The sequence below is a fragment of the Streptomyces sp. NPDC021096 genome (assembly GCF_040641275.1).
In the GTDB taxonomy this organism is placed as follows: domain Bacteria; phylum Actinomycetota; class Actinomycetes; order Streptomycetales; family Streptomycetaceae; genus Streptomyces.
Window position 1 is genome coordinate 611,191 of record NZ_JBFADG010000001.1, and the last position, 56,571, is coordinate 667,761.

The following is a 56,571-nucleotide window of genomic DNA, read 5'->3' on the forward strand; positions in this document are numbered from 1 at the left end:
GCCCGCTGCCCGCTGCCCGCTGCCCGCTGCCCGCTGCCCGCTGCCCGCTGCCCGCTGCCCGCTGCCCGCTGCCCGCTGCCCGCTGCCCGCTGCCCGCCGCCCGCCGCCCGCATCGAAAGCGACCGGACCCGAAACCGCCCGGCTCCGGCCCTGCCGCGTCGACTTCCGCCTTGAGATATTTGGAAGAATCGCGAACACGGGGCAACGGGAGGACATGTGACGGCAATGGACCCGACCGGAACGGCCGGTCAGGCGGACGGATTCCGGGAGGCACGGGACTTTCTGCTCGCGCACCGCGAGGACTACGCGGCGGCGTACGAGGGCTTCGCCTGGCCCCGCCCCACCGCGTTCAACTGGGCCCTGGACTGGTTCGACGCCATCGCCCGGGACAACGACCGCACCGCCCTGTGGATCGTGGAGGAGGACGGCGACGAGAAGCGCCTGTCCTTCGACGCGCTGCGTCGCCGCTCGGACCGGCTCGCCAACTGGCTGCGCGAGCGGGGCGTACGCGCCGGGGACCGCCTCGTCGTCATGCTCGGCAACCAGGCGGAGCTGTGGGAGACCGCCCTCGCCGCGATGAAGCTGCGCGCCGTCGTCATCCCCGCCACACCCCTGCTGGGCCCCGCCGACCTCGCCGACCGCATCGAACGCGGCCGGGCCCGCCATGTGATCGTACGGGCCGAGGACACCGGCAAGTTCGCCGACGTGCCCGGCGACTACACCCGCATCGCGGTCGGTGCCGCGCCCGAGGGCTGGCTGGCGTACGGGGACCACGAACGCCACCCCGAGGAGACCTTCACCCCCGACGGCCCCACCCGTGCCGACGAACCCCTGCTGCTCTACTTCACCTCCGGCACCACCGCCCGCCCCAAGCTCGTCGAGCACACCCACATCTCGTACCCCATCGGTCACTTGTCGACCATGTACTGGATCGGGCTGCGGCCCGGCGACGTCCACCTCAACATCTCCTCGCCCGGCTGGGCCAAGCACGCCTGGTCCAACCTCTTCGCGCCCTGGAACGCCGAGGCCACCGTCTTCGTCCACAACTACACCCGCTTCGACGCGGCCCGCCTCATGGCCGAGATGGACCGCTGCGGCGTCACGAGCTTCTGCGCCCCGCCGACCGTGTGGCGGATGCTCATCCAGGCAGACCTCGGCGCACTGCGCACCCCGCCGCGCGAGGCGGTGGCCGCCGGGGAGCCCCTCAACCCCGAGGTGATCGAGACCGTGCGGCGGGCCTGGGGCGTCACCATCCGCGACGGCTTCGGGCAGACGGAGACCACCGTCCAGGTCGCCAACCCGCCCGGACAGCCGCTGAAGACCGGCTCCATGGGCCGCCCCAGCCCCGGCTTCACCGTCGCCCTCCTCGACCCGCACACCGGCGAGCCCGCCGACGAGGGCGAGATCGCCCTCGACCTGAGCACGCGCCCCGTCGGCCTGATGACCGGCTACGCGGGCGACGCCGACCGTACCGCCGAGGTCATGGCCGGCGGCTACTACCGCACCGGCGACATCGGCGCCCGCGACGCCGACGGCTACATCACCTACATCGGGCGCGCGGACGACGTCTTTAAATCCAGCGACTACAAGATCTCGCCCTTCGAGCTCGAGAGCGCCCTCCTCGAACACGAAGCCGTCGCCGAGGCCGCCGTCGTCCCCGCCCCCGACCCGCTGCGGCTGTCCGTGCCCAAGGCGTACGTCGTCCTCGCCGCCGGCTGGGAGCCGGGTCCGGACACCGCCAAGGCCCTGTTCGCCCACTCGCGGTCCGTGCTCGCCCCGTACAAGCGCGTCCGCCGGCTGGAGTTCGCCGAGCTGCCCAAGACCGTGTCCGGCAAGATCCGCCGCATCGAGCTGCGCGACCGCACCGCGCAGGGCGGCGGCACCGAGTACCGAGAGGAAGACCACCGGTGACCACCGTGAGCACACCCCCCGCCGCCCATGCGGCAGGCCCCACCGACACTCCGCTGCTCGACCACACCATCGGCGCCGATCTCGCCCGTACGGTCGGCCGGTTCGGCGACCGCGAGGCGCTCGTCGACGTCCAGGGCGGCCGGCGCTGGACGTACACGGAGTTCGGGCGGGCGGTGGAGGAGGTCGCGCTGGGCCTCCTGGCCAAGGGCGTGGCCAAGGGCGACCGGGTGGGGATCTGGGCCGTCAACTGCCCCGAGTGGGTCATGGTGCAGTACGCCACCGCCCGCATCGGCGCCGTCATGGTCAACGTCAACCCCGCCTACCGGGTGCACGAGCTCGAGTACGTGCTGCGCCAGGCGGGCATCAGCGTGCTTGTCTCCTCCCTCGAGTACCGCACGAGCGACTACCGCCGCATGGTCGAACAGGTTCGCGCCACCTGCCCGGACCTGCGCGACGTCGTCTACATCGGCGACCCCACCTGGGAGGGGCTCGTCCGCCTCGGCGCGGCCACCGACCCCGGCCGGCTCGCCGAGCGCGAGTCGCGGCTGCACTGCGACGACCCCGTCAACATCCAGTACACCTCCGGCACCACCGGCTTCGCCAAGGGCGCCACGCTCTCGCACCGCAACATCCTCAACAACGGTTACTTCGTGGGCGAGACCCTCGGCTACACCGAGCAGGACCGCATCGCCCTGCCCGTGCCCTTCTACCACTGCTTCGGCATGGTCATGGGCAACCTCGCGGCCACCTCGCACGGCGCCTGCATCGTCATCCCGGGCCCGTCCTTCGACGCCACGGCCGCGCTGCACGCCGTCGAGCGCGAGCGCTGCACCTCGCTGTACGGCGTGCCGACCATGTTCATCGCCGAGCTGGGCCTCGCCGACTTCGCCACGTACGACCTGTCCTCGCTGCGCACCGGCATCATGGCGGGCTCGCCGTGCCCCTCGGAGGTGATGAAGCGGGTCGTGACGGAGATGCACATGGCCGAGGTGGCCATCTGCTACGGGATGACCGAGACCTCCCCGGTCTCCACCCAGACCCGCCGCGACGACGACCTCGCCCGTCGCACGGGCACCGTCGGCACCGTGCTGCCGCACGTGGAGGTGAAGATCGTCGACCCGTCGACCGGCGCCACGGCCGGCCGTGGCGAGCCGGGCGAGCTGTGCACCCGCGGCTATTCGGTGATGCTCGGCTACTGGAACGACGCCGAGCGCACCGCCGACGTCATCGACGCCGACCGGTGGATGCACACCGGTGACCTCGCCGAGATGGACGAGGACGGCTACGTACGGATCGTCGGTCGCATCAAGGACATGATCATCAGGGGCGGGGAGAACGTCTACCCGCGCGAGATCGAGGAGTTCCTGCACGCCCACCCCAAGATCAGCGACGTACAGGTCATCGGCGTCCCCGACGAGAAGTACGGCGAGGAGATCATGGCCTGCGTCATCCTCAGCGACCCCGCCGAGACCCTCACGCGCGACGAGCTCGCCCGCTACTGCCGCGGCCGGCTCGCGCACTACAAGGTGCCGCGCCATCTTCGGGTGATGGAGGCCTTCCCCATGACCGTCAGCGGCAAGGTGCGCAAGGTGGAGCTGAGGCAGGAGGCGACGACGCTGCTGGACGCCGCGCCCGCGACGGTGGCCCAGCCGTAGCGGACGTGCGCGGGGCGGGCCGCGAGCGGCCCGCCCCGACACCCCCGTGTGGTTCCCCCCGTGATTCCCCCGTGGACGGGCCCGCGTTCCCCCGTGTCCCGCGGGCCCTGCGCCCAGTCTCCGCCCGCACGGCGCCAACCCGCCATGCGCGCGGGCGAGTTCAGAGCAAGAATTGAGCTTCGCGGTGCGCGCGGGCTTCAGCGCCGGCCGTGCCGCACCAGCTCGTCGGCCCAGTCGTTGAGGGCCTGCGGCGTGCCGGCCAGGTCCATCACGAACAGCGGAAGCCGGAGGTCGTCCGCACGGCAGCGGGCGTCGTGCGCATAGCCCGCCAGGGAGAAGCAGGCGGCGGCCGCCGATTCGAGGAGGCCGTGCAGCCACAGGCACTCGATGTCGCGCAGGGTGGTCGGCAGGGTCGTGGGATCGACGCGGGCGACCATGCCCGTGCCGCGCAGGTCCACCCCCGACGCCGTGGGCGCCGGGCAGTTCCCGGGGCGGCGTACGTCGCTGAAGCCGAGCCACCGCAGATAGCGCTCGGCGGCCATGACCGCGTCGCGCTCGGTGCGGATGGTCACCGGCCGGAAGGGCGGGCGCGAGGGGGTCCGGGGCGGCTGCGGCGCCTCCTCACCGGCCGGCCGCTCCGGTTCCGTCTCGCGCGGGGGCGGCACGGGCAGCCGTACGACCGTTCCGCAGGAGCAGCCGAACTCGGGACGCGGCCACTGGCCCTGGCGGTCGCAGGACGGGCAGCGCACCGCCACCCAGGAGTCGCGCCAGGTGCGGTGGGCCAATAACTCGGGTGTGGCATCGGGCAGTACGGGCACGGTCAGCGGGGCGCCGCACGCACAGGGGAAGGTGGGCGGGGTGAAGGAGTGCTCCCGGCGGCACGTGGGGCAGTGCACCGGCACGCTCTTGGCCATTTCGGCTCCAGCGAGGGGTCCGTAGGGGTTGTGGGGTACCCCATCGTCCACGATGCGGGGGCGGCCGGGGAGCGAATCGCCAAGGCGGGCGCGGGAGAAGGCCGGGCGGCGGCGCCGGGGGCGCGACCGGACAGGTGACGGCGCCACCGCCCGGGGTTCATGGTGCGGGTGTTACGGGAGTGGTTCGAATTCCCGTACGGAGTCGATGTCCGGGCCGTGCGGGGTGTTGGCCTCGCGCTCGATCATGATCTCGACCAGCACCGGGCGGGAGGTCGAGACGGCCTCCTTGCGGGCCCACTCGATCGCCGGCCGGATGTCCGCCGGATCGACGACCCGGCGCCCCGCGCAGCCGTACGCCCGCATCAGCGTGACGTGATCGGTGCCGGTCTCGTCGTAGTGGACGTCCACCTGGTAGTTCATGCCGTAACCGATCGAGGCCTGGCGGATCAGGCCCAGGTACTCGTTGTTCAGCATGATCAGCACGAACGGGACGTCGTACTGCGCCGCGACCGCCAGCTCCTCGACCGTGTACTGGAAGCCGTAGTCGCCGACGACGCCCACCACTTCCGTGTCGCCCCGGCCCATGCCCTGCAGCGCCTTCTTCACGCCGATCGCCGCCGGCACCTCCCAGCCCAGCGGGCCGGCCTGGCCGCACACCTGGTAGCGGCGGGGCAGATGCGCCTTCTGATGCTGGCCGCCCCAGATCTGGTAGAGGCCGATGGCGGTGACGAAGTAGGTGTCCGGGCCGAAGACCTCATTGATCTCCTTGTAGATCCGGGGCGCCTTGACGGGCACGGTGTCGAAGTCCTCGCGCCGGGTGAGGGTCCGCTTGAGCAGCCGGCAGCGCGCGGCCCAGGGCGCGACGTCGGGAGCCGCGCCGCGCGCCCGGGCCGCGTCCAGCAGCGCGGCGAGGAAGAGGCGTGCGTCGGAGACGATGCCCAGGTCCGGCTCGATGACCCTGCCGAGCTGGGTGGGCTCGACGTCCACGTGGACGAACGTGCGCGCGCCCCGGTACGTGGCGACCTCGGCGCCCGTGTGCCGGTCCCCGAAGCGGGCGCCGACGGCGAGCACGAAGTCCGACTCCAGGAACGAGGCGTTGGCGTACCGCTGCGAGGTCTGGATGCCGGTGGTGCCCATGTGGAGCTCGTGGTCGTCCTCGATGGCGCCCTTGCCCATCAGGGTGACCTGGAAGGGCACGCCCAGGTGCTCCACCAGCGCCCGCAGCTCGTCCGCCGCATCGGCGAGGATCACCCCGCCGCCGGCCAGGATCAGCGGCCGCTCGGCCACGAGCAGCAGGTCCAGGGCGGCCTCCACCCGGGGCGGGTGGGGTGCGACCGTACGGACGGGAAGCCGGGTGTCGGTCGTTGCGTCGTACTTGATCTCCCGCTGGGCGATGTCCACCGGGATGTCGATCAGTACGGGCCCGGGGCGGCCCTCGCGGGCGGTCCGGAACGCCTCACGGAAGATCCAGGGGATCTGCGCGGCCTCCTTGACCTGCACGGCCCACTTGGTGACGGGGCGTGCGACCGCGACGATGTCGACGGCCTGGAACGCCTCCTGGTGCAGCTTGGCCGAGACCGCCTGGCCGGTGACGCAGACCATGGGGATGGAGTCGGCGAAGGCGGTGTACAGGCCGGTGACGAGGTTGGTGCCACCGGGCCCGGAGGTGGCGAGGGCCACGCCGACCCGCCCGTTGGTGCGGGCCCAGCCGTCGGCCATGTGGGCCGCGCCCTCCTCGTGGCGGACGGTCAGGTGCTCGATGCCGCCGACCGCCTCCATGGCCTGGTACAGGGGCAGGATCGCGGCGCCGGGGCAGCCGAAGGCGATGTCGACGCCCTCGTCCTTCATGATGTGCACGGCCGCCTGCATGGCGGGCACGGTGGCGGCGCTCACGGCGTGATCCCCGACAGCCGCTCGACGCCCCGCAGGAGCGCCGAGTGGTCCAGGCCGCCGTCGCCCTGGGCGCGGGCGGCGGCCACCAGCGTCGCGACCACGCCGCCGAGGGGGAGTGAGGCGCCCACCTCGCGGGCGGCGGCGGTGACGATGCCCATGTCCTTGTGGTGCAGGTCGATGCGGAAGCCGGGGGCGAAGTCGCGGGTGAGGAAGTGGTGGCGCTTGCGGGTGAGCACGGCGGAGGCGGCGAGCCCGCCGCCCAGCACGTCCAGTGCGGCGGTGAGGTCGACGCCGGACTTCTCCAGGAACACCACGGCTTCCGCGCAGGCCTGGAGGTTCGCGGCGACGATCAGCTGGTTGGCCGCCTTGACGGTCTGGCCCGCCCCGTGGGGGCCGCAGTGCACGACGGTCGTGCCGAGGGCCTCGAAGAGGGGCCGGGCCTCGGCGAAGTCGGCCGCGTCGCCGCCGGCCATGATGGACAGGCTCCCCTCGACGGCCCCGGCCTCGCCGCCCGACACGGGCGCGTCCAGGACACGTATCCGGTGCGCGGCGGCGGCCCGCGCCAGCTCGACGGAGGTCCGCGGGGTGATGGAGGACATGTCGACGAAGAGGGTGCCGGGGGCGGCGTTGGCCAGGACGCCGTCGTCGCCGTGGGCGACGGCGGTGACGTGCGGGTCGGCGGGGACCATGGTGACGACGACGTCGGCACCGCGGACCGCGTCCCGCACGGAGGCCGCGGGGGTGCCGCCGTGGGCGGCGAGGCGGTCGAGCTTGTGGCGTTCGAGGGTGTATCCGGTGAGCGGGTAGCCGGCCTTGAGGAGGTTCTCGGCCATGGGGGAGCCCATGATGCCGAGGCCTATCCAGGCGATGCGGGGGAGGGGTGGCATGGGGGTTCCTTTCGGGGTGGTCGGGGGCTCCGCCCCCGGACCCCCGCTCGCGCGTCAGCGCGGTCCGGGGGGCCGGGGGAGGGGCCGGGGCGTCAGAAGTCGGTGAGCCAGCGGAAGGCGTCCGCGCCCGCGGCCCGGTATTCGAGGCCGACCGGTCCGTCGTACCCGGCCTCGCGCAGTCGCGGCAGCAGCTCCGCGAAGTCCAGGGACCCGGTGCCCGGTGCCCCCCGCCCGGGCGCATCCGCGATCTGGACGTGGCCGGCCCGGCGCGCGTACCGGGCGACGACCTCGCCCAGGTCCGCGCCGCCCATGGCGAGGTGGTACAGGTCCAGCAGCAGCCGCGCGTTCCCCAGCCCCGTCGTCGCGTTGACCTTGTCGACGACCTCGACGGCTGCCGCCGCGTCCGTCAGCGGATACCGCGGCGATTCCACGGCGTTGAGCGCCTCGACCAGCAACGTCGCCCCCACCCGGTCCGCGGCTCGCGCCGCGAGGGCGAGGTTCTCCAGGGCGAGCGCGTCCTGGACCTGGGCCGGTACGCCCTCGACGCGGTTGCCGTACAGCGCGTTGAGGGCCCGGCAGCCCAGCGACCCGGCGAAGTCGGCGGCGACGTCGAGGTTGGCGCGGAAGCGCTCCGATTCCGCGCCCGGCACGGACAGCGCGCCCCGGTCCGGGCCCGGCAGCAGGCCCGCGTAGAAGTTCAGCCCGACCAGTTGCGTCCCCGCCCGGGTCAACGCGTCGCCGAGCGCGGCCAGTTCGTCGTCGGGCGGCACCGGCGTGCCCGGCCACGGCCACCACAGCTCCACCGCCGTGAAGCCGGCCGCCGCCGCTGCCGCGGGCCGCTGGAGGAGCGGCAGCTCCGTGAAGAGGATCGAGAGGTTCACATCGAAGCGGTGATCGGAGAGGCCCATCGGGGTCGACTCAGCTCCTTCCGCTGGAGATTCCATGATGCGGAAAAATGATTTCGTTGTGAGGAAAAGGCTGCCGTCGCCTCCGCGGCCCTGTCAAGAGCCCCTGTCCGCTCGGCTCTTGGGGGCAGTACGTTGACCCGGTGCGATTGAGAGTGGAGTTCACGACCGAGCCCTTCGACCTCGACGAGCCGCCGCCGCACGCCGTGGCGGCCCGCGAGGTCGTGCAGGGCGCGGGGCTGGACGCCGTCGACGTCGGCCCGTTCGGCAACACCGTCGAAGGCGGGGCCGACGCCGTCCTGACGGCGCTGGACGCACTGCTGCGCGCGTCCCTCGGGGCCGGCGCCACACGGGTGTCGCTACAGGTCAACGTCGTGCCCGGGGCCACGGAAGGCAGCGGCGGATGAGCGAGGACGCGTTCCGCGCCGCCGTCAGGCCGCTCGTCGACGCCCTGGGCGGGCAGCTCCTCGAGCCGGATCAGGCCGGGGCCGACGACGTCGTCCTCTCCTGGGAGGGGCGCGAGGTGGTGGCCGTACGGCTTCCGCACCTGGCCGACTCGCTCGAGCGCATCCTGGCCGACCTGGAGCGCCGCCACGGCGTGCCGCTCGCCGAACTCGACCGCAAGACCAAGCAGTCGGTCGTGCGGAACCTGGAGGCGCGGGGCGCCTTCACGCTGCGCCACGGCGTGGAGACCGTCGCCGCCGCGCTCGGCGTCAGCCGCTTCACGGTCTACAACTACCTCAATCGCGATTAGCTTTTTCAACAAACTGTTGACGCGGTGTTCCTCAGGGCGTTAGCTATGCGCAGCTCATCCGAGCGCAGCGACAAGCGCCACGGAGGTTGCCGTGACTGCGAGTTCGACGCCGGGCCTCGCCCGGTTCAACGCGGCCGAGGAGCATACGGCCCGGTCCGCCCTGCACGAGATCTGCGCCAGCACCGCATGGGGGAACGGCATCCTCGCCGGGCGCCCCTACCGTGACGCCGGGGAACTGCTGACCGCGAGCGACACCGCCGTCGCCGCCCTGGGCCCGGCCGATCTGGCCGAGGCCATGGCCGCCCACCCGCCCATCGGCCGGCCGGCCCCCGGCGACCCCGTCTCCGCCCGCGAGCAGCGCGGCATGGCGAACGCCCCCGACCGCGTCAGAGCCGGGATGCTCGAACTCAACCTGGCCTACCAGGAGAAGTTCGGGCACGTCTTCCTGATCTGCGCCACCGGCCTGACGGCCGAACAGATGTATGACGCCATCCGTAACCGGATCGACAACCCCCCGGAACGCGAGCGCGAGATCGTTCGCGGGGAGCTGGGCAGGATCAACCGCATCCGGCTGGCCCGGCTCGCCGTACAGCCCGTGCCCGTAGAGGAAGGAGCGGACCGCACATGAGCACCGCGACGACCGCGTCGGTGTCCACGCACGTCCTGGACACCTCCGCCGGACGCCCCGCCACCGGTATCGCGGTGGAGCTGTCCGTCCGCGACCGCGGCGGCTGGAGCGTGCTCGGCACGTCGAGGACCGACACGGACGGGCGCTGCGCCGATCTGCCCGCACTGCCGCCGGCGGGCACCCGTGCGCGCCTGCGCTTCGACGTCGAGCCCCACCTTTCCCCCCGGCGGGCCGGGGGCACGGCCTTCTTCCCGGAGGTGACGGTCACCTTCGCCGTCGTCCCGGGCGAGCACTACCACGTGCCCCTGCTGCTCAGCCCGTTCGGCTACTCCGTATACCGAGGGAGCTAGCACCGTGATCCTTGGGCAGAACCAGTACGGCAAGGCGGAGAGCCACGTCGTCAGAATCGTCCGCGACGGCGCCACGCACCACATCAAGGACCTCAACGTCTCCGTCGCCCTCTCCGGCGACATGGAAGAGGTCCACCTCTCCGGTTCCAACGCCAACGTCCTCACCACCGACGCCACCAAGAACACCGTCTTCGCCTTCGCCAAGGAACACGGCGTCGACTCCGCCGAGCAGTTCGGCATCCACCTGGCCCGGCACTTCGTGACCAGCCAGGACTCGATCCGCACCGCCCGCATCCGCATAGAGGAGCACGCCTGGGAGCGCATCGGCGTCCCCGGCCCCAAGCAGCACTCCTTCGTCCGCCGCGGCCAGGAGACCCGTACCGCGCAGATCACCTTCGACGGCCGTGCGTGGCAGATCGTCTCCGGGCTCAAGGACCTCGTCGTGCTCAACTCCACCGACTCGGAGTTCCACGGCTACGTCAAGGACCGCTACACCACCCTCCCCGAGACCCGCGACCGGGTCCTCGCCACCGAGGTGAACGCCCGCTGGCGCCACGCCTGGACCGGCGACGCCACCGATCCCGGGCCCACCGACTGGGACCGCTCCTACGAAGGAGCGCGCGAACACCTGCTGGCCGCCTTCGCCGACACCTACTCGCTCTCGCTGCAGCAGACGCTCTACCAGATGGGCTCGCGCGTCATCGACCAGTGCCCCGGCATCGACGAGATACGGCTGTCCCTGCCCAACAAGCACCACTTCCTCGCCGACCTCTCGCCGTTCGGCCTCGAGAACGACAACGAGGTCTACTACGCGGCCGACCGCCCCTACGGCCTCATCGAGGCGACCGTCCTGCGCGACGGCGCCGACCCCGGCATACCGGCCGACCTGACGAACCTCTGAGGACACCCACAAGGACGACGACCCCGAAGGACACCGCACCCATGCCAGCACCCCCCTCGGCCTCCCGCGTCGTCATCGAGAACTGCGCCGTCGCGACCGTCGACGCGAGCGACACCGAGTACGACCGCGGCCACATCGTCGTCAACGGCACCACCATCGAATCCGTCGGCCCGGGGCCCGCGCCCGCCGGCCTCACGGACGTCGTGCGCCGCGTCGACGGCACCGGGCACCTTGCCACCCCCGGCCTCGTCAACACCCACCACCACTTCTACCAATGGCTCACCCGCGGCCTCGCCCAGGACTCCCACCTCTTCGACTGGCTCGTCGCCCTCTACCCCGTCTGGGCCCGCATCGACGAGCCCATGGTGTACGCGGCCGCGCGCGGCTCCCTCGCCATGATGGTCCGCGGCGGCGTCACCACCGCCATGGACCACCACTACGTCTTCCCCCGCGGCGCCGGCGACCTCCTCGGCGCGGAGATCCGCGCCGCCCGCGAGCTGGGCGTACGGTTCAGCCCCACCCGGGGCTCCATGGACCGCGGCGCCTCGGCCGGCGGACTGCCCCCGGACTTCGCCGTCGAGACCACCGAGGCCGCGCTCCTGGCCACCGAGGAGGCCATCGACACCCACCACGACCCCTCCTTCGGCTCGATGCTGCGCATCGGTGTCGCCCCCTGCTCGCCGTTCTCCGTCTCCACCGAGCTGCTGCGCGAGTCCGCCGCGCTCGCCCGCCGCAAGGGCGTACGGCTGCACACGCACGGCTCGGAGACCGTGGAGGAGGAGCGGTTCTGCAAGGAGCTGTTCGGCATGGGGCCGACGGACTACTTCGAGTCCACCGGCTGGCTCGGCGAGGACGTCTGGATGGCCCACTGCGTCCACATGAACGACGCCGACATCGCGGCCTTCGCCCGCACCGGCACCGGCGTGGCGCACTGCCCTTCCTCCAACGCCCGGCTCGGCGCCGGCACCGCCCGCGTCCCCGCGATGCTCGGCGCGGGCGTCCCCGTGGGCCTCGGCGTCGACGGCACCGCCTCCAACGAGTCCGGCGAACTCCACACCGAGCTGCGCAACGCCCTCCTCGTCCACCGGCTCGCCGGCGGCGGGAAGGCCCTGAACGTCCGTCAGGCACTGCGACTGGGCACCCACGGCGGCGCCCGCGTCCTGGGCCGGGCCGAGGAGATCGGCTCGCTGGAGCCCGGCAAGCTCGCCGACCTGGTGCTGTGGAAGCTCGACGGCCTCGGCCACTCCACCATCGCCGACCCCGTCGCCGCCCTGGTCCTCGGCGCACCCGCGCCCGTCACCCTCTCCCTCGTGGGCGGCGCCCCCGTCGTCGAGGACGGCCGGCTGGTCACCGCGGACGAGGAGACCATCGCCCGCGAGGCCCGCGCCGAGGCCCGCCGCCTGGCCGAGATCGCCGCCGACGCCGGCTGATCCGCCGGGCCCGCCGGACCCGCCGAGGGGGACGGCCCTCGGCGGCCGGGCCGGGGCGCGGCGAACCGCCCGCGCCCCGGCCCTTCCTCACCCCCACCGACAGGAGGAACCGCCGTGGTCATGGCGCCCAGGCCCACCGGCGGGCCACAGCCGGCCACCGCCGGGGACGGCGGCGACGCCCACCCCGTGGACCGGCTGCCCCGGCCCGCACAACTTCTCACGGGCGGCTTCCAGCACGTGGCCGCCAGCTACGCCGGAGTGGTCGCCCCGCCGCTGGTCGTCGGCGCGTACGTCGGGCTCTCCCCGGTGGAGATCACCTTCCTGGTCGGGGCGAGCCTGTTCACGGCCGGCATCGCCACGCTCCTGCAGACCGTGGGGCTGTGGAAGGTCGGCGCCCGGCTGCCGTTCGTCAACGGCGTCTCCTTCGCCGGCGTCGCGCCGATGCTGGCCGTCGCCGACGCCCAGGCCGACCGCCGGGACGCGCTGCCCGTCATCTACGGAGCCGTCATCGTGGCCGGCGTGCTGGGCTTCCTGCTCGCCCCCTCCTTCTGCAAACTCGTCCGCTTCTTCCCGCCCGTCGTCAGCGGCACCGTCATCACCCTCATCGGCATCACCCTCCTGCCCGTCTCCTTCGGCTGGATCCAGGGCGGCCATCCGGAGCGCCCCGCCTCGCTCACCAACCTCGGCCTGGCCGGGGCGACCCTGGCCGTCGTGCTGGCCCTGCGCCGGCTGCTCAGGGGCTTCCTGCAGCAGATCGCGATCCTGCTCGGACTGGTGGCCGGCACCCTCCTCGCCGTACCGGCCGGGGCCGTCGACACCACCGCCACCCGCCACGCGGCCCTCGTCGGCTTCCCCACCCCCTTCCACTTCGGCGCCCCGCACTTCGCCCTGCCGGCCATCGTCTCGATGTGCGTCCTGATGCTCGTCTGCATGACCGAGAGCACCGCCGACATGCTCGCCCTCGGCGAGATCGTCGACCGTGAGGCGGACGAGAAGGTCATCGCCGCCGGCCTGCGCGCCGACACCCTCGGCACCGCGCTCAGCCCGCTCTTCAACGGCTTCGCCAACAGCGCCTTCGCACAGAACATCGGCCTGGTCGCCCTCACCCGCGTCCGCAGCCGCTTCACCGTGGCCGCGTGCGGCCTGATGTTCGTCCTGCTCGGCCTGAGCCCGGTGTTCGCCTCCCTCATCGCCCTCGTGCCCCAGCCGGTGCTCGGCGGCGCGGGCATCGTCCTCTTCGGCACCGTCGCGGCCAGCGGCATCAACGTGCTGCGCACCGCCGGCCTCGACCGCGGCGACAATCTGCTGATCGCCGCCACCTCGCTCGGCGTGGGCCTGGTCCCGGTGGTCTCCCGCACCTTCTACGACAACGCGGCCATCCCCGAGACCCTGAAGATCATCCTGGACTCGGGCGTCAGCGCGGGCTGCCTGACGGCCGTGGTGCTCAACCTGGCCTTCCACCACGTGGGACGACGACCGCCGGCCGCCGCTCCCCGGTGACGACGCGCAGACGACCGCGCCTCGGCCGTCCCGGCGCACCACTACGCCACAATCGGCACGAATAACACCCATTCGTACCGAAAGGCGCCGTCGTGGAGCAGGAACCGCCGGAGGCGAACCACGAGGAGGAGGCGAGCCCCGAGGAGAAGAAGCCCGGCTTCGTCTTCCCCAGCGCGCTGACCGTCCTCGCGGTGGTGACGCTCCTCGTCTGGGCGCTCACCTTCGTCATCCCCTCCGGCGCCTACGACCGCGACGCCGACGGCGACCCGGTCCAGGGCACCTATCACCGCGCGTTCGCCCCCGGCGGCCTGGCGCACCGGCTCGGCGACCTCTTCCTGGCCCCCGTCAACGGCCTCTACGGCGTGCGCGACCTGAAGACGGGCGAGGTGGCGCCGGACGCGGTCGGCGCGCTGTACGGCAGTGCCGGGGTCTTCCTCTTCGTCCTGGCGATCGGCGCGTTCATCACCGTCGTCTTCGCCACCGGCGCCCTCGACCGCGGCATCGAGCGGCTCGCCCACCGGCTCCGCGACCGCGGGGCGCTGCTCATCGCCGGCGTGATGACCGTCTTCTCGCTCCTGGGCACCGTGGAGGGCTTCGCGGAGGAGACGCTGGGGTTCTACGGACTGCTGGTACCGCTGATGCTGGCGCTCGGCTACGACCGGATGGTCGCCACCGGCACGATCATCCTCGGCGCGGGCATCGGAGTGCTCGCCTCCACCGTCAACCCGTTCGCCACCGGCGTCGCCTCCTCGGCCGCCGGCATCTCGCTGGGCGACGGCATCGTGCTGCGCTTCGTGATGTGGGTGGTGCTCACGGGGGTGGCCATCGTCTACGTCGTGCGGTACGCGAGCAGGGTGCGGGCCGAACCGGACCGCTCACTGGTCGGCTTCCTGGAGGGGGACCGCGAGCTCGCCGCCCAGGCGGTCGAGCCGCCGGAGCTCACGGGCCTGCAGAAGGGCGTGCTCGTGATGGTCGCGGCCGTCTTCGCCTTCATGATCTTCTCGGTCATCCCCTGGGCGAGCGCCCTGTCGGGCAAGGCCGACGCCACGCCCTACACCTGGGAACTGGGCTGGTCCTTCGCGCAGTTGGCGGCCCTGTTCATCGTCGCGGCCCTGCTGGTCGGGCTGGTCGCCCGGCTGGGCGAGCAGAAGCTGAGCGCCACCATCGTGCAGGGCGCGGCGGACTTCATCGCACCCGCGCTGGTGATCGTCCTCGCCCGCGGCGTCACCGTCATCATGACGAACGCGATGGTCATCGACACCGTGCTGCACGCCGTCGAGGGCGCGGTCACCGGCACCCCGCCGGTGGCCTTCGCGATCCTGGTGTACGTCGTGAACCTGCCGCTGGCCTTCCTGATCCCCTCCACCTCCGGCCACGCCACCCTCGCGATGCCGATCCTGGCGCCGCTGGCGGAGTTCGCGCACGTCTCGCGCGCGGTGGTGGTCACGGCCTGGCAGTCGGCCAGCGGCTGGATGAACCTGTGGGTGCCGACCACCGCCGTGGTGGTCGGCGGGGTGTCGCTGGCGAAGGTCGGCTACGACCGGTACCTGCGGTTCGTATGGCCGCTGCTGCTGATCCTGGCCGTGCTGATCTGCGGCTTCGTGGCGCTGGGCGCGGCCCTGACGTGACGGGGACCGGGCCTCGCCGCGCTCGTTCACGGCCGCCCGGGGATCCGCTGTGGGCCGTCAGGGGTAAATGAGCCGGCGTTCCTCCGCGCCTCCCGCAGGACCGCCCGTACCGCGGTGAACAATCGCGATCGCCGCAGCGGCCGGGCGCAGATGCCGACGCGCGGGCGTGTCTCAGCGATGCCGAGGGGAACGACGATGGACGCAGCAGGACATCCGCACCGCAGGGCGTTGCTCACCGGCGGTCTCGTGGCCGTCGCGGCCGCGCTCACGGGGTGCTCCTCGAACGGCGCCCCGAAGAGCGCCCCGAAGTCGGCGGACGCCGCCCCCAAGGCGACGACGGCGCCGCCCGCTCCGCGTCCCACCACGGCCAAGGAGGCCTTCGCGCGGCTGATGGACGGCAACAAGCGCTGGGTGAACGGAAACCTCCAGCACCCCGACCGCGATCCCACCCGGCGCGAGCTCGTGGCGCAGTCGCAGGAGCCGTACGGGGTGGTCCTCTCGTGCATCGACTCCCGCGTGCCGCCCGAGCTCCTCTTCGACACCGGCCTCGGTGACCTCTACGTACTGCGCACCGGCGCACAGACCGTCGGCCCGGTGGTCACCGGTTCCGTCGAGTACGGGCCCATGACGAGCGGCACCCCGCTGATCGTCGTCCTCGGGCACCAGCGCTGCGGGGCCGTGGAGTCGTCGTACAAGGCGATGCGCGAGGACGAGGCGCTGCCCGGCAACCTGAACGCGATCGCCGAGGCGCTGCGGCCGGCGTACGAGCGGACCATCAAGCGTCCCGGCGCGGACCCGGTCGACACCATGGCCCGCAACCAGGCCCGGATGACCGCGGCCGACCTGCGCACCAACAAGGACCTCGCCCCGCTGGTGAAGAAGCGCTCCCTTGCCGTGGTCAGCGCCTACTACTCGCTCGACACCGGGAAGGTGGAGGTCCTGACCGGCGCGCCCTAGTCGCCCTCCCGGTCGAGGAGTTCGTACGCCGGCAGCGTGAGGAAGTCGGCGTAGTCCTCGTCGAGGGCGACCTTCAGCAGCAGGTCGTGGGCCTGCTGCCAGGCGCCGGTCGCCGTGCGGACGGCCGCGAGCTCCTCGGCGGCGACCTCGCGGACCAGCCGGCCCGTGACCTTCTCGCCGGTGTCGAGCACGACGCCCGCGTCGACCCACTGCCAGATCTGGGAACGGGAGATCTCCGCCGTGGCCGCGTCCTCCATGAGGTTGAAGATGGCGACCGCGCCCAGGCCCCTCAGCCACGCCTCGATGTAGCGGATGCCGACCTGGACGGCGTTGCGCAGGCCCGCGGCGGTCGGCCTGGCCTCCAGGGTGTCGACCGCGATGAGCTGTTCGGCCGTCACCTCGACGTCCTCGCGCAGCCGGTCCTTCTGGTGCGGCCGGTCGCCGAGCACCGCGTCGAAGCAGGCGCGCGCGACCGGGACCAGGTCGGGGTGGGCGACCCAGGAGCCGTCGAAGCCGTCGCCCGCCTCCCGCCTCTTGTCGGCCCGGACCTTCTCCAGGGCGACCTCGTTGACCTCGGGGTCCCTGCGGGAGGGGATGAACGCGGCCATGCCCCCGATCGCGTGGGCGCCGCGCCGGTGACAGGTGCGCACCAGCAGCTCGGTGTACGCGCGCATGAACGGAGCCGTCATGGTCACGGCGTTGCGGTCGGGAAGGACGAACTTCTCGCCCCCGTCACGGAAGTTCTTGATGAGGGAGAAGAGGTAGTCCCAGCGGCCCGCGTTGAGCCCCGAGGCGTGCTCGCGCAGCTCGTGGAGGATCTCCTCCATCTCGTACGCGGCGGTGATCGTCTCGATGAGGACGGTGGCCCGGACCGTGCCCCGCTCCACGCCCACGTAGTCCTGCGCGAAGACGAAGACCTCGTTCCACAGCCGCGCCTCGAGGTGCGACTCGGTCTTGGGGAGGTAGAAGTACGGCCCCTTGCCCAGGTCGAGCAGGCGCCGGGCGTTGTGGAAGAAGTAGAGGCCGAAGTCGGCGAGGGCGCCGGGCAGGGGGCGGCCGTCGACGGTGATGTGCCGCTCGTCGAGGTGCCAGCCGCGCGGGCGCATGACGACCGTGGCGAGCTCCGCGGCGGGCCCGAGCGCGTACGTCCGGCCCTCGGGGGAGGTGAAGTCGATGCGGCGCTCGTAGGCGTCGATGAGGTTGAGCTGGCCGCTCACGACATTGCGCCAGGTGGGGGAGGAGGCGTCCTCGAAGTCGGCGAGCCAGACACGGGCGCCGGAGTTGAGGGCGTTGATCGTCATCTTGCGGTCGTCGGCGGGGCCGGTGATCTCCACGCGCCGGTCCTCCAGCGCGGCGGGGGCCGGCGCCACCCGCCAGTCGGGGTCCGCGCGGACGCCGGCGGTCTCCGGGAGGAAGTCCAGCCGGCCGGTGCGGGCGATCTCGGCGCGGCGCGTGGCACGGCGGGCCAGCAACTCGTCGCGGCGCGGGGTGAAGCGGCGGTGCAGCGCGGCGAGGAAGGCGAGGGCCGCGTCGGTGAGCAGCTCCTCCTGCCGCTCCACGTGCGGGGCGTCGACGACTGCGGGCGGGGAAGACGCTGGTGCGGACATGGGCTGTCACTCCTTCAGCGGGCGGTGCGGTGCCCGGCGGGCCGCCGGGGTGGACCGGTCATGGCGGACGTGACGCGTGGGCGTGGCGCATGGCACACGGTGCCGCGTGAGTGGAGACTATTTTCCTCATAGTGGAAGTTCAAGGGCTCATTCCAGCAACGCGAGATCCTCCGGGGTGTCGATGTCGTCCGGTGCCGCGATGTCCGCGCACTCCACCAGCACGACGGCGTCGGCGTGTTGGCGCAAGTACGCCCGCGCCCCCTGGTCGCCGCCGGCCGCCCGTGCCACTCCTTCCCAGTGCTCCCGCCCGAACAGCACCGGATGCCCGCGCTCGCCCCCGTACGCCGCCGCCACCAGCTGCGCCCCCTCCCGGCGCGCGGCGAGCAGCCGCGCCACCGCCCGTGCGCCGATGCGCGGTTGGTCGACCAGCATCACCAGCGCAGCCGTCGCATCCGTGACGGACGTCAGGGACGCGAGGCCGGCCCGCAGGGACGAGCCCATGCCCTCGGCCCAGCGCGGGTTGTCCACGAGGACGACCCCTGGCGGGAGCCGGCCGAGCCGCTCCCGCACCTCCGCCGCCCCCGCACCCAACACCACGTGCACCGTCGCACAGCCGCCCTCGCGCATCTCCCGCATCGCACGCTCCACCAGAAGCCGGCCGTCCGCGCACTCCAGCAGTGCCTTGGGCCGCCCCCCGAGCCGCCGTCCGCCGCCCGCCGCCAGCAACAGGCCCGCCACCGGCGCCCGTTTCGCACTCATGTCCGTCGCTGTTGCCATAGCCCCTGCATACCGCATGCGTGTCCTGATGTGCGCCGGACGTCAGTTCGTCACTCGTACGTGAACGCGCGGCCTGAATTTCGCTGTGCGTGTGGCGCGTCGCACGGAAAGTGGCGTTAACTGATCCGCGCGAGCGAGCGTGTGGGAGGGGGAAATCCGTGGCGGAAGGCGCCGTTGTGGTGGCAGAGGAGCGAGCGGACCGTTCCGGCGAAGAGCCGGATCCGAGAGCGGACGAGCTGGGCGCGGCGGTGTCCCGGCTGCGCCGGGCGCTGGCCGGGCATCCCGCCGTCTTACCGGACCGGGACGTGGCCGAGGACGAACTGGCCGCCCTGGACGCGATGGCGCGCGCCGGTGCGACGGACGTCTCCCGGCTGTGCCGCTCCCTGCTGCTGGTCGCTGGAGCGGTGGGTTCCGTCAGCGCCCTGGCCCCCGCCCTCGGCGACGTGCGCGCGGCGGTCGAGCGCTTCGGCGGGCTGCCGGGCGAAGCGCCCGAGCGCGTGCCCGGCGGCGAGCCGGGCCAGGTGCCGGACGACGCGTCCGGTGCGGCCCCGGGCGGGGCCGGCCTGCCGCGCCCCCGCGGGGGCGGCTGACGCCCCCTCCGGTCAGAGGGTGGGTCCGGGACCGGATTCAGACGGAGGGAGCCGCGCCGGCGAGGGCCACGGACAGCTCCGCGGCGACCTCCCGCAGCAGCGGCACGATCCGCTCCGTGGCGGCCTCCGTGACCCGGCCCGCCGGACCCGAGACGGAAATGGCCGCCGACGTGGGGGAGTCGGGCACGGGGACCGCCAGGCAGCGCACCCCGATCTCCTGCTCGTTGTCGTCCATCGCGAAGCCCGTCTCGCGCACCCGGGCCAGCTCCTCCAGGAAGCCGTCGGGCGTGGTGATCGTCTTGTCGGTCGCGGCCGGCATGCCCGTACGGGCCAGGAGGGCGCGGACCTCGTCGTCGGGCGACTGGGCGAGCAGCGCCTTGCCGACGCCCGTGGAGTGCGGCAGCACGCGCCGGCCGACCTCGGTGAACATCCGCACCGAGTGCCGCGAGGGCACCTGCGCCACATAGACCACCTCGTCGCCGTCGAGCAGCGCCATGTTGGCGGTCTCGCCGGTCTCGTCCACCAGCCGGGCCAGGTGCGGGCGGGCCCAGGTGCCCAGCAACCGGGCGGAGCTCTCGCCGAGCCGGATCAGCCGGGGGCCCAGTGCGTACCGCCGGTTGGGCTGCTGGCGGACGTAGCCGCAGGCCACCAGCGTGCGCATCAGCCGGTGGATGGTGGGCAGCGGCAGTCCGCTGCTCGCCGACAGCTCGCTCAGTCCGACCTCGCCGCCGGCGTCGGCCATCCGCTCGAGCAGGTCGAAGGCGCGCTCGAGGGACTGGACGCCGCCGCTGGTCGGGGCGGTTCGGGGCTCGGCGGGGGGCACGGCGCTCCTTCCGGGACAGGTGGCAGCAGCCTACCGGCCACCGCCGGAGCACCAGGCCGGTTTCTGTTGCGTGAAATCCGCATTCCGTGCAGTGAAAGGGTCTTGACCGGGGTCGGGTGGCGACTGAAGACTGCCCGCATCGTTCGTTCAACACTTCGTTGAAGTTCAGGGGTTCAGGAATTCGGTGATTCGGGCTGTCGGGAGGCCGCGGCGTGGACCGGAACGTAGAGCTGATCCTGCGATCGACGCGGGTCGTCCTGCCCGGGGGCACGGGCCCCGCGGCCGTCGCCGTGGCGGACGGGCGGATCGCCGCCGTCCTGCCGCACGGGGAGCCGGCCCCGCCCACGGCCGTCGTCGAGGACCTCGGGGACGACGTGCTGCTGCCCGGGCTCGTCGACACCCATGTGCACGTGAACGACCCCGGTCGCAGCGAGTGGGAGGGCTTTCGCAGCGCCACCCGTGCCGCGGCAGCCGGGGGCGTCACCACCCTCGTCGACATGCCCCTCAACAGCCTCCCGCCCACCACCACCGTGGCCGGACTACGGGCCAAGCGGGCCGCAGCCCGCGCCGGGGTGCACACCGACGTCGGCTTCTGGGGCGGCGCGCTGCCCACCAACCTCGCCGACCTGCGGCCGCTGCACGACGCCGGGGTCTTCGGCTTCAAGTCCTTCCTCTCGCCCTCCGGCGTCGAGGAGTTCCCGCACCTGAGCCGGTCCGACCTCGATGCCGTGGCCCGCCGGGCCGCCGCCCTCGGCGCCCTGCTGATCGTGCACGCCGAGGACCCGCACCACCTCGAGGGCGCACCGCAGCGCGGCGGCGCGCGCTACGCCGACTTCCTCGCCTCCCGTCCCCGCGCCGCCGAGAACGAGGCCGTCGGCGCGCTCCTCGCCGCCGCCCGCCGGCACGGCACACGCGTGCACGTCCTGCACCTGTCCTCCGCCGACGCGCTGCCCGCGCTCGCCGCCGCCCGGGCCGAGGGCCTGCCCGTCACCGTCGAGACCTGCCCGCACTTCCTGACCCTGACGGCCGAGGAAGTGCCCGACGGCGCCACCGAGTTCAAATGCTGCCCGCCCATCCGCGAGGCGGCCAACCAGGACGCGCTCTGGGCGGCGCTGGCCGACGGGACCGTCGACTGCGTGGTCTCCGACCACTCGCCCTGCACCGCCGACCTCAAGGTGCCCGACTTCGCCAGGGCGTGGGGCGGCATCTCCTCCCTCCAGCTGGGCCTGCCCGCCGTGTGGACCGCGGCCCGGCGGCGCGGGCACACCCTGCACGACGTGGCCCGCTGGATGGCCGGCGCCCCCGCCGCGCTGGCGGGCCTGGCCGCCAAGGGCACCATCGCACCGGGGAAGGACGCCGACTTCGCCGTCCTCGCCCCCGACGAGACCTTCACGGTCGACCCCGCCGCGCTCCACCACCGCAACCCCGTCACCGCCTACGCGGGCCGGACCCTGCGGGGGGTCGTACGGTCCACCTGGCTGCGCGGCCGCAAGATCGCCGACCATGGCACCCCCCTGACCGAACCCACCGGCCGACTCCTGGAGCGCGCATGAGCACGAGTGGCATACCCGGCAACTCCGCTTCCACCGGCACCTTCTTCACCGGCACCCCCTTCACCGGCACCTCCTTCACCGGCGACGCGGAGCCCTACTCCGGCGGCGACCCCTACGCCGACTACCGGACGGCCCCCCTCTCCGGCCTGCCCTTCACCCGTCTCCCCGACCTCGCCGACCGGCGGCTCGGCGCCGGTGTGATCGCCGCCAACGACGAGTTCTTCGCCGAGCGCGAGAACCTCATCGAGCCGGGCCCCGCCCGCTTCGACCCCCACCACTTCGGGCACAAGGGCAAGGTCATGGACGGCTGGGAGACCCGCCGCCGGCGCGGCACCGGCGCCGAGCGCCCGCACCCCGCGGACGAGGACCACGACTGGGCGCTGATCCGGCTCGGCGTACCGGGCGTCGTCCACGGCATCGTCGTCGACACCGCCCACTTCCGGGGCAACCACCCCCAGTCCGTCAGCGTCGAGGCCACCGCGCTGCCCGGCACCCCGTCGCCGCGCGAACTGCTCGCCGACGACGTGACGTGGACGACCCTCGTCCCGCGCACCCCCGTCGGCGGCCACGCCGCCAACGGCTTCCGCGTCGAGTGCCGGCAGCGCTTCACCCACCTGCGGCTCAACCAGCACCCCGACGGCGGCATCGCCCGGCTGCGCGTCCACGGCGAGGCCGCCCCCGACCCGGTCTGGCTCGCGGCGCTGGGCACCTTCGACCTCGCCGCCCTGGAGAACGGCGGGCACGTCGAGGACGCCTCGGACCGTTTCTACTCCTCGCCGGACAACAGCATCCACCCCGGCCGCTCCCGCAAGATGGACGACGGCTGGGAGACGCGCCGCCGTCGCGACAGAGGCCACGACTGGGTGCGCTACCGCCTCACCGGCCAGTCGGTCCTACGGGCCGTCGAGATCGACACCGGCTGCTACAAGGGCAACGCGGCGGGCTGGGCCGCCCTGTCCGTGCTCGACGCCACCACGGGAGCCGACCCCGCCGACCACACCACGGGCTGGAGCGAGCTGCTGCCGCGCACCCGCCTGCAGCCCGACACCGTCCACCGCTTCCCGCTGGCCGAAGCCCCCACCGCCACGCACGTACGGATCGACATCTACCCCGACGGGGGCATCGCCCGCCTGCGCGTCCACGGCTCGCTGACCGAGGAGGGCGCGGGACGGCTGCGGCTCTGAGGGCCCTACACCGCGGGCGGTCCGGCCAGCGTGTTCCAGAACATCGACTCGTACTCCTGGAGCAGCCGGCCGTAGCGGTGCGCCAGGCGCTCCGACAGCCGGCCGTCCACCAGCCCCTCGGCCACGGCGGCCAGTGCCTTCTCCGTGCCCTGCGGGTCGGGCCCGGCGAAGAAGTCGAAGAAGCCGCACGCCTCGTCGTCGAAGCCGTAGTGGACGCGCAGGGCCTCGCCGACGGTGGCGCAGTAGCCGCCCCACGCGGCGAAGTTGGCGGTGAGCGCCACCACCGCGTCCACCGGCTCGGCCCCCAGGGCCAGCCAGGCGACGTACGCCGGGTAGGTCTGGCACCCGGCCCGCGGCTCATGGGCCCCGGCCGCCTCCTCGTCCAGCCCGCAGGCGGCCGCGAGCGGGGTCAGCAGGTCGAGGGCGAGGCTCTCGCCATGGGCGAGGTGGGCGAAGAAGTGGGCGACGGCGCTGTCGTGCCGGCCGGTCGCGCGCGTCGCGAGGTGCTCGAAGCTCCGCCGGTCGGCGGCGATGACGTGGCGCTGTTCCAGGGCGAGGGCGGCGACGGCCGCCCGGGGCGCCTCGCCCGCGGCGATCAGGGGGACGAGGCGGTTGGAGCCGGGCGGGAGGCTGCGGACGGCGTCGTCGAGGACGTCCCGGGCTGTACGGGCCATGCGGCCAGGGTATCCACGGGCGGCTACTCCGCCCCGCCGAGATAGAAGAGAAGGAAGAAGAAGGCCACGATGAAGTGGACGGCGACGAGGTAGATGAAGACCCGGACCGTCATGCCCATCGGGGCCCGGTCCTCCTCCACGTAGTCGTCCTTCGCGTTGTCGCTCATGGCATTGCCCTCCGGGTCGGTGCCGAGCCGCCGAGACACAGCCCGGCGGCGCCGCTCTGCATCAGCGTGTGCATGAACAGAAGATCCACTCCCTCGCGGGACGCGGCCGCGATGCGGTGGGGGGTGAGGGAGTCGAAGTGGGCGGCGTCCCCCGCGTCGAGCAGATGGGTGCTCTCGCCGAGGGTCAGCCGCAGCCGCCCGCCGGTGACGTAGAGCCACTCCTCGCCCGGGTGCACCCGCACCAGGTCCTCCTGGCCGCCCGGGCCCTGCGGGACGTGCAGCCGCAGCGCCTGCATGGCCCGGCCGGAGCCGCCGGCCCGCCAGTACGTCCAGCCGCCCGCCTCCTGCGCCTCCATGCGGTCCGCGCGTACGATCGGATCACGCTGCTCGGGCAATTCGCCCAGCAGGTCGGATACGGTCGTCCCGTACGTGCGTGCCAGCGCGAGCAGCATCGGCAGCGACGGGGTCCGCTGCCCGGTCTCCAGCCGGGAGAGGTGGGCGGGCGAGAGCCCGGCCCGTGCCGCGGCGGCTTCCAGGGTCAACCCGCTGCGCTTGCGCAGGGCGCGCAACTGTGGGGCCACGGCGGGCAGATCGTCTCCACTCATGGTTCCGGTATAAGCCCGGTCGTGCCTCTGGGGCAAAAGTTTTGCCTCTCGGGCAAATTCCTCGCTCGTTACCCTTGGTAACTCTCTCGTTCCACCCGGTGCGGCGGCCGATCGCGGTAAACGTCAGGGAAACATCAAGATTTGGCATTGACATGACATGCGCTACGCGCGTCATGCTGGTGACATGACAAACCCCCCTCGCCTGGCCCGTTTCGCGGCCCTCGCCGCCCTGGCCTCCACGCTCCTGGTCGGTACCCCGGCCGTCGCCGCCACGCCGACCGCCGCCGGGACCCCGGCCGTGGTCGCGTCCGTCAAGACCGTCGGCGACATCTGCTACTCCGACCTGCCGTCCCAGGCCCATGACACCCTGAACTTGATCGACAAGGGCGGCCCGTTCCCGTACCCGAAGGACGGCACGGTCTTCTCCAACCGCGAGGGCGTCCTGCCGAAGCACAACAGCGGCTACTACCACGAGTACACCGTGAAGACCCCGGGCTCCCCGGACCGCGGTGCCCGACGGATCGTCACCGGCGAGAAGACGCACGAGGACTACTACACCGGCGACCACTACGCGACCTTCGACCTGGTCGACTTCACCTGCTGAGTGCGCTCTCGTCCCACATGGGTCCCGCTGCCTCCCTGGCGGCGGGGCCCTTTGCTTTCCGTTCTCCCGAATTGCCTTCCGTTCTCCCGAACGTGCCACGGGTCCGCGGTCGCCGTCGTCGGACCGGGGCCGATTGTCAGCGGGTCCCGCTACCGTTTTGGTGAGGCACGACACCCAGGCACTTCGAGAAGGGCGGCGAACTTCCGTGTACCGGTGGGAGATCACCCGGGCCGCGCTGGCCCAGCGCGTCGTGGCCCAGGTCCGTGGCGACAGCTACGACCAGGCCGCGTCGACGGCGGGCACCCTGCTCTCCGCCGGGATCACGAGCCTGGAGATATCCCTCGCGACCCCCTTCGCCCTGGAGGCCGTCACCACGCTGGCCCACGAGGTCGGCGAGGAGGGCATCATCGGCGCCGGGGCGGTCCTGGACGCGCCCTCCGCCCGGATGGCCATCGACGCAGGCGCCCGCTTCCTGGCTTCGCCGGGCCTCGACGCCGGCGTCATCCGCACCGGCCACCGCTACGGCGTGCCGGTCTTCCCGGGCGTCGCGACGCCGACCGAGTTGGTGCGCGCCCTGGAGCTGGGCGCCGACGCGCTCAAGCTGTTCCCCGCCGTGGGCCGGCATCCCGAGTGGGTCGGGGCGGTGCGGGCCGAGCTGCCGCAGGCGGCGCTCGTGCCCAGCGGCGGGATATCCGTCGACAGTGCCCCCGACTGGATCGCGGCGGGGGCCGTGGCCTGCGGCATGGGCGCCGAACTCTCCGACGGCGACCGGGACTCGGTCGCCAAGCGCGCCGGGGAGCTCCTCGGCCGCCTGGCGGAGGCGGGCCACCGCTGCGGCTGACGTCCCTCCAACTCCCGGACGGGGCATCCCCCTTGCGGCTCCTCCTCACGGCCGATGCCCCCTCACCGTACGCTCCCGTACGGTGGGGGCAGCCGACGGACGACCGGAGTGCGCCTCCGGCGCCCGTACCGAGCGATCTCCGACGACCAGGGGGTAGCGCCATGGGAGCCACGACGGACACGCGGAACGGCATAGTCGACCTGGCGGCGATGGGGGCCGACTTCGCCCGCGACCCGTACAGCGTCTACGCGAAGCTGCGCGAGCAGGGGCCGGTGCACCGGGTGCGGATGCCCGAGGGCGCGATCTGCTGGCTCGTGGTCGGCTACGACGAGGTGCGCGCCACCCTCAACGACCCCCGGCTGACGAAGGACTGGGACCGGGCCTCGGGCGACCTCGGCCTGCCGCGGATCGCCTCCGGCCCGCACATGCTCATCGTCGACGCGCCGCGCCACAGCCGCCTGCGCCGGCTCGTCGCCAAGGAGTTCACCGCCCGGCGCGTCGAGGCCCTGGCCCCGCGCGTGCAGGAGCTCACCGACGGGTTCCTGGACGCGATGCTGGCCGGCCCGGACCGCCGTGCCGACCTCGTCGACGCCCTGTCCTTCCCCCTGCCCATCAGCGTCATCTGCGAGCTCCTGGGCGTCCCGGACCTCGACCGGCAGTCCTTCCGCCGCTGGTCGAACACCGCCATCGGCTCCGACCCGTCCCCGGTGAAGGCGCAGGCGGCCGGAAACATCGCCGCCTACCTCGCCGAACTGGTCGCCGCCAAGCGCGAACGGCCCGGCGGGGACCTGCTGAGCGCACTGATCCGCACCACGGACGAGGACGGCGGCCGGCTCTCGCCCGAGGAGCTCCTGGGCATGGCGTGGGTCCTGCTGGTCGCCGGCCACGAGACGACCGTGAACCTCATCTCCAACGGCGTCCTCGCCCTGCTCAGCCACCCCCGCCAGCTCGCCGACCTGCGGGCGGATCTCGGGCTGCTCGACAACGCCGTCGAGGAGATGCTGCGCTACGACGGACCGGTGGAGACCTCCACGTACCGCTTCACCACCGAACCCGTCGAGATCGGCGGCACGCTGCTGCCGGGCGGCGGCGAGCTCGTGCTCGCCGTCATCGCCGACGCCGACCACGACCCGGCCCGCTTCCCCGAGCCCGGCCGCTTCGACATCCACCGCGACGCCCGCGGTCACGTCGCCTTCGGGCACGGCATCCACTACTGCGTGGGCGCCCCGCTGGCCCGGCTGGAGGCGAAGATCGCCATCCGCTCGCTGCTGGAGCGCTGCCCGGACCTCGCCCTGGACGCCCACCCGGCGTCCCTGGCCTGGCGCGAGGGCCTGCTGATGCGGGGCCCGCACCGCCTGCCCGTCCGGTTCTGACCGTACCGGCGCCGACCGGCGGGGGCCCACGGCCGGGCCCGCCAGGAGGCCACCGCCGGCCCGCGACCCACGCCCGCATATGTCAGGACAACCGGACCTCCGGACTTCCCGTCATCAGGTCCCGGGGCTACGCTCCCTCCGTGGCGAAGCATCGACCCCTCCAGTTCTCCCTCGACCGCAGCAGCCCGGTCCCGCTCTACTTCCAGCTGTCCCAGCAGCTCGAGGCCGCCATCGAGCGCGGCGAGCTCGCCCCCGGCAGCCTGCTCGGCAACGAGATCGAGCTCGCCGGGCGGCTGGGCCTGTCCCGGCCCACGGTCCGCCAGGCCATCCAGTCGCTGGTCGACAAGGGCCTGCTCGTACGCCGCCGCGGCGTGGGCACCCAGGTCGTGCACAGCCAGGTCCGGCGCCCGCTGGAGCTGAGCAGCCTCTACGACGACCTGGAGGCGGCCGGCCAGCGGCCCGCCACCCGCGTGCTGCGCCACGCCGTCGAGCCCGCCACCGCACGCGTCGCCGCCGCCCTCGGGGTCACCGAGGGCACGGACGTGGTGGTCGTCGAGCGGCTGCGCCTCTCGCACGGCGAGCCGATGGCGCGGCTGACCAACCACCTCCCGGCCGGCCTGCTCGACCTCGAGGACGACACGCTGGAGGGGACCGGCCTCTACCGCCTGATGCGCCTCGCCGGCATCACCCTGCACAGCGCCCGCCAGACCGTCGGCGCCCGCGCCGCCACCGCCGCCGAGGGCGAGCTGCTGGCCGAGCCGGAGGGCGCGCCGCTGCTGACGATGGAGCGCACGACCTTCGACGACACCGGCCGTGCGGTGGAGTTCGGATCGCATCTGTACCGTGCCTCCCGGTACTCCTTCGACTTCCAGCTCCTGGCACGTCCATGACGGAGCGCCGACCTGTCAGGGCATAAGAATGTACTGACAAAGTCTTGACGTGGTGTGTCGCCCGCCACTACAAATCCACCCACAGCGTGAGCGACGCGCGACGAACAAGGAATGCAGCCCCGCACGGCACCGCCGACGCCCCGGCCGACAGCGGTGACGGATGGTGACGGATACTTGGGCGGTTGGGTCTGTGATCGGGACCCGGCCGCACCGTGACAGACAGTGGAAGGGCAAGTCCTCGTGGCAAGGGTTCGGACAGGCGTACGTGCGGTGAGCGCCGTGCTGGCAGCGGTGCTCGGCGCCACACTGGCGGGGTGCAGCAGCACGGGCGGCAAGCGCGCCGAGGAGCGGGCCGCCAAGGCCGCCCAGGGGCGGGCCGCGGTCGACACCCCCCGGTGGACCTTCGCGATGGTCACCCACTCGGGCGATGGCGACACCTTCTGGGACATCGTGCAGAGCGGTGCCAAGCAGGCGGCCGCCAAGGACAACATCAAATTCCTCTACGCGCACGACCCGGAGGGGAACAAGCAGGCGCAGAACGTCCAGGCCATGATCGACCAGAAGGTCGACGGCCTGATCGTCACCCTCGCCAAGCCCGACGCCATGAAGGACGTCGTCGCCAAGGCGAAGAAGGCCGGCATCCCGGTGATCACCGTGAACTCGGGCTCCGAGAAGTCCAAGGACTTCGGAGCGCTCACCCACATCGGCCAGGACGAGACGATCGCCGGCGAGGCCGTCGGCGAGCAGCTCAACCAGCGCGGGAAGAAGAAGGCCGTCTGCGTCCTGCACGAGCAGGGCAACGTCGGCCACGAGCAGCGCTGCGAGGGCGTGAAGAAGTCCTTCAAGGGCGACCTGCAGAACCTCTACGTCGAGGGCACCAACATGCCCAACGTGCAGTCGTCCATCGAGGCGAAGCTGCAGTCCGACAAGGACATCGACGCGGTCGTCACCCTCGGCGCCCCCTTCGCCCCCACCGCCGTCAAGGCCGCCCAGCAGGCCGGCAGCAAGGCCGAGGTCGACACCTTCGACCTCAACGCCAAGGTCGCCGAGGCCCTCCAGGCCGGCACCCTCGGCTTCGCCGTCGACCAGGACCCCTACCTCCAGGGCTACGAGGCGGTCGACCTGCTGTGGCTCTACCGCTACAACCGCGACATGCTCGGCGGCGGCCGCCCGGTCCTGACCGGCCCGCAGATCGTCACCAAGGACGACGCCAAGACCCTGGCCGAGTACACCAAGCGGGGCACACGATGAGCGCACCCGCCACGGCCCCCGTCCAGGACGCGCCCGACGAGCGGCTGGTGAGCCGCTCGTACCTGCGCCGCATGCTCGGCCGCCCCGAGCTGGGCGCGGTCGTCGGCGCCGCCGCCGTCTTCGTCTTCTTCTCGTTCGTGGCCGACAGCTTCCTGCAGGCCTCCAGCCTGTCCACGGTGCTGTACGCGTCCTCGACGATCGGCATCATGGCCGTGCCGGTGGCGCTGCTGATGATCGGCGGGGAGTTCGACCTGTCGACCGGCGTCATGGTGACGACCTCGGCCCTGGTCTCGTCGATGTTCAGCTACCAGATGACGGCGAACGTCTGGGTGGGCGTGGGGGTCTCCCTCCTCACCACCCTGGCGATCGGCTTCTTCAACGGCTTCATGCTGACGCGCACCAAGCTGCCGAGCTTCATCATCACGCTCGGCACGTTCCTGATGCTGACGGGCCTCAACCTGGGCTTCACCAAGCTCATCAGCGGCACGGTCTCCACCAAGACGATCGGGGACATGGAGGGCTTCGAGTCCGCCCGGAAGGTCTTCGCCTCCCATCTGACGATCGGCGGCGTGGACCTCCAGGTCACGATCCTGTGGTGGTTCGGCCTCGTGGCGCTGGCCACCTGGATCCTGCTCCGCACCCGCGTGGGCAACTGGATCTTCGCGGTCGGCGGCGGCGCGGACGCGGCCCGCGCGGTCGGCGTCCCCGTCAACCGCACCAAGATCGGCCTGTACATGGCCGTGTCGTTCTGCGCCTGGATCTCGGGCCAGCACCTGCTCATGTCCTACGACGTCGTCCAGTCGGGCGAGGGCGTCGGCAACGAGTTCCTCTACATCATCGCGGCCGTCATCGGCGGCTGCCTGATGACCGGCGGCTACGGCTCGGCCATCGGGTCCGCGGTCGGCGCGTTCATCTTCGGCATGACCAGCAAGGGCATCGTGTACGCGCAGTGGAACCCGGACTGGTTCAAGTTCTTCCTCGGCGCCATGCTGCTCCTGGCGACCCTGCTGAACGCCTGGGTCCGTAAGCGCGCGGAGGCGACCAAGTGACAGCTCTCGTCAAGCTCACGGACGTGAGCAAGTACTACGGCAACATCCGCGCGCTCGAGGGCGTCTCCCTGGAGGTCCACGGCGGCGAGATCACCTGTGTGCTGGGTGACAACGGCGCGGGCAAGTCCACACTGATCAAGATCATCGCGGGTCTGCACCAGCACGACGCGGGCTCCTTCGAGATCGAGGGCGAGGAGGCGAAGCTCGCCTCGCCCCGGGAGGCCCTGGGCCGCGGCATCGCCACGGTCTACCAGGACCTCGCCGTCGTCCCCCTGATGCCGGTGTGGCGCAACTTCTTCCTCGGCTCCGAGCCGACGAAGGGGGCGGGCCCCTTCAAGCGCCTCGACGTCCAGCGGATGCGCGAGACGACCCGTGCGGAGCTGCTGCGCATGGGCATCGACCTCCGCGACGTCGACCAGCCCATCGGCACGCTGTCCGGCGGTGAGCGCCAGTGCGTGGCGATCGCCCGCGCCGTCTACTTCGGCGCGAAGGTCCTCGTCCTGGACGAGCCCACGGCGGCGCTCGGCGTCAAGCAGTCGGGTGTGGTCCTGAAGTACGTCGCCGCCGCCCGCGACGCGGGCCTGGGCGTGGTCCTGATCACCCACAACCCGCACCACGCGTATCTGGTCGGTGACCGCTTCGTGCTGCTCAAGCGCGGGGCGATGGCGGGCAGCCACCCGAAGTCGGGGATCGCGCTCGACGAGCTCACGCGGCAGATGGCCGGTGGCAGTGAGCTCGATCAGCTCAGCCATGAGTTGGAGCGGGCGCCGGGGCCGGATGTGATCGGTGGCAAGCCGGTGGGCTCCGACGGGGGCGGTGACTGACGGATCCGGTGCGCCCGGCACCGGGGGTGCCGCTTCGGGTGCGGGTCCGCTGCCCGGTTGTGCCCACCCTCCCCCAGCTACCGCTGGGAGGTGCCCCCAGCCCAGCGGGACGATTGCCCACAACCAGCTCACCTGCACCGTTGTGCGGCGGACCGTACCGGTGAGGCACAATCGGCGACGACCGTAGATACGAGGCCCCGGCCTCCTGAGACCACTGCAGGGACATCGACTCGTGCGAGCACGCACCGGCAGCGCCCGTAGAACCGCCAGGCCCCACGCAGTGGTGGAGGTGTCGCGATGAGCATGTACCGCGAGCGGGTGTACCGGGGCACCGGAAGAGCGACCGTGCTGCGCACGACCGGCACGCGCGAGCGCCGCTCGCACCTCACCGCGCCCCGCGTCCCCACCGTCGGCATCGACATCGGCGGCACCAAGGTGATGGCGGGCGTCGTCGACGCCGACGGCAACATCCTGGAGAAGCTCCGCACGGAGACCCCGGACAAGTCCAAGAGCCCCAAGGTCGTCGAGGACACGATCACCGAGCTGGTCCTCGACCTCTCCGACCGCCACGACGTCCACGCCGTCGGCATCGGCGCCGCGGGCTGGGTCGACGCCGACCGCAACCGCGTCCTGTTCGCCCCGCACCTGTCCTGGCGCAACGAGCCGCTGCGCGACCGCCTGGCCGGCCGCCTCGCCGTCCCGGTCATGGTCGACAACGACGCCAACACCGCCGCCTGGGCGGAGTGGCGCTTCGGCGCGGGCCGCGGCGAGGACCACCTGGTCATGATCACTCTGGGTACGGGCATCGGCGGTGCCATCCTCGAGGACGGCCAGGTCAAGCGGGGCAAGTTCGGCGTCGCCGGCGAGTTCGGCCATATGCAGGTCGTCCCCGGCGGCCACCGCTGCCCCTGCGGCAACCGCGGCTGCTGGGAGCAGTACAGCTCCGGCAACGCCCTGGTCCGCGAGGCCCGTGAGCTGGCGGCCGCGGAGTCCCCGGTCGCGTACGGGATCATCGACCGCGTCGGCGGCAACGTCCCCGAGATCACCGGCCCGCTGATCACGGAGCTGGCCCGCGAGGGCGACGCCATGTGCGTCGAGCTCCTCCAGGACATCGGCCAGTGGCTCGGCGTGGGCATCGCCAACCTCGCCGCCGCCCTCGACCCCTCCTGCTTCGTCATCGGCGGAGGCGTCAGCGCCGCCGACGACCTGCTGATCGGCCCGGCCCGGGAGGCGTTCCGCCGCCACCTCACCGGCCGCGGCTACCGCCCGGAGGCCCGCATCGTCAAGGCACAGCTGGGCCCCGAGGCCGGCATGGTCGGCGCCGCCGACCTGGCCCGCCTCGTCGCCCGCCGCTTCCGCCGCGCCAACCGGCGCCGCGTCGAGCGCTACGAACGGTACGCACGGGCGGGCCGGGGATGAGCATCATGGAACACAGCGCACCCACCGCCCCCGCGGAGGAGCCCGGCGGCCGCGACGGCGGCCGGGGCGACGGCACGGGCGGTGGCCGTACGAGCCGCCGCTGGGTCAAGCCGGTCGTCATCTTCCTGCTCATCGCCATCCCCGCCGGCTACCTCTACATCTCCGCGATGCAGAGCCGCAGCGGCAGCACCACCAAGCGGCAGGAGGCCGTCTCCAAGGGGCTGGAGGAGGGCTGGCCCTCCAAGGTCCAGCGCCGCATCTACGGGATGACGGTGCCCGCCTACGCCACCGACGTCGCCCACTACGAAACCAACTCCTGGCGCTCCAGCTCGCTGTACCTGCAGTTCACGACCACGCGCAAGAAGTTCGACAAGTGGCTCAAGCAGGTCGGCACCAACCCCGCCGCCCTCCAGGACGGCCGGATCACCATCGACGAGGACGAGGCGGCGACGGTCGGCTGGGAGTTCGGCAGCGGTCACCACTGGAAGGGCACGGTCCGCGAGCAGGACAAGCCCAAGCCGAACTTTCAGATCACCGCCAACATGGACAACCCGGACCACCCCCAGGTCTTCGTCATCTCCACCACGACCCCCTGAACCGGTTCCGCCGCGACGGCGGATAGCGTGGCGCGGGTGAGCGAGCAGCAGACCCCTTCCCTCCAGCACCGGTTCGACGGGCCCGAGGACGGCCCCGTACTCGTCCTCGGCCCCGCCCTGGGCACCACCTGGCACATGTGGGACCGCCAGATACCGGAGCTGACCCGGCACTGGCGCGTCCTGCGCTTCGACCTCCCCGGTCACGGCGGCGCCCCCGCCCAGCCCGCCGCCACCGTCGGCGAGCTCGCCGACCGGCTGCTGGCCACCCTCGACCGGCTCGGCGTCGAACGCTTCGGGTACGTGGGCTGCTGCGTCTCCGGTGCCGTCGGCACCGACCTCGCCCTGCGCCATCCGCACCGGCTCGCCTCGCTGGCCGTGGTCGGCTCCGCCGCGCACTTCGCGGGCGCCGACAGCTGGGGGGCCCGCGCCGGCGAGGTCCGCGCGAACGGGCTGGAGCCGGTGGCCCGGTCGGCGCCCGAGCGCTGGTTCACCTCCGCCTTCGCGGGCGGGCAGCCCGCGATCGTGGACTGGGCCGTCCAGATGGTCCGTACGACCGACCTCCACTGCTACGCCGCCTCCTGCGAGGCCCTCGCCACCTTCGACGCACGGGCGGGGCTGGGCCGGATCGGCGCCCCCACGCTGGTGATCGTCGGTGCCGAGGACCAGGTGACCCCGGCCGCCGAGGCCCGGGTGCTGGTCGCCGGGATCCACGACGCCCGCCTGGCCGTGGTGCCCGCGGCCCGGCACCTCACGCCGGTCGAGCAGCCGGCCGCCGTGACCGATCTGCTGGTCCGCCACTTCTCGGCCCCCTGGCAGCCCGCCGCCGGGCCTCAGCCGTCCGTGCCGGGCGGGTCGTTCGGGGCGCCGGAGCCCGCTGTCGCGTCCGCCCCGGCCGGAACGTTCGGCGCGCCGGAGCCCGCTGCCGCCGCCACCGCTCCCGCACCCGCCCCCGCCGGATCACAGCCGTCCGCGCCGTCAGTACCGTCCGTGCCGGGCGGACCCTTCGCGGCGACGCAGCCGGCCGCCGTCGCCGAGCCCCGGGCCGCCTCGGCCCCGGCCCCCGAAGCGGCCCCGAAGGCCGATTCCCCGGAACCGGACCGGGGCGCGAACCCCTTCGCCGCGGCCGGGCACCTGCCGGCCTCCGCGGGCGCCAACCCGTACGCGGCCCCGGGGAACACCAACCCCTACGCGACCACCCCCGCCCCGGCACCCGGCCCCGCCCCGGACACCGACGCCCATGCGACGGGCGTCCGGATCCGTCGCGAGGTGCTCGGCGAGGAGAACGGGAGCCGGCCCGGCCCGGACGGCTTCGGTGCCGAGTACGACGACTTCGTCACCCGCGTGGCATGGGGCGGCACGTGGGCGCGCCCCGGGCTCGACCGGCGCACCCGCTTCCTGCTCACCCTGACCGCCCTGACCACGGCCGGCCACCTCGAGGAGCTGGCCCGGTACGTCCGGGCCGCCCTGCGCGACGGTGTCACCGCCGACGAGGTCAAGGAAACGTTGCTGCACACCGCCCTCTACTGCGGTCTGCCGGCGGCGGGCGCCGCCTTCGCGGTGGCCGAGCGCGTCGTCGCGGCGGAGGGCGGCGACGCGCGGTAGGGCGCGGCGGCGCGCAGACGCGGCGCGGGGGCGCGTAGCAAGATGGGGCCATGAAGCTGACCAAGCAGAGTCATGCCTGCGTCCGTCTGGAGAAGGACGGCCGCACGCTCGTCATCGACCCCGGAGGGTTCAGCGAGGAGGACGCGGCCGTCGGCGCGGACGCCGTCCTCGTCACCCACGAGCACCCCGACCACTTCGACGAGAACCGGCTGCGGGCCGGTCTGGAGGCCAACCCGGCCGCGGAGCTGTGGACGCTGCGCAGCGTCGCCGAGCGGATCTCGGCCGCCTTCCCCGGCCGGGTGCACACGGTCGGCGAGGGCGACACCTTCACGGCCGCGGGCTTCGACGTCCAGGTGCACGGGCAGCTGCACGCCGTGATCCACCCGGACATCCCGCGGATCACCAACGTCGGCTACCTCGTGGACGGTTCGGTCTTCCACCCCGGCGACGCGCTGACCCTGCCGGGGCAGCCGGTCGAGACGCTGATGGTCCCGGTCATGGCCCCCTGGAACAAGGTCTCCGAGATCATCGACTACGTCCGGGAGATCAAGCCCCGGCGGGCGATCGACATCCACGACGCGCTGCTGACGGACCTCGCGCGGCCCGTCTACGACCGGATGCTGGGCCCGGACGGCCCCGGCGTCGGGGGAGCGGACCACTCCAGGATGGCGGCCGGCCAGAGCATCGACCTTTGACTGTCAGAGGTGGCCGTTAGGGTGGCCGCATGCGCATCGCCACCTGGAACGTGAACTCGATCACCGCCCGTCTCCCCAGGCTGCTGGCCTGGCTGGAGAGCAGCGGCACGGACGTCCTGTGCATCCAGGAGACCAAGTGCACCGCCGAGCAGTTCCCCACCGAGGCGCTCCGCGAGCTCGGCTATGAGTCCGCGGTTCACGCCACCGGGCGGTGGAACGGCGTGGCGCTGGTCTCCCGGGTCGGCCTGGACGGCGTGGTCACGGGCCTGCCTGGCGGGCCCGACTACGAAGGTGCGCAGGAGCCGCGGGCGATCTCCGCGGACTGCGGGCCCGTCCGTGTCTGGTCGGTGTACGTGCCCAACGGCCGCGAGGTCGGCCACAACCACTACACCTACAAGCTCCGCTGGCTGGAGTCGCTGCGCGACGCCGTCGCGGTGGACGCGGCGGGGGAGCGGCCGTTCGCCGTCCTCGGCGACTTCAACATCGCCCCGACCGACGAGGACGTCTACGACCCCTCGGTCTTCGAGGGCGCCACGCACGTCACGCCCGCCGAGCGTGCCGCCCTCGCCGCCCTCCGCGACGCCGGCCTGTCCGACATCGTGCCGCGCCCCCTGAAGTACGACCGTCCGTACACCTACTGGGACTACCGCCAGCTGTGCTTCCCCAAGAACCGGGGCATGCGCATCGACCTGGTCTACGGCAACGCCCCCTTCGCCAAGGCCGGCCAGGACGCCTTCGTCGACCGCGAGGAGCGCAAGGGCAAGGGCGCCTCGGACCACGCCCCGGTCGTCGTCGACCTCGACGTCTGACGGCCCCGGCGCCCCCGGCCTAGCCGAGCGTCGGGATGAGGTGCCGGCCGTAGGCGTCGATGGTGCTCTCCTTCGCGTCGTGCATCGCGTAGACGGCGAACTGGTCAACCCCCAGCTCGCGCAGCCGCTCCAGCCGCTCCCGGTGCGCCTCCACGGGACCGAGGAGGCAGAAGCGGTCCACGATCGCGTCGGGCACGAAGTCGGTGGAGGGGTTCCCGGCGCGCCCGTGGTGGCTGTAGTCGTAGCCCTGCCGCTGCTCGATGTACGAGGTGAGCACCTCGGGCACCAGGCCGGAGTGCGCGCCGTAGCGGCTGACCAGGTCGGCGACGTGGTTGCCGACCATGCCGCCGAACCAGCGGCACTGCTCGCGCGCGTGCGCCAGGTCGTCCCCGACGTAGGCGGGGGCGGCCACGCAGATCGTGACCGAGGACGGGTCGCGGCCCGCCTCGGCGGCGGCGGTGCGCACGGCCTTGATCATCCACTCCGTCAGATACGGGTCGGCGAGCTGGAGGATGAAGCCGTCGGCCTCGCGGCCGGCCAGGGCCAGGGCCTTGGGTCCGTACGCGGCCATCCACACCGGCAGCCTTCCCTCGCCGACCCAGCCCAGCTTCAGGGTCTTGCCGTCCACCTGTGTCTCCCGGCCCTCGGCCAGGTCGCGGATGACGCGCATCGCTTCGCTGAGGGTGGCGAGGGTGTTGGGCTTGCGCCCGGCGACCCGCATCGCCGAGTCGCCGCGGCCGATGCCGCACACCGTGCGGTTGCCGAACATGTCGTTGAGGGTGGCGAAGGTGGAGGCGGTGACCTCCGGGCTGCGGGTGGAGGGGTTGGTGACCATGGGGCCGACCATGAGTCGTTCGGTGTGTTCCAGGATGCGGCTGTAGATGACGAAGGGCTCCTGCCACAGCACGGCGGAGTCGAAGGTCCAGCCGTAGCGGAAGCCGGCCCCCTCGGCGCGGCGCATCAGGTCGATGACGGCGGAGGCGGGCGGGTCGGTCTGCAGGACGAGGCCGAAGTCCACGGTACGGGGTGCTCCTTACACGAGTTACGCCAGGTACTGACAGGTCGAGCGGGGCAGGTAGCGTCCGTGTCCCGCCCGGCCGGTGAACCGCCTCCGGTCGAGGACGGTCTCTCCGCGGCACAGGACGGTCTCCACCTGTCCGGTGATCCGCTTGCCCTCGTAGGCCGAGTAGTCGACGTTCATGTGGTGGGTCGCGGCCGAGATCGTCTGCTCGGCGTGGGGGTCGTAGACCACGATGTCCGCGTCGCAGCCCGGCGCGATGGTGCCCTTGCGCGGGGCGAGCCCGAACATCCGGGCGGGGGCGGCGCAGGCGATCTCGATCCAGCGGCGGCGGGAGATATGGCCGTCGACGACGGCCTGGTGGAGCAGGTCCATGCGGTTCTCCACGCCCGGCAGGCCGTTGGGGATCTTGGAGAAGTCGCCCCGGCCCAGCTCCTTCTGTCCGGAGAAGCAGAACGGGCAGTGGTCGGTGGAGACGACCTGGAGGTCGTCGGTGCGCAGCCCGCGCCAGAGCGCCGCCTGGTGCTCCCGCGGGCGCAGCGGTGTCGAGCAGACGTACTTCGCGCCCTCGAAGCCGGGCTCGGCGAGGTTGTCCGTGGACAGGAACAGATATTGCGGGCAGGTCTCGCCGAAGACCGGCAGGTCCATGCCGCGGGCGCGGGCCAGCTCGGCCACCGCCTCCTCGGCCGAGACGTGCACGACGTACAGGGGGCTGCCGGCGACGCGGGCGAGCTGGATGGCCCGGTGGGTGGCCTCGGCCTCCAGCAGGGCCTTGCGGACCTCGCCGTGGTGGCGGGGGTCGGTCCTGCCGGCGGCGAGGGCCTGTTCGACCAGGACGTCGATGGCGATGCCGTTCTCGGCGTGCATCATGATCAGTCCGCCGTTTCCGGCGGCCCGCTGCATGGCCCGCAGGATCTGCCCGTCGTCGCTGTAGAACACGCCCGGGTAGGCCATGAACAGCTTGAACGAGGTGACGCCTTCCTCCACCAGGAGGTCCATCTCCTTCAGGGAACCCTCGTTCACATCGGAGAGGATCATGTGGAAGCCGTAGTCGACGGCGCACTGCCCGTCGGCCTTCGCGTGCCAGGTGTCCAGTCCCTGGCGCAGGGACTGCCCGCGCTGCTGCACCGCGAAGTCGACGATGGTCGTGGTGCCGCCCCACGCGGCGGCAGCGGTGCCCGTCGCGAAGGTGTCCGAGGAGGAGGTGCCGCCGAAGGGGAGGTCGAGGTGTGTGTGGGCGTCGACCCCGCCGGGCACGACGTACTTCCCCGTCGCGTCGATGGTGTGCTCCGCGCTCCAGCCGTCGGCGCAGGAACTGCCGGGCGCGGCCAGGGCGGCGACCTTGCCGTCCTCGATGAGGACGTCCGCGTGCATCTCCTCGGCGGCGGTGATGACGAGGCCACCGCTGACGATCGTTCTGGTCATGTCCGTTCCTTCGCTCCGACGGTGTTCTGCACCGTGCGCAGCGCCTCTTCGAGCGCGGCGGCGCCCTCCTCGGCCTCCGCGACGGTGAGCGACAGGGGTGGGGCGATGCGCAGGGTGTTGCCCTCGCGGCCGCCCTTGCCGACCAGCAGGCCCTGTTCGCGGGCGCGTTCGAGGGCGAGCGAGGCGGCGCGCGGGGAGGGTGAGCCGTCGTGCTCGACGAGCTCGATGCCGATCATCAGGCCGCGGCCGCGCACCTCGCGGACGACGGACAGGCCGGCCGTGATGGCACGGAGCCGCTCGATGAGGAGGCCGCCGACGCGCCGGGCGTTGCCCTGGAGGTCGTGTTCGAGCAGATAGGTGAGGTTGGCCAGGCCCGCCGCCGCGGTGACCGGGCTGCCGCCGAAGGTGGAGATGGAGTTGGCGTCGAGGCAGTTCATGACCTCGGCCCGGGCGACGACGCCGCCCAGCGCCATGCCGTTGCCGATGCCCTTGGCGAAGGTGAGCACGTCCGGCGGGCCGCTCGCGTCGTGCGCCTGCCAGCCCCAGAAGTGGTCGCCCGTGCGGCCCCAGCCGGTCTGCACCTCGTCGCTGATCCACAGGATGCCGTGCCGGTCGAGCACCTCTCGGAAGGCGGCGTAGAGACCGTCGGGCGGTGCGGTGAACCCGCCGACGCCCTGCACCGGCTCGGCGATGAGCGCGGCGACGTTGCCGTGCGTCTGGCCGAGCATGTCCTCCAGGTCCGCGACGCAGGCCTCGATGAACTCCGCGTCCGACAGCCGCGGGTAGGGCCCGCGGCCACGGATGCCGCCGTGCACGTACAGCGTCTGCAGCGGCGAGAGGCTGGTGGGCGACCAGCTGGAGTTGCCGGTGACGCCGACGGCGGAGAACGAGCGGCCGTGGTAGCCGTTGCGCATCGCCAGGATCTGGTTCGAGCGGCGGAAGGACGTGGCCAGCAGCAGGGCCGTGTCGTTGGCCTCGGTGCCGGAGGTGGTGAAGAAGACCCGGGCGTCGGGGATGCCGGACAGGGCCGCGATGCGCTCGGCCAGCTCCACCATGTGCCGGTCGAGGTAGAGGGTGGAGGTGTGCAGGATGCGGCCGGCCTGCCGGGCGACGGCCTCGGTGACCTCGGGCAGGGCGTGGGCGGTCATGGTGGTCAGGACGCCGCCGAAGAAGTCGAGGTAGCGCCGGCCGTCGGCGTCCCAGACGTAGCGGCCCTCGCCGTGGGAGAGCTCCAGCGGCTCGTCGTAGTAGACGGAGAGCCAGTCGGGCATCACCGCGCGGTGCCGGGCGCGCAGCGAGGGCTGCCCCGCGCTCACGGCCGCACCAGCCCGTCGTAGGCGTCGGGCCTGCGGTCCCGGTAGAACGCCCACTGCCGGCGCACCTCGTCGATGACGTCGAAGTCCAGGTCGCGGACCAGGAGTTCCTCCTTGGTGTCGCTGGCGAGGTCGCCGACGAACTGCCCGCGCGGGTCGACGAAGTACGACGTGCCGTAGAAGTCGTTGTCGCCGTACTCCTCCTGGCCGACGCGGTTGATGGCGGCGATGAAGTACTCGTTGGCGACCGCCGCCGCGGGCTGCTCCAGCTGCCACAGGTGGGAGGACAGGCCGCGGGAGGTGGCGGAGGGGTTGTAGACGAGCTGGGCGCCGGCGAGGCCGAGGGAGCGCCAGCCCTCGGGGAAGTGGCGGTCGTAGCAGATGTAGACGCCGACCTTGCCGACGGCGGTGTCGAAGACCGGCCAGCCGAGGTTGCCGGGCTTGAAGTAGTACTTCTCCCAGAAGCCCTTGAGCTGCGGGATGTGGTGCTTGCGGTACTTGCCGAGGTAGCTGCCGTCGGCGTCGATGACGGCGGCGGTGTTGTAGTAGAAACCGGACTGCTCGACCTCGAAGACCGGTACGACGATCACCATGCCGGTCTCGCGTGCGAGCGTCCGCATCCGCTGGACGGTGGGTCCGTCCGGGACCGGTTCGGCCCAGCGGTAGTGCTCGCTCTCCTGCACCTGGCAGAAGTAGGGGGCGTTGAAGACTTCCTGGAACCCGATCACCTTGGCGCCCTGCGCGGCCGCTGCGCGGGCGTGTTCCTCGTGCTTGGCGATCATCGACTCGGTATCGCCGGTCCAGGTCGCCTGGACCAGTGCGGCGCGGACAACGTTGGCCATGAGCTGCTCCTATGCCAGGGGCTTCCACCAGGCTGACACGCGAAGATCCGTGTGTGCATGCGACCGTAGGTCCCGTCACTCCCCGTGGCAAGACCATCGCACTTCCTGTGGAAAACCCGGGGGACATCCGGGCGTGCGCCGCCCGGGGGAGCGGCCGGCCGGGGCGGCGTCCGCGGTGGTGCCGCCCCCACCGCGGACGCCCCGGCCCGGCTCAGTGCGCCGGCCGCACCACCATCGCGGAGCCGCCGCCGCGCCGTGAGGTCTCGGCTGCCGCCAGCCAGCGCCCGTCCGGCAGGCGCTGGACACCGGTCGCGGCGCCGATCTCCGGGTTGGGCTTGAAGACGTGGCCCTTGGCCTCCAGGCGGCCGCGCAGCGGGCTGTCCCACAGGCCCGGCTCCAGCTCGGTCGTCGCCGCGTTGCGCTGGCTGGCGCGCGGCGCGGCGATCGCGTCGACGAGCGGCATCCCGCGGTCGACGTGGTTGAGCAGTGTCTGCAGCACCGTGGTGATGATCGTGGCGCCGCCGGGGGAGCCCAGGGCGAAGGCGGGCCGGCCGTCCTTCAGGACGATCGTGGGGGACATCGACGAGCGCGGGCGCTTGCCCGGGCCGGGCAGGTTGGGGTCGTGGACGCCCGGGCTGACGGGGGTGAAGGAGAAGTCGGTCAGCTCGTTGTTGAGCAGGAAGCCGCGCCCCGGCACGGTGATGCCGCTGCCGCCTGTCTGCTCGATGGTGAGGGTGTACGCGACGACGTTGCCCCACTTGTCGGCGACCGTCAGATGGGTGGTGTGCTCGCCCTCGTACGGCGTGGGGGCGGGGGTGCCGCGCGTCGTGCAGGACGGTGCGGGCCGGCGCGGGTCGCCGGGCGCCAGCGGGCTGGTCAGCACGGCGTCGTCCTTGATCAGGCAGGCGCGCGAGTCGGCGAAGGCTTGCGAGGTCAGCCCCTGGACGGGCACCTTCTCGAAGGCCGGGTCGCCGACCCAGCGGTTGCGGTCCGCGAAGGCGATCCGGCTCGCCTCGATGTAGCGGTGGAGGTACGCCTGCGGGGACAGCCGCTTGATCTCGCTGTTCTCCAGGATGTTCAGCGCCTCGGCGACGGTGGTGCCGCCCGAGGAGGAGGGGGCCATGCCGTAGACGTCCAGGCCGCGGTAGGCCGTCCGGGTGGGTTCCTGCTTCCGGGTGACGTACGCCCGCAGGTCCTTCTCGGTCAGGTCGCCGGGGCGCGCCACGCGCTGCGAGGCGGGGTCGACGGGGGGCTTGCGCACGGTCTTGACGATGTCGCGCCCGACCGGGCCCCGGTAGACGGCGTCGACGCCGTCCTTCGCCAGCAGGCCGTAGGTGCGCGCCAGGTCGGGGTTCTTCAGGGTCGAGCCCACGGCCGGGAGCTTTCCGCCCGGCAGGAACAGCTCGGCGCTGGCGGGGAAGTCCTTGAAGCGCGCCTGGTTGTCGGCGGTCTGGCGGCGGAAGGTGTCGTCGACGGTGAAGCCGTCGCGCGCCAGCCGCCGGGCCGGCTCCAGCACCTGGGCGAGCGAGCGGCTGCCCCACGAGCGCAGGGCGGTGTCCCAGGTCGCCGGGGTGCCGGGCGTGCCGACGGCGAGGCCGCTGGTGACCGCGTCGGCGAACGGCAGCGGTCTGCCCTTCTCCAGGAAGAGGTCCTTGGTCGCGCTGAGCGGCGCCCGCTCCCGGCCGTCCACGGTGGAGACCTTGCGCGTCCTGGCGTCGTAGTGGACGAAGTAGCCGCCGCCGCCGATGCCGGCGGAGTAGGGCTCGGTGACGCCGAGGGCGGCGGCGGTGGCCACCGCCGCGTCCACGGCGTTGCCGCCCTTGCGCAGCACTTCGATGCCGGCCGCCGACGCGTCCGGGTCGACGCTGGCCACCACGCCCCCGTGGCCGACGGCCACGGGGGACTTGCGCGGGGCGGTCTCCGTGGCCGGGCCGGCCCCGGAGGCCGCGGCGGGTGCCGTCAGCGCGCCCGCGAGGAGCGCGCTCGCTATGGCGAGGACGGGCAGGCTTCGGTGAGTGGTCGGTCTCGGGAGCGCCATCTGTGCCTCCATTCGGGCGAACGGGCCCCGGAGCCTACTCGCGGAGCCCGCCCGCCGACAGGGCACGCTCGGCGTCAGCGCAGCTTCGCGAGCACCGAACGGGCCATGGACTGCTCGCCCTTGGCATTGGGGTGGAAGGGCGCGGCGGGGTTCTCGGGCTGTGCGCCCTCGACCCACCGGTCGGCGGTGGGCTTGCACACATCGTGGCCCACCGTCGGGCCGTAGGTGTCGGCGAAGCGGACGTGCGCCTTGCCCGCCTGCTCCTTGAGCATCGCGTTGAGACGCTTCTCGGTGTCCCGCAGGTACGGGGTGTCACCGGCGGCGATCGGCACGGCCGGGAAGCAGCCCTGGCCGTCGTCCGGCATGATCGTCGGGTAGCCGACGAGCACGACCTTGGCGTACGGGGCGCGCTCGTGCACGGCCTTGAGGACGCGGGCGATCTTGGGCGCCGCGTCGTTGATGCGCGCGGTGAGCTGGTCCGAGCCGTCCTCGGCCGTGAACTGCTTCTTGCAGGGGGCGCCGGCCGGGTCCGTGGCGGACAGCTGGGCACAGGTGCCGATGATGGTGCCGAAGCCGATGTCGTTGCCGCCGATGCCGACGGTGACGAGCCGGGTCTGCTTGCCGAGGGCGTCGAGCTGGGGCGCGTTCGCACCCTGCGCGCGCCACATGTCGTCGGTCACCGCACCGCTGCAGCTGACGTCCTTGAAGGACTTCTGCCCCAGTTCCGCGGCGGCCAGCGAGGGGTAGTTCACGCTGGAACGCGCGCAGTCGCCGCCGGTCTGCTCGGGGATGCCCGGGCCGGAGGTGTACGAGTCGCCGAGGGCGACGTAACGGGCGCTGCCGGGCTGCTCGGTGGTGGCGACCGAGGGGGCCGCCGCCCCGGCCGTCAGCGCTGAGGCCGCGCCGAGGACCGCCAGTGCCTTTCCGTACCGCCCACCTCGTTGGCGTACGTATGCCACTACTGCCTCCGTAGACAAAAAGAGTTGTTCACCGATGATCGGCTGATCATGGCCTGGTCAGACTCGCCTCGTGGTGACTCTCTGTCAATCTCGTCACGGGCGTCCCACCCGTCCGATAATTCGACTCTTGGAGTCCAATTAGCTAGGTTGGAGTCGTGCGACTGACCAAAAGCACCGACATCGCCCTGCGCATCGCGATGCGCCTGGCCGTGGCGCCGGACGCCGGCGACGGCGCGGCGCCGACCACCCGCGAGGTGGCCGGCGCGGTCGGCGTGCCGTACACCCACGCCGCCAAGGTGGTCAGCCGGCTGCAGCACCTGGGGGTCGTCGAGGCCCGCCGGGGCCGCGGCGGCGGGCTCGCCCTGACCGAGGCCGGGCGCCGGAGTTCGGTGGGCCGGCTGGTCCGCGAGCTCGAGGGGGCCGGCGACGTCGTCGGCTGCGAGGACGAGCCGCCCTGCCCGCTGCGCGCCGCGTGCCGGCTGCGCGGCGCCCTGCGCCAGGCCCAGGAGGCGTTCTTCGCCGCCCTCGACCCGATCACCGTCGAGGAGCTGACCGGCCCGCCCACCGGCCCCGTCCTGCTGAGCCTGAGCCCACCCCCCGGAAGCTGACGCACCGCCGCCCGCGCGCGGGCGGTCACGCACACCCTTTAATGCGAATCTCAGATGCAAGTTCGATCGCCGATCGCTTGCTCCGAGGCCCGACCGTGAGGAGCCGCCGATGCTGTCCCCGAAGTCCACCGAGATCGTCCGCGCCACCCTGCCCGCGGTCGGCGGCGCGATCGGCGAGATCACGCCCCGCTTCTACGACCGCCTGTTCGCCGCCCACCCGCAGCTGCGCCGCGACCTGTTCAACCGCGGCAACCAGGCCAGCGGCGCCCAGCAGCAGGCGCTCGCCGGCGCCATCGCCGCCTTCGCCACCGCACTCGTCGAGCACCCGGACGTGCGGCCCGACGCGATGCTCGCCCGCATTGCCCACAAGCACGCCTCGCTCGGCGTCAGCCGCGAGCAGTACCCGGTCGTCCAGGAGCACCTCTTCGCCGCCATCGCCGAGGTGCTGGGCGAGGCCGTCACCCCCGAGGTCGCCGCCGCCTGGGACGAGGTCTACTGGCTGATGGCGAACGCCCTGATCGCCCTCGAGGCGCGGCTGTACGAGCGGGCGGGCGCCCTGCACGGCGCCACCTGGCGCTCGTACCGCGTCCTCGCCCGCCACCGGGAGACCGCCGACGTGGTCACCTTCGTCGTCCGCCCGTGCGAGGGCCGCCCGGTGCCCGCCGCCCGGCCCGGCCAGTACGTCTCCGTCCAGGTCACCCTGCCCGACGGCGCCCGGCAGATCCGCCAGTACAGCCTCTCCGGCCACCCGGAGGACGCCCTGCAGTTCTCCGTCAAGCGCGTCGCCGGCGACCCCGCGGGCGAGGTCTCGAACCACCTCCACGACCACGTCGCGGTGGACGACACGCTGCTCGTCAGCCACCCCTTCGGCGACGTCGCCCTGGACGACGGCGACGGGCCGCTGCTCCTGGTCTCCGCCGGCATCGGCTGCACCCCGATGACCGCGATGCTCTCCCACCTCGCCGCCACCGGCTCGACCCGGCGCGTCGTCGCCGTCCACGCCGACCGCAGCGAGGCCACCCACGCCTTCCGCGCCGAGCTGTCGCAGCTGACCGGCAAGCTCCCCGACGCCAGCGCCCACGTCTGGTACGAGCACCCCGAAGGCCCCTGGCCCGCCGAGCGCACCGGCCGCGCCGACCTGACCCGCCTCGACGTCCCGGCCGGCGCCACCGCGTACCTCTGCGGCCCGCTGCCCTTCCTGCGCGCCGCCCGCGCCCAGCTCCTCGAGGCCGGCGTGGCGGCCGCCGACATCCACTACGAGGTCTTCGGCCCCGACCTGTGGCTGGGTGCGGAGGGCTGAGGAGCCGTCAGGCGCCGGCGGCGCCGACGATCAATCGTTACCCACGCGTAACTCGCGTGCCTATTACCCCCGGTAAGCCTCCGAGGTTACTTTCGGGTCACTTGTCCCGGCAGTGCCGCCGCCCCGCACGGGGCGGCGGCACCGACGTCAGGAGTGACCCGTGCGACACCCCCGGCAGGCCCCGCGCACCACGGCCACCGTCGTCGCCTCGGCCGCGCTGCTCGCGGCCGGGGTCCTGGGCCCGGCACCCGCCGCCCGGGCGTCCTCGCCGGCCGCGCCCCCACGCGCGGCCGCGGCCGCGGGGGCGGACCTGCGCTTCACCGACATCCCCGGTTCCGGCGGCATCACCCTCAAGGGCAACGTCTTCACCCCCACCGGCGCCGACGGCTCCCGCCGCTACCCGGTGATCGTGCTGCCCACCAGCTGGGCCATGCCGCAGTTCGAATACATCGCCCAGGCCAGGAGACTCGCCGACGCCGGCTACGTCGTGGTCAGTTACACCGCACGCGGCTTCTGGCTCTCCGGCGGAAAGATCGAGACGGCCGGCCCGCCGGACGTCGCCGACGCCTCCAAGGTCATCGACTGGACGCTCGCCCACACCCCGGCCGACCCGGACCGGATCGGCATGGCCGGGATCTCCTACGGGGCGGGCATCAGCCTGCTGGCCTCCGGGTCCGACAAGCGGATCAAGGCCGTGGTGGCGATGAGCGGCTGGGCCGACCTCATCGAGTCCATCTACGGCGAGCGCACCCAGCACCGCCAGGCCGCCGAACTGCTCGGTGGCCTGGGCGCCCTGACGGGGCGACCGGGCGACGAGCTGAAGGGGATCCTCAAGGACTTCCTCGGCTCGAACCTGGCCAAGGAGAAGGAGATGCTGGAGTGGGGCGCCAAGCGCTCCCCGGCCACCCGCCTGAAGGAGATCAACGACAACGGCGCGGCCATCATGCTGGGCAACGCCTGGGGCGACTCCCTCTTCCCGCCCGGCCAGTACGCGAAGTTCTACGAACGGCTCACCGGCCCCAAGCGCCTGGAGCTGCGGCCCGGGGACCACGCCACCGCCGAGGGCACCGGACTGCTCGGCCTGCCCAACGACACCTGGAACAACGCCCACCGCTGGTTCGACCGCCACCTCAAGGGCGCCGCCAACGGCATCGACCGCGAACCGCCCGTCCAGCTGAAGCCCCGCTCCGACGGCCCCTACGAGTCCTACCCCGACTGGGCGGCCGTCGAGCGCACCCGCAAGGCCGTCCCGCTCACCGGCTCCCGGAGCATCCGCGCGAACGTCGACTCCGGGGCCAACGGCGGCACCGCCATCCTCTCGGGCGCCCTCGACCAGTTCCTGAAGCTGCCGCCGATGGTCTCCGTGCCGCTGCTGCCGCGCTCGTACGCCGCCGTGTGGCAGACCGGCCCGTACGCCGCCCCGCAGCGCGTGCGCGGCACCGTCGGGCTGCACACCACCCTCACGAGCGACAAGGAGAGCGGCACGGTCGTCGCCTATCTCTACGACGTGGGCCCCCTCGGCGTGGGCCGGCTCGTCAGCCACGCCCCGTACACCTTCCACGGCCGCACCCCCGGCACGCCCTTCGACGTGGACCTGGAGCTGTACGCGACCGCCTACGACGTCCCGGCCGGGCACCGGCTCGCGCTCGTCGTCGACACCGTGGACCCGCTGTACATCGAGCACAACCCGGCGGGCGCACGGCTGACGCTCGGACCCGGCCGGCTCTCGGTGCCCGTGCGGGACTAGGGGTGCGTCCCCGCGCCCGGCATCAGCGTGCCGGGCTCGGCGGGGGCGACCTCCACGGCCTCCGTCTTCAGGCTGCGCTTCTGCCGCTTGGCCACCCAGTTGGCGAACCAGGACAGCAGCATGCACATCCCGATGTAGATCGGGGAGATGACCATGACGACGGGGATGAACGGCAGGTCGTAGTCGAGGTTGCTGGCGATCAGCTTGCCCGCGTGCAGGAACTCCTCGTAGGTGATGAGGAAGCCGAGCGAGGTGTCCTTCAGGGCGACCACGAGCTGGCTGATGATGGTCGGCAGCATCGCGCGCAACGCCTGCGGCACCAGCACATAGGTCATCACCTGGGTCTTGTACATGCCCAGCGAGTACGCCGCCTCCCGCTGCCCGCGTTCGACGGAGTTCACGCCCGTGCGGAAGACCTCGGCGAGCACCGAGCCGTTGTAGAGCGTCAGGCCGGTGACCAGGGCCGGCAGCGGCTGGACCTTGAGCGCCACGAAGACGAAGAAGATCATGACCAGCACGGGCATGGCGCGGAAGAACTCCACCACGAGCGTGGCCAGCCAGCGCACCGGCGCGTGCACCGACAGCCGCCCGCAGGCCAGGACCGCGCCGAGCGCGAGGGAGAGGACGGCGGCGTAGGCGAAGGCCTTGAGCGTGTTGCCCAGGCCGCGCAGCAGCATCTCCTGGATGCCCTTGTACTCGAAGGGCGCCCATTTGGCGGCCGTGAACTGCTGGGTGTCGAAGAGGAGGTAGACCACCCAGGCGACGATCCCGGCGATCACCACGGTGGCGATGACGCCGTAGAGGCGGTGGCGGCGCCGGGCGAGCGGACCGGGGATGTCGTACAGGGCGGTGGTCATCGGGCGACTCCCCAGCGCTTCTCCAGCACGTTGAAGATCGCGCTGATGGACAGGGTCACGATCAGATAGCCGACGGCGATCCAGATGAAGGACCAGATGATGCTGTAGCCCATCTCGTTGAGGGGCTTGTAGACGCCCAGCAGCTCGGTGACGCTGAACGACCCGGCGATCGCCGAGTTCTTGGCGAGCGCGATCAGCGTCGAGCCGATCGGGGGGATGACCGAGCGGAAGGCCTGCGGCAGGACCACGTCGCCGAGGGTCTGGGTGAAGGTCATGCCGAGGCTGCGGGCGGCCTCCCCCTGGCCGGTGGGCACGGTGTTGATGCCCGAGCGCAGGGCCTCGCAGATGAAGGCCGAGGTGTAGCACCCCAGGGCCAGCACGGCGAAGAGCTGGAAGGGCAGCACGATCCCGAAGCGCGGCAGGCCGAGCAGCACCGCGAAGAACAGCAGGGTGAGCGGGGTGTTGCGCAGCACCGTCACCCACACCGTGCCGAAGGTGCGCAGCGAGGCGACGGGGGCGACCCGGAAGGAGGCCATGAGGAAGCCGAGGGCGAGCGCGAGCAGCGAGGCGTAGACGGTGAGCTCGATGGTGCCGAGCAGGCCCTCGCCGTAGAGGGCGAGGTTGTCGGTCAGGACGTTCATAGGTCCTCCTCAGCCCGCCGGGTAGCGGTCGACAGGGGGCGGCTGCGGTGCGGGCACCCCGGACAGACCGAGGGTGGCGTCGTACGCCTTCTTCCAGTCGCCGTTCTTCTCGTGCGCCACGAGGGCGTCGTCGAGGGCGAAGCGCAGGGCGTTGTCGGACCGGGGCACCCCGATGCCGTACGGCTCCTTGGAGAAGGGCTTGCCGACCACCTTCAGCTCGTCGGGCGCCTTGGCGGCGAAGCCCATGAGGATGGTGTCGTCGGTGGTGACGGCGTCCACCTGGAGGGTGAGGAGGTTGTCCACGCAGATCGAGTACGTGTCGTAGGCGACGGCGATCGCCTTGGGGTACTCGCGCTGGATGCGCTGCAGCGGGGTGGAGCCGGCCGCCGAGCAGACCCGCTTGCCGGCCAGGTCCTCGGGCCCGTTGATGTCCGTCTCGTCCGCGCGGACCAGCAGCGACTGGCCGGCGATGTAGTACGGACCGGCGAAGCCGACCTGCTTCTTGCGCAGGTCGTTGATGGTGTAGGTGCCGACGTAGTAGTCGATCTGGCCGTTCTGCAGGGCGGTCTCGCGGTTGGCCGAGGCGATGGTGCGGAAAGCGATGGTCTTCGGGTCGAAGCCCAGGGAGGCGGACATCATCCGGGCGATCTCGATGTCGAAGCCGGAGTAGTTTCCCGTGGCCGGGTCCTTCTCGCCGAGGTAGGGCTGGTCCTCCTTGGCCCCGACGACGAGGTGCCCGCGCTTCTTGGCGGCCCGCCAGGTGGGGGAGTCCTCCAGCTGGAAGCCGGTGTCGACGTGGTAGACGGGGAGCGCCCCGGGCTTGGGGCCCTTGACCGGCGGGCTGCCCTCCTTGCCGCAGCCGGCCGCCAGCAGGGCGAGGGCGGCCAGCGCCAGGGCGGCCGCCCTGGCGCGCCTGCGCCCGTGCCGCGTCCGCCTCATGTGCACGCGTCTGATCTGCACGCCGTCCCCGCTCAGTGCTTGAGGATCTTGGACAGGAAGTCCTTGGCCCGCTCGCTCTCGGGGGCCGTGAAGAACTCCTCGGGGGTGCGGTCCTCGACGATGCGGCCGTCCGCCATGAACACCACGCGGTTGGCGGCGGAGCGGGCGAAGCCCATCTCGTGGGTGACGACGACCATCGTCATGCCGTCGCGGGCGAGCTGCTGCATGACCTCCAGCACCTCGTTGATCATCTCGGGGTCGAGGGCGGAGGTGGGCTCGTCGAAGAGGAGCGCCTTGGGGTTCATGGCCAGCGCGCGGGCGATGGCCACGCGCTGCTGCTGGCCGCCGGACAGCTGCGCCGGGTACTTCTCGGCGTGGGCGAGCAGCCCCACCCGCTCCAGCAGCTCCCGCGAGTGCCGGTCGGCCTCCTCCTTGCCGCGCTTGCGGACCTTGACCTGGGCCAGGGAGACATTGGCGAGCACCGTCTTGTGGGCGAAGAGGTTGAACGACTGGAAGACCATGCCGACCTCGGCGCGCAGCTTGGCCAGCTCCCGGCCCTCCTCGGGCAGCGGCCGACCGTCGAGCAGGATCGTGCCGGACTCCACGGGTTCGAGCCGGTTGATGGCCCGGCACAGCGTGGACTTGCCGGATCCGGAGGGGCCGATGACCACCACCACCTCCCCGCGGCCGACGGTGAGGTTGATGTCCTGCAGCACATGCAGCGTGCCGTAGTGCTTGTTGACATCCCGCAGTTCGATCAAGGGATCGACGGCCATACCAGCGCCCTACCCACTCTCGGCTGACTCGCAGTCGCCGCAAACTATCCACATCAAAAGGGCACTTCACCGGCGACACGCGTACAGACCGGGATTGGGCCGGATAGGGGGTGCAATGGCGGCCATTTGCCCTAGGTACACAGACCTAGCCTGGGTACCTAGCCTGTGGGTGGCGGACGGGGGAAGCTCCAGGGGGAAGGGAGCCCGGTGTGGGCGACAGCAGGCCCGTATACCTGCGCATCGCGGACGACCTGCGGCAACGGATCGACGAGGGGGCCCTGGCGGTCGGCGACCGCATCCCCTCCCGCTCCGAACTCAAACGCGCCTACGAGGCCAGCGACCAGACCGTGGACCGCGCGGTCCGCGTCCTCAAAGCCGCCGGCTACGCCCAGGGCCAGTTCGGCCGGGGCGTCTTCGTCACCGACCGGGCGCCGCTCGGCACACTGCTGCGCTCCACCGGCGCCGTCGACTCGCCCTTCGCCGCGAAGATCCGCGACTACGACGGCACGCCCCACCCCACCGCGCCCGCCACCCGCGACACGGCGCTGACCTGGGAGGCGTCCTCCAGCGAGACCCCCGCCCCGGCATCCGTCGCCGAACGGCTGGGCATCACCGCCGGCGAGCCGGTGCTGTGCACCCAGTACGAATACCTGGCCAACCGCCACCCCGTGCAGCTCGCCACCAGCTGGGAGCCGCTGACCATCACCGAGGGCACCGACGTCGCCCTCCCCGAGCGCGGCCCCTACGCCCGGCGCGGCGTGCGCGGCCGCCTGGCCGCCATCGGCATCCGCGTCGTGCGCGCCCGCGAGCTCGTCGGCTCCCGCCCGGCCACCACCCCGGAGGCCGAGGCGCTCGGCTGCACGGCCGGGCAGTGCGTGACCGTCGTCGAACGCACGCACTTCGACGGCGACGACCGGGCCGTGGAGACCTCCGACATCGTCGTCCGCGCGGACCGCTGGCGGCTGGAGTACACGATCGCGTTCACCAGCTGACGCACCGCCCCGGGGTCAGTTCTCCGCGACCTCCGCGTAGAGCTGGGACAGCTCCGGGGCGCCGTCCGCCGCCCACGCCTGCCCCGCCTCGACCACATCGATCTCCCGGCCGCTGGCCAGCCGCACCACCGGCTGCCCGTCCGGCCAGATCCACCAGCCCGCGCCCGTGACCGTGCGCACGATGACCGTGCCCAGGTACAGCCCCGCGTCGTTACCGAGCCAGGGCACCAGTTCCGGGTCCTCCCGCCAGCGCGGCTGCAGCTGGTCCAGCGCCTCCAGGGACGACGGCGAGTCATCGAGCACGACCCCTGCCGACTGTGCGTGCGCACGCAGCAGTTCGCACTCCGACAGCAGCTCGGCCAGACCCTCCGGTCCCCGGTCGGCCGCCTCGGGCAGCGCCACCCCGTGCGCAGGACCGTGCCGCTTGCGCCAGCTGTCCAAGAAGGGAATGTTCATACTGGACAGGATCTCACTCATACGGATGGCCCCACCACAGGCGCGCTGCGCCCGACGTGGCCGGTCGGCCTCCTTGACGTTCCCCTGGCGCCTCCCTAGCTTCATCCCGCCACGTGCAGAGCGGGGAACCCTGGGAGGCATGACACGCATGCTCCGGACATCGAAGCTCGAAGTGCCCGTCGCGGGACGGCACAGACCGGCGGCCCTCGCCCGGGCCCTCACCGCGGGCGCCGTCGCCACGGGGGCGGTCTGCGCCCTCCTCCTCGCCGGCGTCCCGGCCCACGCCGACACCGCATCCGCCGCAGAGCCGCTCCCCTTGGAGCGGCTCTTCGACAACCGGGCGGTCAGTGACGACGCCCGCCCCGAGGAGGCCGACTTCGACGGTCAGGGCGGCTCCTTCTCCGCCCAGGACCTGACGGCCGCCGGCTGGATCCCCGGCCGCCTCCTGCCCATCGACGGCGCCCCGCTGCGCTGGCCCGACTCCCGGCCCGGCCGGCCCGACAACGTCCGGGCCGACGGCCAGGCCGTGCGGCTGGGCGGACGCGGGGACGCCCTCTCCTTCCTGGTGGCCGGCAGCTCCCCGGGACCCGCGGCCGACGTCGCCGGCGGCACCGGCTACGTCCGTTACCGCGACGGCTCGCGGACCCGCTACCACCTGCGGGCGCCCGACTGGCGCCACGGCCCGCTCACCACCAAGGCCGTGGGCCTGCCCCACCGCAACACCGGCAGCGGCCAGCGCACCGAGACCACCCGCCTGTACGTGGTGACGGTGCCGCTGGCCCGGGGCCGGGAGCTGTCCTCCGTCGTGCTGCCCGAACGCCAGGGGTACGCCGGCGAACTGCACGTCTTCTCCCTCGCCGTGCGGCTTCCCTCGAACGGGTGGACCGGCAGCTGGGGGACGTCCACCTCCGGGTACGCCGCCGTGGGCCCGTGGACCGACCGGACGCTGCGGCTGATCGTGCACAGCAGCGCGGGCGGACCGCGCACCCGCATCCGGCTGGAGAACACCTTCGCCCAGCGCACGGTCCGCATCGGGCACGCCACCGTCGCGGTCCAGGGCAGCGGCGCGGCGACGGCCGGCCGGCCCGTGCCGCTGGCCTTCGGCGGCCGCGCCGGGGCCGAGATCCCCGCCGGCGCCCAGCAGTTCAGCGACCCGGTGGGCTTCCGGGTGCCGCCGGACACCAACCTGCTGGTCAGCATCCACCTGCCGCAGACCGTACGGGCCCTGCCCGTGCACAGCTACAGCAACCAGGTCTCCTACCTGAGCGCTGATGGCGCAGGCGACCGCACCGGCGACCGGGGCGCCGCCGCGTTCGGCGAGAAGCTGGAGGGCTGGCCGCTGCTGACCGGCGTGGACGTCGCCGGCGGGCCCGGCTCGGTCGTCGCCCTCGGCGACTCCATCACCGACGGCGAGCGCGCCACGCCGGGGGCGAACGGGCGCTGGCCCGACCTGCTGTCCCGGCGGCTGCTCGGCCAGCACACGGTGCCCCGGCTCGGCGTCCTCAACCACGGCATCTCCGGCAACCGCGTGGTGACCGACCGCTATCCGGGCGCCGGGACCAGCACCATCAAGAGCGGGGTCAGCGCCGAGCACCGGCTGGAGCGCGACGTCCTGGCCCAGACCTCCGCCCGTACCGTCGTCTTCTTCGAGGGCGTCAACGACATCCGCGCCGGCACCACGGCGGACGAGGTCATCGGCGCCCTGAAGAGGATGGCGGCACTCGCCCACGAGCGGGGCATGCGCGTCGCGGCCGCCACCATCGCACCGTGCGGCGGCTTCTTCGACTGCACGGCGGAGGCCGAGGCCCAGCGTGTCGCGATCAACCGCCACATCCGGACGGCCACGGGCGTCTACGACGCGGTCTTCGACTTCGACGCCGCCATCCGCGACCCCCGCCACCTTGACCGCATGCTGCCGCGCTTCGACGGCGGCGACCACCTGCACCCCAACGACGCGGGCATGAAGGCGTTCAGCGACGCCATCGACCTGCGGAAGCTGATCTGAGCCCGTCGTTCCCCGCCTCCGTCCCCCGGGACCCCGGGGGACGGGGCTACGGCACCCGCGCCGTCCACTCCGCCGAGGCGAACTTCGTCGCCGCCAGCTCCTCGGCCCGCGCCAGCTCCTCGGCGGTGACCGAGCCCCGGGCCAGGCCGTAGCGGCCCCGGAAGGACTCGATCATCCTCTCGATGACGGCCGAACGCGGCAGACCGGTCTGGCGGCGCAGCGGGTCGACGCGCTTCTTCGCGCTCGTGGTGCCCTTGTCGGACAGCTTCTCCTTGCCGATGCGCAGCACGTCGAGCATCTTGTCCGCGTCGATGTCGTACGCCATCGTCACATGGTGCAGCACGGCGCCGTCGCCGGTGACCATGCGCTTCTGCGCCGCCCCCGCGATCTTGCCGGCGTCCGTGGCGATGTCGTTCAGCGGCTGGTACCAGGCCTTGACGCCCATGCCCTCCAGCGCGCCCAGCACCCAGTCGTCCAGGTAGGCGTAGCTGTCGGCGAAGGACAGCCCCTGCACCAGGGCGTCCGGGACGCACAGGGAGTAGGTGATGGTGTTGCCGGGCTCGATGAACATCGCACCGCCGCCGGAGATGCGGCGCACCACCGTCATGCCGTGGCGGGCCGCGCCCTCCGGGTCGACCTCGTTGCGCAGCGACTGGAAGCTGCCGATGACCACGGCGGGGGAGCCCCACTCCCACACGCGCAGCGTCGGCGGGCGCCGTCCGGCGGCGACCTCGGCGGTCAGGACCTCGTCCAGGGCCATGTGGAGGGCGGGCGACTGCGGCCCGTCGTGGATCAGCTCCCACCGGTAGTCGGTCCAGTCGGTCGCGTTCGCCACGGCCCGGCGCACCGCGATGCCGACGGCCTCCGAGGTGAAGCCGAACATCACCGTGCCCTCGGGCAGCGCCGCCTCGACGCGGGCCGCCAGCTGCGGGGCCGGGGTGTCGGCGGGGGCGCCCTCCAGGGCCCGGTTGATGCCGAGAAGGGCCTCGTCGGGCTCGAGGAAGAAGTCGCCGGCCACCCGCACGTCGCGCAGCACCCCGTCCGCGACCTCCACGTCGACGACGACGAGCTTGCCGCCCGGCACCTTGTATTCACCGTGCACGGCGCATCCTCCAGCGTGCTTCCTCCGGCCGGCCCGGCCGGCCGGCAGCGGAATCAACCGTAACTCCGTCATCTGGCCACGCGTTCGCCGTGAAGCCCCTTACACTCTGGCTACCCCCCACCCCGCCCTCCCGGACCGCCGGGCGCCGGCTCGCGACCGGGTGCGGAGCCATGCGCGGAACTGCTTCGCGCAGCAGTACACCGGGGGGAATCCTCATCGTGAGCACGTTCACCGCGCGGCGGACCGCACGGGCCTGTGCGGCGCTCTTCGCCGCGCTGGCACTGGGATTCGGCGCCGTCGCCTGCGACGACGGCGACGGCAAGAAGACGCAGGACCCGAAGCCCACCGTCTCGACGGCGACGCCGTCGGAGATAGCCGAGCCCACCGCCACACCCAGCCCGACGCCCTCGCCGAGCAGCGCCTCGCCGACCCCCTCGCCCACGCCGCCGGCCAAGGCGGACGCCGGTTCCCTCGGCGGCGCCGTGTCCGGCGGGTCCGGTGGTTCCGGTTCCACGTCCACCGGCGGAGGCGGCGGCTCGTCGTCCACCACCGGCGGCTCGCACAGCGGCGCCTCCGCGATCTGCAACGACGGCACGTCCTCCTACTCCGCGCACCGCAGGGGCACCTGCTCCCACCACGGCGGTGTCGCGCAGTGGCTCAAGGACCTGCCCTCCTGAGCCGACCCCGGGCAGCAGGGCCGGCGAGGGGTTCACCCCGGGGACACCGTGCGGCCATCACCTCACCACCGATTGTCGGTGCGACGTGGTTCGATGGTTCGTATGATCGATGAATTTCTCGCAGGTGATGTGAACGATGTCGAGGAAGCGGTCCGCAAGGCGGCCGCCGCGGAGATCCTGCCGCGCTTCCGGCAGCTCGCCGCGGACGAGATCGTCGAGAAGAACGGCCCCCACGACCTCGTGACCGTCGCCGACCGGCTCGCGGAGGAACACCTCACGCACGCGCTGACGGCCCTGCTGCCCGGATCCGTCGTCGTCGGCGAGGAGGCGGTGCACGCCGACCCGCGCATCCTCGCCTCGCTGTGCGGCGAGGAGCCGGTGTGGATCGTCGACCCGGTCGACGGCACCCGGCAGTTCGTGAACGGCGACCCCGGCTTCGCCACCCTGGTCTGCCTCGCGCACCGCGGCGAGCTGCTCGCCTCCTGGACCTACGCGCCGGCCCTGGAGCTGATGGCGATAGCCCGCAGGGGGGAGGGGGCGGTGCTCAACGGCGTACCGCTGCGCTCCGGTTCGCCCGAGCCGGGCAAGGACCTGGAAGTGGCCACCTCGCACTACGACTTCACCACCGAC

General features: G+C 72.6%; 55 protein-coding genes (1 of these 55 only partly in view). 33 read left to right on the forward strand and 22 right to left on the reverse strand.

Annotated elements, in window-relative coordinates; translation table 11 throughout:
• Positions 1-225 precede the first annotated feature (225 nt).
• Together AB0G59_RS02845 and AB0G59_RS02850 are read left to right on the forward strand one after the other, a co-directional pair.
• A complete protein-coding gene (locus AB0G59_RS02845; RefSeq protein ID WP_360907255.1) occupies positions 226-1,911 on the forward strand; it encodes an AMP-binding protein in 1,686 nt (561 codons plus the stop codon).
• Positions 1,912-1,916: 5 nt separating this feature from the next.
• Positions 1,917-3,566, forward strand: a complete 1,650-nt coding sequence (locus tag AB0G59_RS02850) for an AMP-binding protein (protein ID WP_360907257.1) — start codon at positions 1,917-1,919, stop codon at positions 3,564-3,566.
• 197 nt (positions 3,567-3,763) lie between these two features.
• Here AB0G59_RS02850 and AB0G59_RS02855 read toward each other — a convergent pair whose 3' ends face one another.
• The 4 genes from AB0G59_RS02855 to AB0G59_RS02870 form a co-directional block, all read right to left on the reverse strand.
• A complete protein-coding gene (locus AB0G59_RS02855; protein ID WP_360907259.1) occupies positions 3,764-4,480 on the reverse strand; it encodes a hypothetical protein in 717 nt (238 codons plus the stop codon).
• 171 nt (positions 4,481-4,651) lie between these two features.
• Positions 4,652-6,349 (reverse strand): glyoxylate carboligase, encoded by a 1,698-nt coding sequence (gene gcl / locus AB0G59_RS02860; RefSeq protein ID WP_360907578.1) that lies wholly within the window; start codon positions 6,347-6,349, stop codon positions 4,652-4,654.
• A gap of 20 nt (positions 6,350-6,369) precedes the next feature.
• Entirely contained in the window at positions 6,370-7,260 is an 891-nt protein-coding gene (locus tag AB0G59_RS02865; protein ID WP_360907261.1) for a 2-hydroxy-3-oxopropionate reductase, read from the reverse strand.
• 92 nt (positions 7,261-7,352) lie between these two features.
• Entirely contained in the window at positions 7,353-8,168 is an 816-nt protein-coding gene (locus AB0G59_RS02870) for a TIM barrel protein (RefSeq protein ID WP_360907263.1), read from the reverse strand.
• Between the two features lie 140 nt (positions 8,169-8,308).
• Between AB0G59_RS02870 and AB0G59_RS02875 the strand changes: the two genes are divergently transcribed.
• The 9 genes from AB0G59_RS02875 to AB0G59_RS02915 all read left to right on the forward strand — a co-directional run bounded on the left by AB0G59_RS02875 (position 8,309) and on the right by AB0G59_RS02915 (position 16,313).
• A complete protein-coding gene (locus tag AB0G59_RS02875; protein ID WP_360907265.1) occupies positions 8,309-8,572 on the forward strand; it encodes a hypothetical protein in 264 nt (87 codons plus the stop codon).
• A complete protein-coding gene (locus AB0G59_RS02880; protein ID WP_360907267.1) occupies positions 8,569-8,919 on the forward strand; it encodes a helix-turn-helix domain-containing protein in 351 nt (116 codons plus the stop codon). The genes AB0G59_RS02875 and AB0G59_RS02880 overlap by 4 nt, the downstream gene beginning before the upstream one ends.
• A 91-nt stretch (positions 8,920-9,010) precedes the next feature.
• Positions 9,011-9,547, forward strand: a complete 537-nt coding sequence (gene uraD, locus AB0G59_RS02885; RefSeq protein WP_360907269.1) for a 2-oxo-4-hydroxy-4-carboxy-5-ureidoimidazoline decarboxylase — start codon at positions 9,011-9,013, stop codon at positions 9,545-9,547.
• On the forward strand, positions 9,544-9,897 hold the full coding sequence (uraH, locus tag AB0G59_RS02890) for a hydroxyisourate hydrolase (protein ID WP_360907271.1): 354 nt from the start codon (positions 9,544-9,546) through the stop codon (positions 9,895-9,897). Before uraD ends, uraH begins: the two co-directional genes overlap by 4 nt.
• Before the next feature lie 4 nt (positions 9,898-9,901).
• On the forward strand, positions 9,902-10,798 hold the full coding sequence (gene pucL / locus AB0G59_RS02895; protein ID WP_360907273.1) for a factor-independent urate hydroxylase: 897 nt from the start codon (positions 9,902-9,904) through the stop codon (positions 10,796-10,798).
• 41 nt (positions 10,799-10,839) lie between these two features.
• Positions 10,840-12,228 (forward strand): 8-oxoguanine deaminase, encoded by a 1,389-nt coding sequence (locus AB0G59_RS02900; RefSeq protein ID WP_360907275.1) that lies wholly within the window; start codon positions 10,840-10,842, stop codon positions 12,226-12,228.
• Between the two features lie 120 nt (positions 12,229-12,348).
• The gene (locus tag AB0G59_RS02905) at positions 12,349-13,728 is read left to right on the forward strand and encodes a nucleobase:cation symporter-2 family protein (RefSeq protein WP_360907277.1); all 1,380 of its coding nucleotides are present in this window, start codon (positions 12,349-12,351) and stop codon (positions 13,726-13,728) included.
• 92 nt (positions 13,729-13,820) lie between these two features.
• Positions 13,821-15,356 carry a YfcC family protein gene (locus AB0G59_RS02910; RefSeq protein ID WP_360907279.1) on the forward strand — a complete coding sequence of 512 codons (1,536 nt, stop codon included), beginning with the start codon at positions 13,821-13,823 and terminating at the stop codon, positions 15,354-15,356.
• A gap of 195 nt (positions 15,357-15,551) precedes the next feature.
• Complete coding sequence (locus AB0G59_RS02915) at positions 15,552-16,313, forward strand: carbonic anhydrase (protein WP_360907281.1); 762 nt, start codon at positions 15,552-15,554, stop codon at positions 16,311-16,313.
• Here AB0G59_RS02915 and aceB read toward each other — a convergent pair.
• Both aceB and AB0G59_RS02925 read right to left on the reverse strand, forming a co-directional pair.
• Positions 16,310-17,920: a malate synthase A gene (gene aceB, locus AB0G59_RS02920; protein WP_360907283.1), complete on the reverse strand. Its 1,611-nt coding sequence runs from the start codon at positions 17,918-17,920 to the stop codon at positions 16,310-16,312. The genes AB0G59_RS02915 and aceB overlap by 4 nt on opposite strands.
• 147 nt (positions 17,921-18,067) lie before the next feature.
• Positions 18,068-18,697 carry a nucleotidyltransferase family protein gene (locus tag AB0G59_RS02925; protein ID WP_360907285.1) on the reverse strand — a complete coding sequence of 210 codons (630 nt, stop codon included), beginning with the start codon at positions 18,695-18,697 and terminating at the stop codon, positions 18,068-18,070.
• Positions 18,698-18,876: 179 nt separating this feature from the next.
• Between AB0G59_RS02925 and AB0G59_RS02930 the strand changes: the two genes are divergently transcribed.
• Positions 18,877-19,287: a DUF5955 family protein gene (locus AB0G59_RS02930; RefSeq protein WP_360907287.1), complete on the forward strand. Its 411-nt coding sequence runs from the start codon at positions 18,877-18,879 to the stop codon at positions 19,285-19,287.
• A 37-nt stretch (positions 19,288-19,324) separates the two neighbouring features.
• Here the strand turns inward: AB0G59_RS02930 and AB0G59_RS02935 are convergent, their stop codons facing one another.
• The gene (locus AB0G59_RS02935; RefSeq protein ID WP_360907289.1) at positions 19,325-20,110 is read right to left on the reverse strand and encodes an IclR family transcriptional regulator; all 786 of its coding nucleotides are present in this window, start codon (positions 20,108-20,110) and stop codon (positions 19,325-19,327) included.
• A 212-nt stretch (positions 20,111-20,322) separates the two neighbouring features.
• Here AB0G59_RS02935 and allB point away from each other — a divergent pair, with 212 nt between their 5' ends.
• Both allB and alc read left to right on the forward strand, forming a co-directional pair.
• Positions 20,323-21,663 (forward strand): allantoinase AllB, encoded by a 1,341-nt coding sequence (gene allB / locus AB0G59_RS02940; protein ID WP_360907291.1) that lies wholly within the window; start codon positions 20,323-20,325, stop codon positions 21,661-21,663.
• A complete protein-coding gene (alc, locus tag AB0G59_RS02945; RefSeq protein ID WP_360907293.1) occupies positions 21,660-22,847 on the forward strand; it encodes an allantoicase in 1,188 nt (395 codons plus the stop codon). Before allB ends, alc begins: the two co-directional genes overlap by 4 nt.
• Positions 22,848-22,852: 5 nt before the next feature.
• Here alc and AB0G59_RS02950 read toward each other — a convergent pair whose 3' ends face one another.
• The 3 genes from AB0G59_RS02950 to AB0G59_RS02960 are packed head-to-tail and all read right to left on the reverse strand — an operon-like array spanning position 22,853 to position 24,293.
• A complete protein-coding gene (locus AB0G59_RS02950; RefSeq protein ID WP_360907295.1) occupies positions 22,853-23,521 on the reverse strand; it encodes a transcriptional regulator in 669 nt (222 codons plus the stop codon).
• A gap of 23 nt (positions 23,522-23,544) precedes the next feature.
• Positions 23,545-23,688, reverse strand: coding sequence for a DUF6126 family protein (locus tag AB0G59_RS02955; RefSeq protein WP_360907297.1), 144 nt, complete (start codon positions 23,686-23,688; stop codon positions 23,545-23,547).
• On the reverse strand, positions 23,685-24,293 hold the full coding sequence (locus AB0G59_RS02960) for an XRE family transcriptional regulator (protein WP_360907299.1): 609 nt from the start codon (positions 24,291-24,293) through the stop codon (positions 23,685-23,687). The genes AB0G59_RS02955 and AB0G59_RS02960 overlap by 4 nt, the downstream gene beginning before the upstream one ends.
• A 184-nt stretch (positions 24,294-24,477) precedes the next feature.
• On the opposite strand from AB0G59_RS02960, the gene AB0G59_RS02965 reads away from it, so the two are divergent.
• The 12 genes from AB0G59_RS02965 to AB0G59_RS03020 all read left to right on the forward strand — a co-directional run bounded on the left by AB0G59_RS02965 (position 24,478) and on the right by AB0G59_RS03020 (position 36,246).
• Positions 24,478-24,897 (forward strand): ribonuclease, encoded by a 420-nt coding sequence (locus AB0G59_RS02965; RefSeq protein WP_360907301.1) that lies wholly within the window; start codon positions 24,478-24,480, stop codon positions 24,895-24,897.
• A gap of 205 nt (positions 24,898-25,102) precedes the next feature.
• Positions 25,103-25,738, forward strand: coding sequence for a 2-dehydro-3-deoxyphosphogluconate aldolase (locus AB0G59_RS02970; protein ID WP_071965201.1), 636 nt, complete (start codon positions 25,103-25,105; stop codon positions 25,736-25,738).
• A gap of 161 nt (positions 25,739-25,899) precedes the next feature.
• Positions 25,900-27,111, forward strand: coding sequence for a cytochrome P450 (locus tag AB0G59_RS02975; RefSeq protein WP_360907303.1), 1,212 nt, complete (start codon positions 25,900-25,902; stop codon positions 27,109-27,111).
• Between the two features lie 140 nt (positions 27,112-27,251).
• Entirely contained in the window at positions 27,252-28,001 is a 750-nt protein-coding gene (locus AB0G59_RS02980) for a GntR family transcriptional regulator (protein WP_360907305.1), read from the forward strand.
• Between the two features lie 270 nt (positions 28,002-28,271).
• The gene (locus tag AB0G59_RS02985; protein WP_360907307.1) at positions 28,272-29,252 is read left to right on the forward strand and encodes a sugar ABC transporter substrate-binding protein; all 981 of its coding nucleotides are present in this window, start codon (positions 28,272-28,274) and stop codon (positions 29,250-29,252) included.
• Positions 29,249-30,301, forward strand: coding sequence for an ABC transporter permease (locus tag AB0G59_RS02990; RefSeq protein WP_360907309.1), 1,053 nt, complete (start codon positions 29,249-29,251; stop codon positions 30,299-30,301). The genes AB0G59_RS02985 and AB0G59_RS02990 overlap by 4 nt, the downstream gene beginning before the upstream one ends.
• Complete coding sequence (locus AB0G59_RS02995) at positions 30,298-31,125, forward strand: ATP-binding cassette domain-containing protein (RefSeq protein ID WP_360907311.1); 828 nt, start codon at positions 30,298-30,300, stop codon at positions 31,123-31,125. Before AB0G59_RS02990 ends, AB0G59_RS02995 begins: the two co-directional genes overlap by 4 nt.
• A gap of 297 nt (positions 31,126-31,422) precedes the next feature.
• A complete protein-coding gene (locus tag AB0G59_RS03000) occupies positions 31,423-32,544 on the forward strand; it encodes an ROK family glucokinase (RefSeq protein ID WP_071965206.1) in 1,122 nt (373 codons plus the stop codon).
• Positions 32,545-32,549: 5 nt separating this feature from the next.
• Positions 32,550-33,140, forward strand: a complete 591-nt coding sequence (locus AB0G59_RS03005) for a hypothetical protein (RefSeq protein ID WP_360907313.1) — start codon at positions 32,550-32,552, stop codon at positions 33,138-33,140.
• Between the two features lie 36 nt (positions 33,141-33,176).
• Positions 33,177-34,742 carry an alpha/beta fold hydrolase gene (locus tag AB0G59_RS03010; protein ID WP_360907315.1) on the forward strand — a complete coding sequence of 522 codons (1,566 nt, stop codon included), beginning with the start codon at positions 33,177-33,179 and terminating at the stop codon, positions 34,740-34,742.
• A gap of 50 nt (positions 34,743-34,792) precedes the next feature.
• Positions 34,793-35,437: an MBL fold metallo-hydrolase gene (locus AB0G59_RS03015; RefSeq protein ID WP_360907317.1), complete on the forward strand. Its 645-nt coding sequence runs from the start codon at positions 34,793-34,795 to the stop codon at positions 35,435-35,437.
• A gap of 29 nt (positions 35,438-35,466) precedes the next feature.
• Complete coding sequence (locus AB0G59_RS03020; protein WP_360907319.1) at positions 35,467-36,246, forward strand: exodeoxyribonuclease III; 780 nt, start codon at positions 35,467-35,469, stop codon at positions 36,244-36,246.
• Between the two features lie 19 nt (positions 36,247-36,265).
• Here AB0G59_RS03020 and AB0G59_RS03025 read toward each other — a convergent pair whose 3' ends face one another.
• The 6 genes from AB0G59_RS03025 to AB0G59_RS03050 form a co-directional block, all read right to left on the reverse strand.
• Positions 36,266-37,264, reverse strand: coding sequence for a TIGR03842 family LLM class F420-dependent oxidoreductase (locus AB0G59_RS03025; RefSeq protein WP_360907321.1), 999 nt, complete (start codon positions 37,262-37,264; stop codon positions 36,266-36,268).
• A gap of 24 nt (positions 37,265-37,288) precedes the next feature.
• Positions 37,289-38,689 (reverse strand): dihydropyrimidinase, encoded by a 1,401-nt coding sequence (gene hydA, locus AB0G59_RS03030; RefSeq protein WP_360907323.1) that lies wholly within the window; start codon positions 38,687-38,689, stop codon positions 37,289-37,291.
• The gene (locus AB0G59_RS03035; RefSeq protein ID WP_360907580.1) at positions 38,686-39,960 is read right to left on the reverse strand and encodes an aspartate aminotransferase family protein; all 1,275 of its coding nucleotides are present in this window, start codon (positions 39,958-39,960) and stop codon (positions 38,686-38,688) included. The genes hydA and AB0G59_RS03035 overlap by 4 nt, the downstream gene beginning before the upstream one ends.
• A 41-nt stretch (positions 39,961-40,001) precedes the next feature.
• Entirely contained in the window at positions 40,002-40,844 is an 843-nt protein-coding gene (locus AB0G59_RS03040) for a nitrilase-related carbon-nitrogen hydrolase (protein WP_360907325.1), read from the reverse strand.
• Between the two features lie 211 nt (positions 40,845-41,055).
• Positions 41,056-42,882, reverse strand: a complete 1,827-nt coding sequence (gene ggt / locus AB0G59_RS03045) for a gamma-glutamyltransferase (protein WP_360907327.1) — start codon at positions 42,880-42,882, stop codon at positions 41,056-41,058.
• A 74-nt stretch (positions 42,883-42,956) separates the two neighbouring features.
• The gene (locus AB0G59_RS03050) at positions 42,957-43,841 is read right to left on the reverse strand and encodes an SGNH/GDSL hydrolase family protein (RefSeq protein WP_360907329.1); all 885 of its coding nucleotides are present in this window, start codon (positions 43,839-43,841) and stop codon (positions 42,957-42,959) included.
• Positions 43,842-43,996: 155 nt separating this feature from the next.
• Here AB0G59_RS03050 and AB0G59_RS03055 point away from each other — a divergent pair, with 155 nt between their 5' ends.
• From AB0G59_RS03055 to AB0G59_RS03065, 3 genes are all read left to right on the forward strand, one after another.
• On the forward strand, positions 43,997-44,449 hold the full coding sequence (locus tag AB0G59_RS03055; protein WP_071962093.1) for an Rrf2 family transcriptional regulator: 453 nt from the start codon (positions 43,997-43,999) through the stop codon (positions 44,447-44,449).
• 109 nt (positions 44,450-44,558) lie between these two features.
• Positions 44,559-45,749, forward strand: a complete 1,191-nt coding sequence (locus AB0G59_RS03060; RefSeq protein ID WP_360907331.1) for a globin domain-containing protein — start codon at positions 44,559-44,561, stop codon at positions 45,747-45,749.
• A gap of 160 nt (positions 45,750-45,909) precedes the next feature.
• Positions 45,910-47,496 (forward strand): CocE/NonD family hydrolase, encoded by a 1,587-nt coding sequence (locus AB0G59_RS03065; RefSeq protein WP_360907333.1) that lies wholly within the window; start codon positions 45,910-45,912, stop codon positions 47,494-47,496.
• Here the strand turns inward: AB0G59_RS03065 and AB0G59_RS03070 are convergent.
• Genes AB0G59_RS03070 through AB0G59_RS03085 form a run of 4 tightly spaced genes read right to left on the reverse strand, consistent with a single transcriptional unit; the run spans position 47,493 to position 50,709 of the window.
• The gene (locus AB0G59_RS03070) at positions 47,493-48,353 is read right to left on the reverse strand and encodes an amino acid ABC transporter permease (protein ID WP_360907335.1); all 861 of its coding nucleotides are present in this window, start codon (positions 48,351-48,353) and stop codon (positions 47,493-47,495) included. The genes AB0G59_RS03065 and AB0G59_RS03070 overlap by 4 nt on opposite strands.
• Complete coding sequence (locus tag AB0G59_RS03075; RefSeq protein ID WP_360907337.1) at positions 48,350-48,994, reverse strand: amino acid ABC transporter permease; 645 nt, start codon at positions 48,992-48,994, stop codon at positions 48,350-48,352. The genes AB0G59_RS03070 and AB0G59_RS03075 overlap by 4 nt, the downstream gene beginning before the upstream one ends.
• 9 nt (positions 48,995-49,003) lie before the next feature.
• Entirely contained in the window at positions 49,004-49,933 is a 930-nt protein-coding gene (locus AB0G59_RS03080) for a glutamate ABC transporter substrate-binding protein (RefSeq protein WP_360907339.1), read from the reverse strand.
• 32 nt (positions 49,934-49,965) lie between these two features.
• Positions 49,966-50,709 carry an amino acid ABC transporter ATP-binding protein gene (locus AB0G59_RS03085; RefSeq protein ID WP_360907341.1) on the reverse strand — a complete coding sequence of 248 codons (744 nt, stop codon included), beginning with the start codon at positions 50,707-50,709 and terminating at the stop codon, positions 49,966-49,968.
• Between the two features lie 209 nt (positions 50,710-50,918).
• Between AB0G59_RS03085 and AB0G59_RS03090 the strand changes: the two genes are divergently transcribed.
• The gene (locus AB0G59_RS03090) at positions 50,919-51,701 is read left to right on the forward strand and encodes a GntR family transcriptional regulator (RefSeq protein WP_360907343.1); all 783 of its coding nucleotides are present in this window, start codon (positions 50,919-50,921) and stop codon (positions 51,699-51,701) included.
• A 15-nt stretch (positions 51,702-51,716) separates the two neighbouring features.
• On the opposite strand, the gene AB0G59_RS03095 is transcribed toward AB0G59_RS03090, so the two are convergent.
• A complete protein-coding gene (locus AB0G59_RS03095; protein ID WP_360907345.1) occupies positions 51,717-52,157 on the reverse strand; it encodes a DUF6278 family protein in 441 nt (146 codons plus the stop codon).
• A gap of 139 nt (positions 52,158-52,296) precedes the next feature.
• Between AB0G59_RS03095 and AB0G59_RS03100 the strand changes: the two genes are divergently transcribed.
• Complete coding sequence (locus tag AB0G59_RS03100; protein ID WP_360907347.1) at positions 52,297-54,162, forward strand: SGNH/GDSL hydrolase family protein; 1,866 nt, start codon at positions 52,297-52,299, stop codon at positions 54,160-54,162.
• A 46-nt stretch (positions 54,163-54,208) separates the two neighbouring features.
• On the opposite strand, the gene AB0G59_RS03105 is transcribed toward AB0G59_RS03100, so the two are convergent.
• On the reverse strand, positions 54,209-55,264 hold the full coding sequence (locus AB0G59_RS03105) for a biotin/lipoate A/B protein ligase family protein (RefSeq protein WP_360907349.1): 1,056 nt from the start codon (positions 55,262-55,264) through the stop codon (positions 54,209-54,211).
• A gap of 218 nt (positions 55,265-55,482) precedes the next feature.
• Between AB0G59_RS03105 and AB0G59_RS03110 the strand changes: the two genes are divergently transcribed.
• Entirely contained in the window at positions 55,483-55,941 is a 459-nt protein-coding gene (locus AB0G59_RS03110) for a DUF3761 domain-containing protein (RefSeq protein WP_360907351.1), read from the forward strand.
• A gap of 102 nt (positions 55,942-56,043) precedes the next feature.
• Positions 56,044-56,571: the 5' portion of an inositol monophosphatase family protein gene (locus AB0G59_RS03115; RefSeq protein ID WP_360907353.1), read on the forward strand. 300 nt of this gene lie beyond the right edge of the window; 528 of the gene's 828 nt are visible here — the first part of the coding sequence; its start codon is at positions 56,044-56,046; its stop codon lies off the right edge, out of view.

Coding starts and splice junctions, on each gene's coding strand:
- AB0G59_RS02845 (WP_360907255.1), top strand. CDS start 226: ATGGACCCGACCGGAACGGCCGGTCAGGCGGACGGATTCCGGGAGGCA.
- AB0G59_RS02855 (WP_360907259.1), bottom strand. CDS start 4,480: ATGGCCAAGAGCGTGCCGGTGCACTGCCCCACGTGCCGCCGGGAGCAC.
- gcl (WP_360907578.1), bottom strand. CDS start 6,349: ATGCAGGCGGCCGTGCACATCATGAAGGACGAGGGCGTCGACATCGCC.
- AB0G59_RS02865 (WP_360907261.1), bottom strand. CDS start 7,260: ATGCCACCCCTCCCCCGCATCGCCTGGATAGGCCTCGGCATCATGGGC.
- AB0G59_RS02870 (WP_360907263.1), bottom strand. CDS start 8,168: ATGGGCCTCTCCGATCACCGCTTCGATGTGAACCTCTCGATCCTCTTC.
- AB0G59_RS02880 (WP_360907267.1), top strand. CDS start 8,569: ATGAGCGAGGACGCGTTCCGCGCCGCCGTCAGGCCGCTCGTCGACGCC.
- uraH (WP_360907271.1), top strand. CDS start 9,544: ATGAGCACCGCGACGACCGCGTCGGTGTCCACGCACGTCCTGGACACC.
- AB0G59_RS02900 (WP_360907275.1), top strand. CDS start 10,840: ATGCCAGCACCCCCCTCGGCCTCCCGCGTCGTCATCGAGAACTGCGCC.
- AB0G59_RS02905 (WP_360907277.1), top strand. CDS start 12,349: ATGGCGCCCAGGCCCACCGGCGGGCCACAGCCGGCCACCGCCGGGGAC.
- AB0G59_RS02915 (WP_360907281.1), top strand. CDS start 15,552: ATGGACGCAGCAGGACATCCGCACCGCAGGGCGTTGCTCACCGGCGGT.
- aceB (WP_360907283.1), bottom strand. CDS start 17,920: ATGTCCGCACCAGCGTCTTCCCCGCCCGCAGTCGTCGACGCCCCGCAC.
- AB0G59_RS02925 (WP_360907285.1), bottom strand. CDS start 18,697: ATGGCAACAGCGACGGACATGAGTGCGAAACGGGCGCCGGTGGCGGGC.
- alc (WP_360907293.1), top strand. CDS start 21,660: ATGAGCACGAGTGGCATACCCGGCAACTCCGCTTCCACCGGCACCTTC.
- AB0G59_RS02950 (WP_360907295.1), bottom strand. CDS start 23,521: ATGGCCCGTACAGCCCGGGACGTCCTCGACGACGCCGTCCGCAGCCTC.
- AB0G59_RS02955 (WP_360907297.1), bottom strand. CDS start 23,688: ATGAGCGACAACGCGAAGGACGACTACGTGGAGGAGGACCGGGCCCCG.
- AB0G59_RS02960 (WP_360907299.1), bottom strand. CDS start 24,293: ATGAGTGGAGACGATCTGCCCGCCGTGGCCCCACAGTTGCGCGCCCTG.
- AB0G59_RS02965 (WP_360907301.1), top strand. CDS start 24,478: ATGACAAACCCCCCTCGCCTGGCCCGTTTCGCGGCCCTCGCCGCCCTG.
- AB0G59_RS02975 (WP_360907303.1), top strand. CDS start 25,900: ATGGGAGCCACGACGGACACGCGGAACGGCATAGTCGACCTGGCGGCG.
- AB0G59_RS02990 (WP_360907309.1), top strand. CDS start 29,249: ATGAGCGCACCCGCCACGGCCCCCGTCCAGGACGCGCCCGACGAGCGG.
- AB0G59_RS03000 (WP_071965206.1), top strand. CDS start 31,423: ATGAGCATGTACCGCGAGCGGGTGTACCGGGGCACCGGAAGAGCGACC.
- AB0G59_RS03005 (WP_360907313.1), top strand. CDS start 32,550: ATGGAACACAGCGCACCCACCGCCCCCGCGGAGGAGCCCGGCGGCCGC.
- AB0G59_RS03015 (WP_360907317.1), top strand. CDS start 34,793: ATGAAGCTGACCAAGCAGAGTCATGCCTGCGTCCGTCTGGAGAAGGAC.
- AB0G59_RS03020 (WP_360907319.1), top strand. CDS start 35,467: ATGCGCATCGCCACCTGGAACGTGAACTCGATCACCGCCCGTCTCCCC.
- hydA (WP_360907323.1), bottom strand. CDS start 38,689: ATGACCAGAACGATCGTCAGCGGTGGCCTCGTCATCACCGCCGCCGAG.
- AB0G59_RS03035 (WP_360907580.1), bottom strand. CDS start 39,960: ATGCCCGACTGGCTCTCCGTCTACTACGACGAGCCGCTGGAGCTCTCC.
- AB0G59_RS03040 (WP_360907325.1), bottom strand. CDS start 40,844: ATGGCCAACGTTGTCCGCGCCGCACTGGTCCAGGCGACCTGGACCGGC.
- ggt (WP_360907327.1), bottom strand. CDS start 42,882: ATGGCGCTCCCGAGACCGACCACTCACCGAAGCCTGCCCGTCCTCGCC.
- AB0G59_RS03060 (WP_360907331.1), top strand. CDS start 44,559: ATGCTGTCCCCGAAGTCCACCGAGATCGTCCGCGCCACCCTGCCCGCG.
- AB0G59_RS03070 (WP_360907335.1), bottom strand. CDS start 48,353: ATGACCACCGCCCTGTACGACATCCCCGGTCCGCTCGCCCGGCGCCGC.
- AB0G59_RS03075 (WP_360907337.1), bottom strand. CDS start 48,994: ATGAACGTCCTGACCGACAACCTCGCCCTCTACGGCGAGGGCCTGCTC.
- AB0G59_RS03080 (WP_360907339.1), bottom strand. CDS start 49,933: ATGAGGCGGACGCGGCACGGGCGCAGGCGCGCCAGGGCGGCCGCCCTG.
- AB0G59_RS03085 (WP_360907341.1), bottom strand. CDS start 50,709: ATGGCCGTCGATCCCTTGATCGAACTGCGGGATGTCAACAAGCACTAC.
- AB0G59_RS03095 (WP_360907345.1), bottom strand. CDS start 52,157: ATGAACATTCCCTTCTTGGACAGCTGGCGCAAGCGGCACGGTCCTGCG.
- AB0G59_RS03100 (WP_360907347.1), top strand. CDS start 52,297: ATGACACGCATGCTCCGGACATCGAAGCTCGAAGTGCCCGTCGCGGGA.